Raw genomic sequence first — 55,833 nt, 5'->3', positions numbered from 1 at the left:
GTTGCCGCTCAGACCGAAGACACCCTCGGGGATGACACCGACGAGCGCGATGGCGAAGAGCATCAGCGGGAAGGCCAGGAAGACGTCCATGGCCCGGCTGATGAGGGTGTCGACCCAGCCGCCCTTGTACCCGGCGATGATGCCGAGGACAGTGCCGATGAACACGCACAGCAGCGTGGACAGGAAGGCCACCAGCAGGGAGATCTGGGCGCCGTAGAGGATGCGGCTGAACAGGTCGCGGCCGGTGACCGGCTCCACGCCCAGCAGGTGGTCGGCGCTGATCGCGCCCCACCGGTCCAGGTTGTCGAAGGGCATGCTGCCGTCAGCGGGGGGCGGAAGGCTCGGGTCCTTGAACGGCATGCCGGTGCTGGGCTCGATCAGGTCCTGGTGGAACTGGGTGGGCGGGTGCCCGAACCACTTGGCCAGGAGGGGCGCGAGGATCGCGGCGAGGATGAGCAGGACCACGACCACGCCGGAGACCATCGCGACCTTGTCCTTGCGCAGCCGCTGCCAGGCGATCTGGCGCAGGGACCGGTTGTCGGAGTCTCCGCGGACCCCGTGGGCCTGCGCAGCGACGTTCACGGCGTCGTTCTGCTCCGCCTGCTCCGCCGAATCGGGGGCATGCGAGGGCGCGCTCATCAGGCCACCACTCTCCACTCATACGCTTCTGGCCGAGGGGAACGGGACAGAACCCACGCGTGCGTCCGCAAGGAGGGGTGACCTGCGGTGCGCGCGGTGGGGCCGGCCGGTTCTCGACGCTGGCTGGCGTGGGCTTGCGTGTCGGCGGGGCGGGATGATGACCCGCCTCCGCAGACTCGGTCCGCGGGAGTGTGCCACATCACCTGAGAAGTTGGACACACCGGGACCGTTGCGCCCGGGCTGTTACACAGCGACCAACTTACTCGCGATCTGAACGCATAGCGTCCAATATCCGATCATGTATCTAAATCGTGACAAACAACGTTAAAAGGCCTATATAACAACAAAAGGCTGCAGAGTTCGCATTCATCGGATGACTGGCCGCGAGCTGCGACGACGTCCCCTATCGCCGCGCCCACGATACGCCCGAATGTGCACCGGTTCGGCCCCGAAGGGGCGCACTATGGCAAGTGCTATACGCCTCAACGTGTCGGAGCGAACGCGCAGCGCGACGATCACGGGCGCGCCGGGGCGCGGCCACGGACACGTACGGTGACGGTCACGGCGCACGCGAGGACGACGGCCCCGCGGGTGCGGAGCCGCCGTCGGAGGGGTGTGCGGGCCGCGCCCGCGGCGGTCACTCGATACCGCGCTTGCGCAGCAGCTCCTCGATGTCGCTCAGGTCGGAGAGGTCGTCCGCGGCCCCGGCCTTCTTGGGGGCCGGGCCCACCGTGCCCTTGGCCTGCGCAGCGGCGGGGGCCGCGCCGGGTTCGGCCGCGCCCCCCGCTCCCCCGGCGGCCTTGGGTTCCTTGGGCTCCTTGGCCTTCCTGGGACGGGTGCCCACGTCACGGGCGCGCATGACGCCCGAGACCACGTAGAGCACCACCGCCAGGCCCGCCAGGAGCACACCGGCCCACACCGCCGGGTTGAACAGCAGGCCGACCAGGATGCCGAAGATGCTCATGGCGAACTGCCAGACGGCGTTCATCAGCCCGATCAGACCGGCGGCCAGCGGCAGCAGCGACCACGCCACACCGCGCAGGCCCGAGGCCGCGCCCTTGGCGCGCCACACGAAGAAGGAGATCACCAGCCCCACGAGGGTGAGGCCGCCTCCCAGGACCAGACCGGTCATCCACGTCAAGTTCTCAGGCATGGGTCCAGTCTCCCATCCGACGCCGCGACGCACATCCGGTCGATCCCCTAGGGCGGGCCCCGGAGCAGGGGCTCCTGTCCGCCCAGGCTACTCCCCGTGCCCCGGGCGGGCGGCCGGGGCACGGAGAAGGGCGGAGCAACAGAGAAGGGCGGGGCGAGGGGCCCAGGGGGGTTCCCTCACCCGGTGATCTTGCTACTGGCGTCACTGCGGCCGCCGAGAGTGACGCTGGTAGCAAGATCACCCCTGACGGGCGAAGGCTCAGCGGTCGGCGACCAGGGACTCCAGCCAGTCCAGGTCCACGCCCACCAGGCTGTCGCGGAACACCACGCCCTCGCGCGGCGGGATGTGCACGTGGTTGGGCACCGCGACCGTGGCGCACCCGGCGTCGGCCGCCGAGGCCACGCCGACCACCGAGTCCTCGAAGGCCACGCAGCGCGCGGGGTCCACGCCGAGCCGCCGGGCGGCCCTCAGGTACGGGTCGGGGTGGGGCTTGTTCGCCTCGACCTCGTCCCCGGCCACCGAGTCGTCGAAGTTGTCCAGGCCGATCCCGCCGATCGCCGCCTGCACCAGCGACCTCTCGGTGGAGGTCACCAGGACCACGGGGACCCCGGACTCCGACAGCAGGGTGACCAGCTCCTTGGCCCCCGGGCGCAGGTCGGCGCCTCCGGCGAGCCTGGCGCGGAACCTCGTGTACAGGCGGTCGGCCACCTGGCGAGGGGTGAGGTGGTGGGCGCCGGTCAGGTCGATGATGTAGCGGCCCACGGGCTCGGCGGCGTTGCCGACGTTGCGCTGGTGGTCCTCCTCGGTCCACACGCCGCCCAGCTCGGCGACCAGGTCGGCCTCGGCCTCACCCCACAGGTGCTCGCTCTCGATGAGGGTGCCGTCCATGTCCAGGAGTACGGCCTGGAGGCGTCTGGCCTGGGGCGTCGCGGTGTCGGAGACTTCGGGACCCAGCGTGCTCTGCTCGCTCATACGTTCGGTGGCGCCTTCCGGACCGGGCGGCACCACGCTCTCCCCTCGTGTGTCATGGGTTGCCCGCTCGCCCACGGGACACCCGGGTTGTGCGTCATCATCGTGCGGGACGCGGGGCGCCCGCGCCGTGAAGAGGACCTGTCGGCGTCCTTTCCACACTACGAACACTCGGGCGCCGGCGGGTGGAGAGCTGTCCCATACTCGCCCCGCGCACGCGCGGCCCGTCGTCCAGGGCCGGGCGCGGGCTCCGTCCCGCTCCGCACCTCCCGCGCACGCGCGGCCCCGCCCGAGCAGGCAGCGGTCAGCGTCGCCGTCGTTGGGCTTCCCGCACGCGCGCGGCCCCGCCCCCCATGGGAGGGACGGGGCCGCACCGGACGGACTCGCCTCGGTCTGAACGCCTCGGACGAGCCGGTCAGACGTTGAAGTAGGTCGCCTCCGGGTGGTGGACCACGATCGCGTCGGTCGCCTGCTCGGGCACCAGCTGGAACTCCTCCGACAGGGTCACGCCCACCCGCTCGGGCTCCAGCAGGCGCATGATCTTGGCACGGTCCTCCAGGTCGGGGCAGGCCCCGTAGCCCAGGGAGAAGCGGGCCCCCCGGTAACCGAGCTTGAAGAACGCGTCCAGCTCGGCCGGGTCCTCACCGGCGAAGCCCAGCTCCGCGCGCACCCGGGTGTGCCAGTACTCGGCCAGGGCCTCGGTCAGCTGTACCGACAGCCCGTGCAGCTCCAGGTAGTCGCGGTAGGCGTTCTTGGCGAACAGCTCGGCGGTGGCGCGGCTGATCGCCGGGCCCACGGTCACCACCTGGAAGGACACCACGTCCAGCTCCCCCGACTCCTTGGGGCGGAAGAAGTCGGACAGGCACAGGTGGCGGTCCCGGCGCTGGCGCGGGAAGGTGAAGCGGGTGCGCTCGGCGCCCTCCTCGTCCAGCACCACCAGGTCGTCGCCCTCGCTGTAGCAGGGGTAGTGGCCGTGCACCACGGCCGCCTCCAGCAGGCCGTCGGTCTGGATGCGGTCCAGCCACATCCGCATCCGGGGACGGCCCTCGGTCTCCACCAGCTCCTCGTAGCTGGGGCCCTCGCCGCCTCGGGCGGCCTTGAGCCCCCACTGGCCCATGAAGGTGGCGCGCTCGTCGAGGAAGGCGGCGTAGTCGGCCAGCGGGACACCCTTGCTGATCCGGTCGCCCCAGAAGGGCGGCTCGGGGATCCGGTTGGTGGTCGACACGTCGCTGCGGGCGGGCATCTCCTCGGGCTCGGTCACCTTCAGCTTGGCCCCGGACTTGACCCGGCGCTGGCGCAGGGCGGGCAGCTCGGCCCCCTCCTCACCGCGCTTGACCGCCATGAACGCGTCCATCAGGCGCAGGCCCTCGAAGGCGTCCTTGGCGTAGCGCACGTGGCCGTCGAAGACCTCGGCCAGGTCCTGCTCCACGTAGGAGCGGGTGAGCGCGGCGCCTCCCAGCAGGACCGGGAAGCGCTCGGACAGGCCCCTGGAGTTCATCTCCTCCAGGTTCTCCTTCATGATCACCGTGGACTTGACCAGCAGGCCGGACATGCCGATCACGTCTGCGCGCTGCTCCTCGGCGGCCTCCAGGATCGCCGTCACCGGCTGCTTGATGCCGATGTTGACCACGTCGTAGCCGTTGTTGGACAGGATGATGTCCACGAGGTTCTTGCCGATGTCGTGGACGTCGCCCTTGACGGTGGCCAGGACGATGCGGCCCTTGCCGTCGTCGTCGCTCTTCTCCATGTGGGGTTCGAGGTAGGCGACGGCGCCCTTCATGACCTCGGCGGACTTGAGGACGAAGGGCAGCTGCATCTGGCCGGAGCCGAACAGCTCGCCGACGGTCTTCATGCCCGAGAGCAGGGTGTCGTTGACGATGGCCAGGGCGGGCTTGGACTCCAGCGCCTCGTCCAGGTCGGCCTCGATCCCGGCCATCTCGCCGTCGATGATGCGCCGCTCCAGGCGCTCCCACAACGGCAGGGCGGCCAGCTCCTCGGCGCGGGAGGCCTTCATGGACTTGGCGTCCACGCCCTCGAACATCTCCATGAACCGCGAGAGGGGGTCGTAGTCGCCCTCGCGCCGGTCGTAGACCATGTCGAGGGCGACCTCGCGCTGGTCCTCGGGGATCTGGTTGATCGGCACGATCTTGGAGGCGTGCACGATCGCCGAGTCCAGCCCCGCCTGGACCGCCTCGTGCAGGAACACCGAGTTCAGCACGATGCGGGCGGCCGGGTTGAGGCCGAAGGACAGGTTGGACAGGCCCAGGGTGGTCTGCACCTCCGGGTAGAGCCGCTTGAGCTCGCGGATGGCGTTGATCGTCTCCAGGCCGTCCCGGCGGGTCTCCTCCTGCCCGGTGGTGATGGGGAAGGTGAGGCAGTCGATGATGATGTCGCCGGTGCGCAGCCCCCACTCGCCGGTGATCTCCTCGATGAGGCGGGTGGCCACGCGCACCTTCCACTCGGCGGTGCGGGCCTGGCCCTCCTCGTCGATGCACAGGCCCACGACGGCGGCGCCGTGCTCCTTGACCAGCCCCATGATGCGGGTGAAGCGGGAGTCGGGGCCGTCGCCGTCCTCGTAGTTGACGGAGTTGACCACGCTCCTGCCGCCGAGGGACTCCAGGCCCGCCTCCAGGACGGGCGGCTCGGTGGAGTCGAGCATGATCGGCAGGGTGGAGGAGGTGGCCAGGCGCGTGGCCAGCTCGCGCATGTCGCCGACCCCGTCGCGGCCCACGTAGTCGATGTTGAGGTCGAGCAGGTGGGCCCCGTCGCGGATCTGGTCCCGGGCGATCTCCACGCAGTCGTCCCAGCGGCCCTCCAGCATGGCGTCGCGGAACTTCCTGGAGCCGTTGGCGTTGGTGCGCTCGCCCACGGCCAGGTAGCTGGCGTCCTGGCGGAAGGGCACGCTCTGGTAGAGGGAGGAGGACGCCGACTCCACCAGGGGTTTGCGGTTCTTGACGCCGCGGCCCTGGACGCGCTCCACCACGTGGCGCAGGTGCTCGGGGGTGGTGCCGCAGCAGCCGCCGACCAGGCTCAGGCCGAACTCGGAGGTGAAGGTGTCGTGGGCGTCGGCCAGCTCGGCGGGCGTGAGGTTGTAGACCGCGCCGTTGGGACCCAGTTCCGGCAGACCCGCGTTGGGCATGCAGGAGATGGGGATGGGCGAGTGGTGCGACAGGTAGCGCAGGTGCTCGCTCATCTCGGCGGGGCCGGTGGAGCAGTTGAGGCCGATGACGTCGATGCCCAGCGGCTCCAGGGAGGTCAGCGCGGCGCCGATCTCGGAGCCGAGCAGCATGGTGCCGTTGGTCTCGATGCTGACCTGGGCGATGATCGGGACGTCCCTGCCGGCGGCCCGGCGGGCGCGCTGGGCGGCCACCACGGCGGCCTTGACCTGGAGCAGGTCCTGGCAGGTCTCGATGAGGATGGCGTCGGATCCGCCGTCGATCAGGCCGCGCGCGCACTGCTCGTAGTAGTCGCGCAGCAGGGCGTAGGGCGCGTGGCCCAGGGTGGGCAGCCGGTTTCCCGGGCCCACGGACCCCAGGACGTAACGGGGCTGGTCGGGGGTGGAGTAGGCGTCGGCGGCCTCGCGGGCCACCTGCGCTCCCGCCTGGGCGATCTCGTAGGTGCGGTCCTCGATGCCGTACTCGGCGAGCCCGCCGAGGTTGGCGGAGAAGGTGTTCGTCTCGATGGCGTCAGAGCCCACGGCAAGAAAGGCGGCATGGGTGTCGCGGACGATGTCGGGACGGGTGAGGTTGAGGATGTCGTTGCATCCCTCGTGCCCCTCGAACTGGTCGAGGTCGAGATCGTGTGCGTGGAGCATGGTGCCCATCGCTCCGTCCGCCACGACCACACGGCGGGACAGCGTTTCGCGGAAGGTGGGGCTGGCTCTCATATCTGGCAACTCTATGTCGGAGCACCGCGGCGGCCCAGTTGGTGTCCCCGTGACGCGTGGCACTGGGCGGACCCGCGGTGCGGGGCGGGTCGGTCGTCCGGGGACGGCGGTGTCCTTGTCAGTCGCTGTCTGTGAGGTTATCCCATCGGCTGTTCCACCAGATGAGACAGGCGTCCCGCGGCGCGGGGGACCGAGCCCTCCGGCGGAGCCGCGTCGAACGGTTCCCCGGGCGGGTCGTCACCCCGTAGGGTGGACTCCGTCCGCGTGCAGGGAGGAGCCACATGACCAAGCTCGTCCGGGAGCTTGTCGATCCCGTGATGGTGGCGGCGTTCGAGGGATGGAACGACGCCGGTGAGGCGGCCAGCCTGGCCGTGGAGCACCTGTCGAGGGAGTGGGGCGCCTACGAGCTGTGCGCGCTGGCACCGGATGATTACTACGACTTCCAGGTGACCCGGCCGCGCATGTCGGTCGTGGACGGCGTGGTCGGCGAGGTCGAGTGGCCCACGACCCGGGTCCGCGTGGCGACGCCGCCGGGTTCGGAGCGCGACGTGGTACTGGTGACCGGACCCGAGCCGAACATGCGGTGGCGCTCCTACGCCGCCGACCTGCTGGCCGTGGCACGGGAGCTGGGCGTCACCCGGATGGTGATGCTGGGCTCACTGCTGGCGGACGCCCCCCACACGCGGCCGATCCCGGTGACCGGGATGGCCTCGCCCGTGGAGCTGGGCGCGGCGCTGGGGCTGGAGGCGACCACCTACTCGGGCCCGACCGGGATCGTGGGCGTGGTGCACGAGGCGTTCAGCGCGGTGGGGATCGAGACCGCGTCGCTGTGGGCGGCCATCCCCCACTACGTCGCCCAGCCGCCGTGCCCGAAGGCCTCCCTGGCGCTGCTGGCGTGGGTGGAGGACTTCCTGGGCGCGCGGGTGCCGCTGGGCGACCTGCCCGAGGACGCGGTGGCGTGGGAGTCCAACGTCAACGAGCTCACCGCCGAGGACGAGGACATCGCGGCGTACGTGCGCGGCCTGGAGGAGGCCAAGGACACGGCCGACTTGCCGGAGGCCTCCGGTGACGCGATCGCCCGGGACTTCGAGCGCTACCTGCGCCGCCACGACGAGGGCTGAGCCCCCGGCGGCCCGCGGGGCGCACCGCGGGCCCGCCCCCGAAGCCCCGGCCGGTGGAAAGCGGCGCGGAACGGGGTCTCCCCCCGTCCCGAGCCCGCTCACGCGTTCCTCCCCGGCCCGGACCGGATTCCCGCGTGCGCCGCGGATCCGTTCAGAGCCTCATCTGGCGCCACTCCCCCGTGGACAGCACCACGGCCCAGGCCCCGGCGATGCGGGCCAGCCCGCGGCGGACCTCGTCCACGACCGCGGGGGTCAGCGGCACGGGGGCCTCGCGCGAGGCCTGGAGGCGCACGGTGACACGGAGGCCGTCCAGGACCTTCTGACCCCGGGCGATGGCCTCGTGGTCGGGTTCGGCCCGGCGCTCCAGGACCGCCCGGATGCCGTCGCGCAGGGCGATGGCCTCGTCGAGGTCGGCGAGGGTGATGGGGATGGCTCCCTCGGTGGCCAGGCGGTGCTCGCGCAGGAACCGTGCGAGGTCGGCCCGGTCGGTGAGCCCGCCGCCGGTGGAGACGAAGTCCGCGATGAGTTCGGCGGCCGTGCTGTGCCGCGTGGGGGTCGTCATGAGGGCTATCCCACCACGGCCGGGTCCCGGATACCGGCGTTTTCGCGAGCCCGTGGCCACAGGTGGTCACCGTGCACGTCCACAACGAGACGGGCGGGGACGAAACGGGCGCGGTGGTTTACGGTCACAGTGGTTTCCAGTCCGGTCGCCGTGGGGTTCCGCTCCCGCCCGGCTCAGGCCGCGAGCAGCGCGCGGAGCTCGTGGCGCCCGCGGGGCAGCCCCAGCCGGGCGAGCACGACCAGGAAGTTGGCGAACCGGCCGTCCCAGAAACCGTCGTGCTCGGTCAGGACCCGGAGGTAGTCGCGCTGGACGGCGGTGAGCTCCGCGGGGTCGCGCGGCGCGGCGGGTCCCGTCGCGAGCGGCTCCGCGGGCCCGGCGGAGCCTGCCCCGGGTCCCGCGTCGGCGCTCCGGAAGACCAGGTCCAGCAGCGGCCCGGCGTCGGCCGCGGCGGTGAGGGATGAGGCCAGCGGGGCCAGCGCGCGCAGCACCGGGAGCAGGCGCGCGGCGTCCTCGGCGGTGGAGCGCTCGGCGAGTTCCCGGACCAGGGCGAAACGGACGTGGCCGGTGAAGTGGGCGGGGCGCCTGGTGAACCAGGCGTCTGCGGCGTCCGGATCGGCGAGCACGGCGACCAGCTCAGCGGTGGCCGCGGGGTTGGCGCGCTGGCCGGGCGCCAGCGCGGCGCAGGCGCGGATGGCGGGGTCGGCGTGGGTGAGGAACTCGGTGGTGTCGCCGCCGCAGGCGCCCAGGGCCAGGACGATCACCGCGCCCTCGTCGCGGGTCTCGGCCATGTCGGCGGCCCCGGACAGGTCCGGCTCCAGCCCGCCGAGCCGGGCCAGGGCCGCGGCGGCCTCCACCGCGCACATGCGCGTGCCCGCGTCGGGGGCGGTGAGGTGGGGTTCGACCGCCGTGTACAACGTGGGGGCGGCGGCGCGCATGTCCGGGCCCACCCGGAGCATGAGCGCGTCCACGGCGGGGGTCCCCCACACCCCGTCCGCCTCACCTTCGTCGTCGGAGGCCAGCGCGGCGTACACCCGGTCCAGCTCGGCCCCGGCGGGGGGTTCGGGCACGGGGCCGCGGGGGTTCTGGTGCAGCGCGCCCTCGGCCGCCCCGGCCAGGAAGTCCAGCAGGACGCGGCGCAGGGAGCCGGAGGCGGTGCCCGCCCCTCCGGGGCCCGGATCGCGGGCCGGGTCGTCGAGTTCGGGGCGGTCCAGGATCCCGGCGACGAACAGGGCGGCGGGGACGGTGGCCGGGTAGACCGTGCCCTGGTGCAGGAGCGCGCTGTGGAGGTGGTCCAGCGCGCGCCCGCGCTCGTGCGCGTCGCCGGTGAGCAGGAGGGCGAGGTGCCCGGGGGCGTCGGCGCCGGAGCCGTAGGCGTGGAGGGTACGGGTCCAGTCGGTGGTGTGGAGTACGTCCGGTCCTGTCTGCATGTCCCGGATTGTGGCAGCGCCCACTGACGGTTTCCCGGTGCGCGGGGGCCTCGGGCGGTCCCGGCGCGCGCCCGGGCAACGCGGCGCGGGGGCTCGTCCTCCGGGCCGGACGAAAGTGTGACAGGTGTGATGCCTGACGCCCTGACCTGCGGTGATCTTGTACTCATAGCGAGTCTCGGCCGCCGAGATCGGCTACAGGTACAAGATCACCGCGGATGCGGCGTCCGGTCACCGCGGCAGCGGTTACAGGCGCACTCCCAGCAGGGTGTCGACGGTGGCGCGCACCAGGGCGGGCGCGTCGGTGTCGGTGCCGCCCTCGCCGAGGGCGCTGTCGGCCCAGGCGTCCACCGCGGCCAGGGCGGCCGGGGAGTCCAGGTCCTCGGCCAGGGCCGCGCGCACGGCGGCGAGCACCGGGGCGGCGTCGGGCGCCGCGCCCAGGGCAAGGGCGGCGCGCCAGCGGTCGGCGCGGGCGGTGGCGGCGGGCAGTTCGGCGTCGGTCCACTCCCAGGGGGCGCGGTAGTGGTGGCCGAGCATGGCCAGGCGGATGACGGCCGGGTCGACGCCCTGCTGGCGCAGCTTGGAGACGAACACCAGGTTGCCCAGGGACTTGGACATCTTCTCGCCGTTGAGGCCAACCATGCCCACGTGCAGGTGGTTGTGGGCGTTGGGTCCGCCCGTGGCACATCGGGTCTCGGCCGCGCCCATCTCGTGGTGGGGGAAGATCAGGTCGTTGCCGCCGCCGTTGAGGTCGAAGGCCGGGCCGAGCCGGTCCAGGGCGATGGCGCTGCACTCGATGTGCCAGCCGGGGCGCCCGCGGCCCAGGGGGCTGTCCCAGGAGGGCTCGCCGGGGCGCTCGGCGCGCCAGAGCAGCCAGTCGAGCGGGTCCTTCTTGCCGGTGCGCTGGGGGTCGCCGCCGCGTTCGCCGAACAGCTCCAGCATCTGCCCGCGGTCCAGGTGGCTGATCTCGCCGAACTCGGGCGCCTCGGCGACGGAGTAGTACAGGTCCCCGTCCAGCTCGTAGGCAGCGCCGGTGTCGCGGATGCGGGCGGCGAGGTCGCTGATGAGGTCGACGGACTCCACCACGCCGACGTAGGAGGTCGGGGGGATGATCCGCAGGGCGGCCATGTCCTCGCGGAAGACACCGATCTCGCGGTGGGCGAGGTCGCGCCAGTCGACGCCGGTGGCCTCCGCGCGCTCCAGCAGCGGGTCGTCGATGTCGGTGGTGTTCTGCACGTAGTTGACGTCGTGCCCGGCGTCACGCCAGACCCGGTTGACCAGGTCGAAGGTCAGGTAGGTGAAGGCGTGGCCCAGGTGGGCGGCGTCGTAGGGCGTGATGCCGCAGGCGTACATCCCCGCCCGGGAGCCCGGCGTCGTCGTCCTTATCCGGCCGGTGGCGGTGTCGTGGACACGGAGGGGACCGCCGGTACCCGGCAGGGGGACGATGTCAGGCGCAGACCATGAACGCATACCGCGCAGCCTATCCGGACGGGCGGGCGGGAGGCGTGCGCGGGAGGGTGGGCACAGCGCGTGATGATCGCCCCAGAAAGGGCGGGAATAAGCCGGGCGGGACCCGTACGGCGAAGTGCGCGAACGGGCAGGCGCGGGACCGCGGGGCTCACACGGCCGGGGAGGCAGGCGAAACAGGTTCAAGGACGGCTGGACGTGGGGGTGGCAGGGCCGGCACGGAACCTGGAAGTACGTCCAGCGGGACAGGCCCGACCTGCTGGTGGACCAGGTGGTCGACACCCGCGCGGGGCACATCCCGCCCCTGCCGCGCAGGCGGGACCGGAACGGCTAACGGACGGCGGGACACGAGGGACCGCCAGACCGGGGGCGGTGGTCCCTCGTACTGTGTCCGGACGCGGGGCAGGGTGGGCACCGCGCGTGGTGATCGTCCCCGAAAGGGCGGGAACCGGCAGGGCGGGACCCGTACGGCGAAGTGCGCGGACGGGCCGCCGGGAGCGGGCTCACGCGGCGAGGTCGTGGTGCCTCCTGCCGATGAGCAGGGCGCCGAACAAGGCCACGGCGCCGCACAGAGCTGCCAGGCCCTCGTTGCCCAGGCGCCAGTGCAGCAGCGCGCCGCTGACCGAGACGACGTAGAGGAGCCAGTACGCTCCGCTCTCCACCCGGTTGCCGTTACGGCCCTCCATCGTGCCCCCTGCCGTCAACGCGTGCCTCCACGCGAGCCTGACGGCGCGTGCCGTCTCTCTCTGAGACGCCGCGGTCACTCTCGGGGTTGACACGCCGTCACGACCTGGGGTGTGACAGTGGTTATGCACACCGGTGACGCACGCCCGCCCTGACCAGGGCCGGTGACGTACATCCATCCCAGTCGGCGCCGGACCAGGCGGGGCCGGTCCTCGGCCGACCGCTCCGACCGCTCCGGGTCAGGGCCGGGCCGCGTCCGCGAGTTCCAGCAGGTCCAGCGCCTCGGCCGCGCGCACCAGGTCGGGGTCCCCGGCGGGGCCGAACTCGACGATGTCGGCCTGGATCGCACGGAGCCGCCACCGGGCGCGGGAGACGTCACGGCGACCTCCGCGCGGGCTCGGGACGTGGTGGGAGGGGGTGGCCTGGTCGCGGACGGGCATAGCGCTCATGGGCGGTCCTTCGGGGTGGGTCGGCGGTTGTGGGGTACCCCGGGTCACGGTGTGACGCTGCCTCCGCGCCCCGGGTTCACCGTGGACACGGTCCCGTATCCCGCCTCCAGCACGGTTCCGGAATCCTTTCGCTCCACCCCAGGTCAACGGGGAACGGGGAGGGAGCGCCCCACGGTGTTCCCGTCCCCTACCCGTTGTTCCATCCGGAATGCACAGAGTTGGCACAGCGAGACAGCACATGTCCACCTTCGGAGGGTGCACACCCGACCGAACGGTTTCCGCCGCACACACTTCTCGGCCCTCGTCCCTTACCCCCGTTCCACCCCTTGTGCCGGAGGAAAACTAAACGTACAGTAACTTACCAATTCGATTCGTTACGTAACACGGCGACTGCGAGCAGTCGCCCACCTGGTCCGACGCACGCGCGCCGTGCGGCGGACCGACTCCGCCCGTCACCGCCCCGCCGCGGCGGGGCTTCCCCCCGGAGTAACCCATGCGCACCGCGTACCGGCCCCGCAGGTCCCTCTCCTCCGCAGCCCTGTCCTTCCTCACCGCCGCCGCGCTCCTGGTCCCGGCCGGGGCCGTGTCGGCCGCCCCCGTCCCCGAGGACGCGGCGGCTCCGGCGTCCGCCGAAGCCGCCCAGGCGGCCCTGGTGTGGTCCGACGAGTTCGACGGCGCCGCCGGAAGCGCCCCCAACCCCGCCAACTGGAACCACGAGACCGGCGACCACGGCTGGGGCAACAACGAACTCCAGAACTACACCAACAACCGCGCCAACTCCGCCCTCGACGGAAACGGCAACCTCGTCATCACCGCACGCCAAGAAGCAGACGGCGGCTACACCTCCGCCCGCATGACCACCCAGAACAAGGTCGAACACGCCTACGGCCGCATCGAGGCACGCATCAAGATCCCCCGCGGACAGGGCATCTGGCCCGCCTTCTGGATGCTCGGCGCCGACTTCCCCAACACCCCCTGGCCCGACTCCGGCGAAATCGACATCATGGAGAACGTCGGGTACGAGCCCCACATGGTGCACGGCACCGTGCACGGCCCCGGCTACTCGGGCGCGAACGGCATCGGCTCCTCCTACACCCACCCCCAGGGCTGGTCCTTCGCCGACGACTTCCACACCTTCGCCATCGACTGGAGCCCCGGCTCCATCACCTGGTCCGTGGACGGCAACGCCTACCACACCCTCACCACCGCGGACGTGGGCGGCAACACCTGGGTCTACGACCAGCCCTTCTTCATGATCCTCAACATCGCCGTGGGCGGAAACTGGCCCGGCTACCCCGACGGCACCACCCAGTTCCCCCAACAGATGCTCGTCGACTACGTCCGGATCTACGAGAACTAGGCAGTGTTTTTTGGGACCTCCGCTTCGCTTCGGCCCGTGTTCGGGCGCCCGAAGCACGGGAACCTTCGGTGCCTACGGCGGGTTCGCCCGTTCCTCACGAACCCGCCTCCACCACCTCCAGAACCCCGTGGGCGCCCGCCCCCCACAAGCTGAGGCCGGTTCAAAAAACAGACCGTAGCCCCTGGCCCCCACGGACAGAACGGCGCCCCGGGCCGGATCCCCCCGGCCCGGGGCGCCCGCCTCCGGCAGGTCAGGGCCGGAAGACGACCTTGAACACGCCGTCCTGCTTCTTCTGGAACTTCTCGTAGGCCAGCGAGGCCGCGTCCAGGCCCACGTGGTGGGTGGCGAAGTCGTCCACCCCCAGCGGGTCGGCCCCCTCCAGCAGCGGCAGGACCTCCGGCACCCACCGGCGCACGTTGGCCTGCCCCATCCGCAGCTGGATCTGCTTGTCGAAGAGCGTGAGCATCGGCATCGGGTCGGCCATGCCGCCGTACACGCCGATCAGGGAGACGGTCCCGCCGCGCCGCACCAGGTCGATGGCGGTGTGCAGGGCGGTCAGCCGGTCCACCCCGGCCGTCTCCATCATCTTGGCCGCCACGCCCCGGGGCATGAGGTTGGCCACGCGCTGGGCGAACCTGGCCGAGCCGTGCCCGGCCGCCTCCATGCCGACCGCGTCGATGACCGCGTCCGGGCCGCGCCCGTCCGTGCGGTCGCGGATCTCCTGGACCACGTCGTCGGTGCCCTTGGAGGAGTCGAACACCTCCACGTCCCGCGCGGCGGCGCGGGCGCGCCGCTCCGACACCGGGTCCACGCCGAACACCCGGCCCGCACCCAGGTGGCGGGCGATCCGGCAGCACATGTCGCCGATCGGCCCCAGCCCCAGGACGGCCACCGATCCCCCCTCGGGGACGTCGGCGTAGCGGACGGCCTGCCAGGCGGTCGGCAGCACGTCGGACAGGAACAGGTAGCGGTCGTCGGGGCCCTGGTCGGGTACCGGGACCGCGGTGGTCTCGGCGCGCGGGACGCGCAGGTACTCGGCCTGCCCGCCGGGCACCGCGCCGTAGAGCTTGCTGTAGCCGAAGAGCGCGGCGCCCATGCCCTGCTCCTCGACCTGGGTGTTCTCGCACTGGCTCTGGAGGCCCGTGTCGCACATGAGGCAGTGCCCGCAGGAGATCTGGAAGGGGATGACGACCCGCTGGCCGGGGGTGAGGGAGGTGACGCCGGAACCGACCTCCTCGACCACGCCCATGGGTTCGTGCCCGAGGATGTCCCCCGGAGTCATGAACGGCCCGAGCACCTCGTACAGGTGCAGGTCGGATCCGCACAGGCCCGAGCTGGTGACCCGGATGACGGCGTCGCCGGGCTCCTCGATCCGCGGGTCGGGAACGTTCACGGTGTCGACGTTCCTGGTCCCGTTCCACACCACTGCCTTCATGGTTCCCCCTGGTCTCACGACGGTGGCGGTCGTCGCCTGGGGAGCGCGCGGCCCCCTGGGCTGCCCTCGGCCACTACCCCTCGCGTGTCGGCGGAAACGGGCGGCGCGGGCGCCCCCGGACCGGTCCGTCCCCGGCGTGGCGGGCGGTCCGGGACGGCGTGGGATCGGCGCACCGGACCAGGGCGCCGCTGACGGAAGGTCCGGAACGGCGGGAGATCGGCGCCCCCGGACCGGTGCCGCTCATCCCCGTTCGGAGGTGTCCCTGACCGAGCTGTCCTCGACGTCCGCACCGGGAGCCCCGCGGTCGTCGGCGGCGGGGCTGTGCGCGTGCTGGGGCGGCGCGGGGGCCCCGCCCGCGTCCGCCGCGGGGGTGCGCAGGGCGAGCAGGGCGACGTCGTCACCGCTGGGGCTGATGCGCGCGAGGAGTTCGTCGAGGAAGTCCTCGACGTCGCGGCGGGCCAGGGCGGCGGCGTGGCGGCGCAGGTTGGCCAGGCCCGTGTCGATGGGGTGTTCGCGGCTCTCGACGAGGCCGTCGGTGTAGAGCAGCAGGGTGGACTCCGCGGGGATCTCCTCGCGGGCGTCGGGCCAGTGCAGGCCCAGGTGCAGGGCGGAGCTCATGCCCAGCAGGGGGCCGTGGCCGCCCTCCAGGTAGCGGGTGTGGCCGTCGGAGGTGACGAGCAGCGGCGGCGGGTGCCCGGCGTTGACCCAGTGCAGGGTCCAGGGCCCGCTCTCGGGCCCCTCGATGCGGGCGAAGACGGCGGTGGCCATGGGGGCGTCGCTGGTGTTGGTCATGGCCTCGTCCAGCCGCCGCATGATCAGGCTGGGGGGCTCCTGGCGGTCCCAGGCCAGGGCGCGCAGCATGTTGCGGACCTCGGCCATGTGCGCGGCGGCCTGGAGGTCGTGGCCGACCACGTCGCCGATGACCATGGTCATGACGCCGTCGGCGAGCGGGAAGGCGTCGTACCAGTCCCCGCCGATCTCGGCGGCCTGCTGCGCGGGCTGGTAACGGGCGGCGAACCGCAGGTGACCGACCTGCGGCAGCGGGGTCAGGAGCTGGCGCTGCATGGTCTCGGCGACGTGGCGCTGCTGCTCGAAGAGCTGGGCGCTCTCCATCACCAGACCGGCGCGCCGGGCGACGTCCCCCAGCACGAGGACCTCGGCGTCGGTGTAGGCGGGCCGCTCCCCGGCGCGGGCCACGGTCAGCGCCCCGAAGACCTGTCTGCGGGTGTGCAACGGCAGTACCACCGCGGAGTGCCCGCCCAGGCTTTCGAACAGCTGCCCGTGCGCCCGGGCGAACGGTTCGCCCGGTTCGCGGGCCATGTCCTCGGCGTCGAGCAGGGCGGGCTGGGTGCTGTACAGGGTGCGCAGCAGCGCCGCATGGGAGTCGGGCGACAGCGGCGGCAGCGGGCCCTTCAGCGACTCGGCCGTGCCGTGGTCGCCCAGGGTGTGCACGGCGACGCGCTCCACCTCCTTCGTGCGCCCGTTCGTGACCATGTCGACCACCGCCCAGTCCCCCAGTTCCGGCACCAGCAGCCGGACCAGCCTGTCCAGCATCTCGGGGACGTCCAGGGTGGAGACCAGGACCACGGAGATCTCCGCCACCAGGCTCAGCCGGGCGGTGAGCTCCTCCAGGGCCGCCAGGTGCGCCGCGGTCTGATCGGCGGCGTCGCGGTGCGCCCGGAAGTCGTGGAAGACGATGACCGCGCCCTCCAGGCGGCCCTCGTGCTGGAGCGGGGTGATCGCCCAGATGATGGGCACGAGCGTTCCGTCCCCGCGCAGGAAGGACTCGCTGCTCCCCTCCGCCGGATGGCCGCTGTCGAGCGCGGCCAGGACGCGGCAGTCCTCCCGGGGCGTCTCCTCCCCGTCCGGGTCGCGGTGCAGCAGGTCGTGCAGGTCGGAACCCAGCATCCGTTCCCTGGGCCGACCGAGGATCCGCTGCGCGTAGGGGTTGGCGGCGGTGATGCGGCCGCTGGTGTCGATGACGAACATCCCCGCGCCCACGCTGTCGAACACCGCGCGCAGCAGGCCGGTCTCCAGCGGCCAGCCGACGTCGCTCATCGCCCCGTCCTCCGGTTCCCGCGCGTCCGCGAGGGGCCGCACCGCCGCGCGGGCGTTCGCCCCGGCCGCGCCGGGGCCGTCCGAAGGCTGCGCTCAAAGACACTCATGCGGTCCGCGTACCCACATTTCTCCCGACGACCAGCGCGACCAGTCTGCCCCGCAGGACGGCCCGGAGGGCACATTGCGGAGTCGGCGGCATGTCACCCGCCACCGGACGGGCCCTCCCCCGGCGAACACCGCGCCGGACCCCTGGAGGGGAGCCCGGACCGGCCGGGCCCCGGGCCGTCACCGGTCGGCGGCCGGGACGTGCCCCGGACCGCCGACGGACGGCGGGGCCGGGTCCTGGAGCCGGGAGGAAAAACCTTTCCGCGGTGCCCCGCCAACGGCTATCTTCAGCTGGAGGAGTGACGGCACGGGAACACGGGAGGAATGCGACCGGTGGCGAACTGCCCGGTGTGCTCGCGCCAGGATCGGACAGCCAAGGTGTCCGCCGTGGTCCGTGAGGGCACGACGATCACACAGAGCGCCGGATCGTCGACGATCCGCGAGGATGACGAGTGGTCGTGGCTGCGCGGCGGCACGACGGTCGCGCGAGCCCAGCACTCCTCCACCTCGTACTCCCAGAGCACCCTCGCTGCGCAACTGAGCTTCCCTGCGCCGCCCGGAGTAGCGCCCGGGATCACCCGGTGGATCGGCATCGCCCTACTCGTGCTCGCCGCCCCGCTGGTGATCCAGTTCGGTGTCTTCGGCGTCGTACCGGCGGCGGCCACCGGACTGGTCCTGCGCTGGCTGCTGGGCTGGGAGTGGAAAAACGTGCTCATCGCGTCCGCTGCGGTCCTCTTCCTCGTGGGCCTGGCGGTCAACGGCGCCCTGAGCCTGGTCGGAGGAGTGGAGCAGTTCGTCTCCTTCCTGTTCGGCATGGGCGTGTGGACCCTGGCGGTCGGAGCGGGAACCGCGCTGGTCCTGCGGGACGTCCGCAGCGCCGACGCGCGCAGGAAGCGGGACGCGCCCCTCAGGGCCCGCGCGTGGCGGATCTGGCAACGGCTGTACTTCTGTTTCCGTGACGACCTGGTCTTCGACCCCGCATCCGGCGCGCACGGTCCCCCGACCGCCGTACGGTGGCTCATCGGATACCCGGGCGAATCGTGACACGTGCCGCCCCCGGGCCGTCACCGGTCGGCGGCCGGGACCGCTGTCTCCTCCTTCTCCTCCGTCCTCCTGCGCAGAGCCGGAGCGAGGGCGAACAGCGCGAGCCCCAGGACCACCGTCCCGGCGCCGACCGCACCGAAGTACACGCCCGCGGTGTCGGCGTCGTAGAACCCGACGAGCTGCGCGGCGATGCCCTGGCCCGCCGCGCCGGAGGCGAGCCACAGGCCCATCGTCTGGGTGGAGAACGCGGCGGGCGCCATCCTCGACGTGGCCGAGAGCCCGATCGGGGCCAGGAACATCTCCCCGACGGTGACCACCGCCAGGCTGGCCACCAGCCACAGCGGACTGCTCAGGCCCTCCTGCGACGCGGGCAGGACGAGCAGGACGTAGGACAGGCCCGCGATGACCAGGGCGGCGCTGAACTTCTGGGCGGTCGTGGGCGGGGACGCGGACCGGTCCAGGCACAGCCACATCACCGCGAACAGCGGGGTCAGCGCGATCAGCACGACCGAGCCCACCGACTGGAACCACGGGGCGGGGATGGCGAAGCCGAACGCGGTGAGGTCCGTGCTCTCCGCCGCGTACTGGGCGATCACCGTCGCACCCTGCTCCTGGATGACCCAGAAGAAGACCGCGGCGACGAACAGGGGGACGTACGCGCGCAGGCGCGCGCGCTCGGCCGGGGTCGTGCGCCCGCTGCGCAGCATCACGGTGAAGTAGGCGACCGGCAGGGCGACCGCCGCCAGGCTCACGGCGTCCACGACGGCGTCGGCGGTCAGGACTCCGGACAGGGCGGCGGCCACCACGGCGGCGACGATCAGGGCCACGGCCGCCAGGACGGGGACGGACCGCGAACGCGGCACCTCACGCAGGCGTAGCGGGTTCTGGGGCTCACGGCTGGCATCGCTCAGGTTGCGCTGGGTGCACAGGTACACAACCAGGCCGAGGGCCATGCCGACCGCGGCGATGCCGAAACCGAGGTGGTAGTCGTAGCGCTGGCCCACCGTGCCGACCACCAGCGGCGCCGACACCGCGCCGATGCTGATCCCCATGTAATAAATGCTGAAACCGGAGTCCCGGCGCGGGTCCCCGTCGGCGTACAGGTCCCCGACGGAGGCGGAGATCGTCGGCTTGAGCAGCCCGGTGCCCAGAGCCAGGAGCACCATCGAGGCGAACAGGGCGGTCGCGCCCGCGGGCAGCGCCAGGCAGATGTGGCCGCACATGATCAGGACGCCGCCGTAGAGGGTCGCGCGGCGGTCGCCGAGGAGGCGGTCGCTGATCCAGCCGCCCAGGATGGCGGCCATGTAGGTGGCCGACCCGTACACCGCCACCAGGGACCTGGCCGTGTCGTCGGGGATGCCCAGTCCCCCGTGGGCGACCTGGTCGTACATGTAGTACAGCAGCAGTGCTCGCATGCCGTAGTAGGAGAAGCGCTCCCACGCCTCGGTGAAGAACAGACCCACCAGACCGCGCGGATGTCCGAAGAACGTCCGGTCACGCGCGGTCGCGGGGGGCGGGGACGGACTGCTGGACACTCCCACCGGCTACCTCCGGGACGACTGCGACAGGTCCCGCGGCACCACGGGAAGATCTCGACACGAGCGCCGACGCTACATCCGTGGACAGGGGCGCGCAAGGGATGATCCGCAGACGGACGTGCCGGAATCGGCGCTGAAACGGGAGTCGTGACAGCTCGCGAAGGGGTATTCGACGACTCCTCCGGCTCCCGGGAGAGGACGGGCGGTACGGTAGGTTGACCGCTTCGGCCTCCTCCGACCCGACCTCCCCCGAAGGGACGCGCGTGGAACTGGACCGCGTGGACGAACAGCTGGTCCGCGCCCTGCAACGGGACGGCCGGGTCTCCTACGAGGCCCTGGGTCGCCTGACCGGCCTGGCGCGCTCGACCGTCCAGGCGCGGGTGCGGCGGCTGTCCGATGCGGGGGCGCTGCGCGTGGTCGGCGCCGTCCATCCGGCCGTGTTCGGCCTGCGCCAGCTCGGGCACGCCATCATCTCGGTGGAGGGCCCCGCCCGTCGGGTGGCGGACGCGGTGGCCGCGATCGGGGAGACGTCGTTCGTCACCACCACGGCGGGCCGCTTCGCGGTGACCGCGGAGCTGCGCGCACCCGGGCTGGACGCGTTCGCCCGGGGGCTGGAGCGCGTGCAGGCCGTGCCCGGGGTCCGCGCCGTGCAGGTCCTGACCTACCTGCGCATCTGGAAGGACCCCTACTTCCCGCCGGGCCCGCTGGAGAGCCCCGGCCCTCCGGGCGGCCTCGAACTGGACGGCTCCGACCACGCGCTGCTGGAGCGCCTGCGCGCCGACGGGCGCGCCTCCTACGTCGAGCTGTCCGAGGCGAGCGGCCTGTCCCCGGGGGCGGCGCGCGCCCGCGTGCTGCGCCTGCTCGACTCGGGGGTCGTGCACGTCGGCGCCCTGGTGCGGCTCAGCCCGCTCAGCACGGTGCACACGGTCGGGTTCGCGCTCACCGTGGACGGGGCGACCGAGCCCGTGGCCCGCAAGGTGGTTGCGCTGGAGGAGGTCGACTGCCTCGCGACGGGCCTGGGCTGGTGCAACGCGATCGGCACCGTGCGGGCCGCCTCTCAGGGGGAGGTGTTCGCCGCCCTGGAGAGGCTGCGCGGGCTGCCTGGGGTCCGCGCGGTGGAGTCGTGGACGCACCTGCACGCGGTCAAGGAGGAGAACGACCTGGCGCTCCCCCGCTGAGGGGCCCCGGCCGCCCGCTCCGTGCCCTCCGCGGCCCTGGCTCGTCACCCGGACGTCCCACCATCGGACGGCCAGTGCCAGAATGCGCAGTGTGAGACACCAGCACTCGGACAACGCAGACCCAGCCCAGGACTCCCCTGCGGTCAGCCCGCCCAAGACCAGCGCGGCCGGACTCCCCGCCGTGCTCAACAGCCTCCGCCACCTCAACGAGCACACCGGCGTACGGCGCGGACTGCCCGCCATGCTCGCGATCAACCAGAAGCGCGGTTTCGACTGCCCCGGCTGCGCCTGGCCCGAAGGGGACAGACGGCACCGGGCCGAGTTCTGCGAGAACGGCGCCAAGGCGGTCGCGGAGGAGGCCACGGCCACGGCGCTGACCGGGGACTTCTTCGCCGCGCACCCGATCTCCGAACTGGCTGGGCGGTCCGGGTACTGGCTGGGCCAGCAGGGCCGCCTCACCGAGCCGCTGTACCTGGCCGAGGGCGCCACCCACTACGAGCCGGTCAGCTGGGAGCGCGCGCTGGACCTGGTCGCCGAGGACCTGCGGGCGCTGGACTCCCCGGACCAGGCGGTGTTCTACACCTCCGGGCGCACCAGCAACGAGGCGGCGTTCTGCTACCAGCTGTTCGCCCGCGCCCTCGGTACGAACAACCTCCCCGACTGCTCCAACATGTGCCACGAGTCGTCCGGTTCGGCCCTGACCGAAACCCTGGGCGTGGGCAAGGGCAGCGTGTCCCTGGAGGACCTGCGCGAGGCCGACCTCATCATCGTGGCCGGGCAGAACCCCGGCACCAACCACCCCCGCATGCTCACCGCCCTGGAGCGGGCCAAGAAGTCCGGGACGCGGATCGTCACCGTCAACCCGTTGCCCGAGGCGGGGATGCGCGAGTTCCGCAACCCCCAGCACGCGGGCGGCCTGCTGGGGCGCGGCACCGAGCTGACCGACCTGTTCGCGCAGGTGCGGCTGGGCGGCGACCTCGCCCTGTTCTCCGCCCTCAACCGCCTGCTGCTGGAGGCCGACGAGCGCGGTGAGCCGGTCCTGGACCGGGAGTTCGTGTCGACCCACACGCACGGGTTCGAGCAGTTCGCCAAGGCGCTGCTGGCCGAGCCGGACGAGGAGTTCTGGGCGCGCACCGAGCGCGACACCGGCCTGGAGCGGGAGCTGGTCGAGCGCATCGCCGCGATGGTCACCTCCTCGGAGCGGATCGTGGTGTGCTGGGCGATGGGGCTGACCCAGCACCGGCACTCGGTGCCCACCATCCGCGAGGTGGTCAACTTCCTGCTGCTGCGCGGCAACGTGGGCCGCCCCGGCGCGGGCGTGTGCCCGGTGCGCGGCCACTCCAACGTGCAGGGCGACCGCACTATGGGGATCTTCGAGCGCCCGGCCGAGGGGTTCCTGGACGCCCTGGGCACCGAGTTCGGCTTCGCGCCGCCGCGTGAGCACGGGTACGACACCGTCAACGCCATCCGCGCCATGGCACGCGGTGACGTGCGGGTGTTCTTCGCGATGGGCGGCAACTTCGTCGCGGCCACCCCGGACACGCTGGTGACCGAGGACGCCATGCGTCGGGTGGGGCTGACGGTGCACGTGTCCACCAAGCTGAACCGCTCGCACGTGGTGACGGGGACGCGGGCGCTGATCCTGCCCGCGCTGGGGCGCACCGACCGCGACCTGCGCGACGGCGAGCCGCGGTGGGTGACGGTGGAGGACTCCATGGGCAAGGTGCACGCCTCCCACGGCGTGCTGGCGCCGCTGTCACAGGGCATGCGCTCGGAGGTGGACATCGTCTGTGACCTGGCCGGGCGGGTGCTCGGCGACTTCCCGGTGGCGTGGTCGGAGCTGGCCGACTACGACCGGGTGCGCGAGCACGTGGCCGCGGTCGTACCGGGGTTCGAGGACTTCAACGCCCGCGCGCGCAGGCCCGGCGGGTTCACCCTGCCGCACGCCCCGCGCGACGACCGGCGCTTCCCCACCGCGACCGGGCTGGCCAACTTCACGGTGAACGGCACGTACGCGCCGGAGGTCCCCGAGGGGCGGCTGCTGTTGCAGACGCTGCGCTCGCACGACCAGTACAACACCACCGTGTACGGCCTCGACGACCGCTACCGGGGCATCAAGGACGGCCGCCGGGTGGTGCTGGTCAACCCCGAGGACGCCCGGGAACTGGGGCTGGCCGACGGCGCCTACACCGACATCGTGAGCGAGTGGCACGACGGCAGGGAGCGGCGCGCGGCGCACTTCCGGGTGGTGCACTACCCGACCGCGCGCGGGTGCGCGGCCTCCTACTTCCCGGAGACGAACGTGCTGGTGCCGCTGGACTCCACGGCCGAGGTGAGCAACACGCCGACGTCGAAGTCGGTGGTGGTGCGCTTCGAGCCCGACTCCGGGGCCGCCTGACGCGCACCGGCCGCCCCTCCACCGTGATCTTGTACCTATAGCGAGGTTCGGCGCTCCAGACTCGCTGTAAGTACAAGATCATCGCAGTTCAGGCCCCGTGCGTCACAGCCTGCTGGACCCGTCCCGCCGTCCGGGCCCCGGGGGCGTCCCGGGACCCGGCGGGGCCGTCAGGCCTTGCGTGCGACGCCGCAGTACTGGTCGGCGGCGACGATCTCGCCCACCTCCGTGGCGTCGGACCGCCAGAAGGGCGCCGAGACCACACCGGGCTCCAGCAGGTCGAGCCCGTCGAAGAAGCCCGCGATCTCCTCGGGGCTGCGCAGGTGGTAGGGCAGGGGCGCGGTCTCGTTCCAGCGCCGGGACGCCTCGATCATCGGTTCGCTGGTGTTGGTCCCGTCGCACATGGCCAGGAAGCTGCCCGGGGGCAGCGCGTCCACGTAGGCGCGCACGGTGGCGTAGGCCCGGGCGTTGTCGGGGGTGTGCCCCATGGTGCCCAGGATGGTGAGCGCGATGGGCCGGTCGAAGTCCAGGTGGGCGGCGGCCGCCTTGAGGACCTCCTCGGGCTCGTGCAGGTTGGCGTCGACGTAGTGGACGTCCCCCACCCCCTCCCCGACCAGCAGCGCGCGGGCGTGCGTGAGCACCAGCGGGTCGTTGTCCACGTAGACCACGCGGGCGTCGGGGGCGGCGGCCTGGGCGACCTCGTGGGTGTTGTTGTGCGTGGGCAGCCCGGTGCCCACGTCCAGGAACTGGCGGACGCCCTCCTCGCGGGCCAGGTGGGTGACCGCGCGGATGAGGAACTCCCGGTCGGCGCGGGCCGCGGTGACCATCTCCGGGTAGGCCTGGAGCACGTAGTCGCCGACCTCGCGGTCGGCCGGGTAGTTGTCCTTGCCTCCCAGCCAGTAGTTCCACACCCGGGCGGAGTGTGCCACGGTGGTGTCGATGGGGGGTGTGTCCGTCATGGTGTGCCCTCTCACGGGAAGCGCGGTTCGCACCCGTATTGTCCTGCTTGCGGAAAGCGCCACGCAAGCGAAAACGCCGTGTACTCGGGCGTTCGCGAACGACGAGCGCCTTCGCCTGCCCCCGTCCGGGCTCTCACCCCGCCCTCGCCGGACCCCCGCCCGGCGGACGGCGCCCCTGCCCCGATCGCGTCCCCCGGCGTGCGGGCGCCCTTGGGCCCACTCGTACGCTGGTGCGATGCCAGCGATCTATCTGATCCGCCACGGGAAGGCCTCCCCCGAGGCGCAGGACTACGACGAGTTGAGCCCCACCGGCTACGAGCAGGCCCGCCTGCTGGGCGCCGAACTCCGGCGGCGCGGGCCCCGGGTGGGCCGTGTGGTGACCGGCGCGCTGCGCCGTCAGCGCCAGACGGCGGCCGCGGCCCTGGCCGAGGCGGGCCTGGATCTGGAGCCGGTCGGCGACGAGCGGTGGAACGAGTACGACCACCTCGGCCTGCTGGGCGCCCACCCCGTCGCGACGGGCTCGCTCCAGGAGCGGCTCGACGCCTCCCTGACCTCGTGGATCGAGGCCGGGGGCAGCGGCCCGGGCACCTGGGAGGGCTTCCGGTCCGGGGTCCGGCAGGCGCTGGACGACCTGGTCGCCGGGCTCGGCAAGGGGGAGACCGCGCTGGTCTTCACCTCCGCCGGGGTGATCGCGACGGTGTGCTCGTCCCTGCTGGGCACGGCGCCCACCGGGTTCCTGGCCCTGAACCGCGTGGTGGTCAACGGTTCGGTGAGCAAGCTGCTGCACGGCCGGGGCGGCACGCAGCTGCTGTCCTTCAACGACCACGCCCACCTGGAGCAGGGCGGCCCCGCGCTGATGACCTACCGCTGAACGCACGTGCCGCCCGACGCGCGCACGATACAAACCGACCGGTCGGTACCGATTTTTCGGCGCGGGGCGGCCGGTCCCCGCCCGTGGGAGCGTCCGCCGCGCACGATCCCACGGGCACCCGGCCGCGGGCCGGGCCCGGCCCGCGGGGGCGCCCCCGCGGGCCGCCTCACGGCGGGGTGCCGGGAACCGGCGGGTCGTGCGGCTCAGCCCGCCTGGGCGCCGTCCGCCTCACGGCGCTCGGCGTCGCGCCGCAGCACCGCGCGCAGGGCCAGCTCGTAACCGAAGACCCCGCACCCGGCGACGTAGCCCGCGGCCACCGGCGCGGTCACCGACGTGTGCCGGAACTCCTCGCGGGCGTAGATGTTGGAGATGTGCACCTCCACCACGGGCGCCTCGACCGCGTCGATCGCGTCGCGCAGCGCGATGCCGTAGTGCGCGTAGGCGCCGGGGTTGAGCACCACCCCGGCCCAGCCGCGCGCGGCGTGGATCCGGTCCACCATCACGCCCTCGCTGTTGCTCTGCGCGCACACCACGTGCACGCCCAACTCCTCGCCGAGGGAGACCACACGCCGCTCGACCTCCGCCAGGGTGGTGGTGCCGTACTGCCCGGGGTCCCGGGTGCCCAGCAGGTTGAGGTTGGGGCCGTTGAGCAGCAGGACGGTGCGGGAGGGGTCGGACACAGCGGACATGCGGGTCAGCGCTCCTTCTCGGGTCGGTGGCAGCAAGCTTAGGGCTCGGACGGCCGCGTGTCCCCGGTCGCCCCCGAGCCCCGCGGACCGGGTAGCATACCGACCAGTCGGTCCACGATCTCAAGGAGGCGACCCGTGGCGTCCACCCTGCTGTCCACGCGCGACCTGCACTTCCTGCTCTACGAGTGGCTCGACACCGAGGCGCTCACCAGCCGCCCCCACTACGCCGACCACTCCCGCGAGACCCTCGACGCCGCGCTGGAGCTGGCCGAACGCGTGGCCACCGACCACTTCGCGCCGCACAACAAGGCCAACGACGCCAACGAGCCCCGCTTCGACGGCGAGCGCGTCCACGTCATCCCCGAGGTGGGAAGGGCCCTGGAGGTCTACGCCGAGACCGGGCTGAGCGCCGCCGGGATGCCCGCCTCCGTGGGCGGCGCCCAGCTCCCGCACGTGGTCTCCAGCGCGTGCGGCGCCTACTTCCAGGCCGCCAACCTGGGCACCTCTGCCTATCCCTTCCTCACCTCCGGCAACGCGCGCCTGCTCCTGGCGCACGGCAGCCCCGAGCAGGTCGACACCTGGGTGCGCCCCATGGTGGAGGGGCGCTTCACCGGGACCATGTGCCTGTCCGAGCCGCAGGCGGGCAGCTCGCTGGCCGACATCACCACCCGCGCCGAGGAGGACGGGGAGGGCGGCTACCGGCTGTTCGGCAACAAGATGTGGATCTCGGCGGGCGACCACGAGCTGACCGAGAACATCGTGCACCTGGTACTGGCCAAGATCCCCGGCGGCCCGCCCGGGGTCCGGGGCATCTCCCTGTTCGTCGTGCCCAAGTACCTGCTGGAGGCCGACGGGTCGGTCGGCGAGCGCAACGACGTCGTGCCCGCCGGTCTCAACCACAAGATGGGCTACCGGGGCACCGTCAACGCGCTGCTCAACTTCGGCGAGGGCCGCCACACGCCCGGCGGGCGGCCGGGCGCGGTCGGCTACCTGGTCGGCGAGCCCCACCAGGGGTTGAAGTACATGTTCCACATGATGAACGGGGCCCGGATCGGGGTGGGCGCGGGCGCCGCCGCCGTCGGCTACACCGGCTACCTCAAGTCGCTGGCCTACGCCCGCGAGCGCCTCCAGGGCCGCCCGCTGGGCGGCAAGGACCCCGAGCGGCCGCAGGTCCCCATCATCGACCACACCGACGTGCGCCGGATGCTGCTCGCCCAGAAGAGCTACGTCGAGGGCGCGCTCGCCCTGGTGCTGTACTGCGCCCGGTTGGTGGACGAGACCGCCAGCGCCGGGGACGAGGAGGCGCGCGCACGGGCCCACCTGCTGCTGGACGTGCTCACGCCGATCGCCAAGAGCTGGCCCTCCCAGTGGTGCGTGGAGGCCAACAGCCTGGCCATCCAGGTGCACGGCGGGTACGGGTACACGCGCGAGTACGACGTGGAGCAGCACTACCGGGACAACCGGCTCAACCCGATCCACGAGGGGACCCACGGCATCCAGGCCCTGGACCTGCTGGGGCGCAAGGCCGTGCTCGACGGCGGCTCCCGGCTGTCGCTGCTGGTGGAGACGGCGCGCGCGACGGCGGAGCGGGCCCGGGGGCTGGGCGGGCGCGAGGCCGAGTACGCGGAGCTGCTGTCGGAGGCCCTGGACCGGACCGTGGAGACGGCCGCCGCGGCCTGGGCCGAGGGCGACCCGGCGGTGGCGCTGGCCAACGCCACCCCCTACCTGGAGGCGGTGGGGCACGTGGTGGTCGCCTGGATGTGGCTGGAGCAGCTGGTGGCCGCGCACGGGCGCGAGGGCGGCTTCTACGAGGGCAAGCGCGCCGCGGCGGCGTACTTCTTCCGGCACGAGCTGCCGCGCACCGGACCGCAGTTCGACCTGGTGGCCTCCCGCGACCGCACGGTGCTGGACGTCTCGCCCGACGTCCTCTGAGGGCGGGGCGGCGAGGGCGGGGGTGCCGTTCCCCGGGAGGCGGCGCCGCCCGCGGCGCGGGGCGCGCGATCGCGCCCCGCGCCCTTCGGGTTGGGGGGTCCCGGCCCTCCGTTCAGCCCCCGGCCGGGCGGAGCCGTTCGATCTCGGGCACGTCCAGGACGAAGACGCGGCCCAGATCGGCCTCCTCGTAGCCGAAGTCGATGTTGGCCACCCGCACCCGCTCGGGGCTGACCTCCACGATCCGCACCCTGATCGGTTCCTCGCGCCCGGGGAGGCTGAGCAGCCAGGGGTCGGCCAGGTAGGACAGCCCCCGGGCGTCCAGGGCGGTACGGGCGGAGTCCTCGTCACCTGGGCCGTCGAGCGGACGGCCGAAGGGGGTGACGGGACGGTAGCGCCCCTCCCCCACGGGTTCGAGGTAGCCGAGCACCTCGCCGTCCTCCTCGCGACGGTGCGTCGGCCAGTCCTCGGGGATCACGCGCCCTCCTTCGGGTCGAGCCGCTGGCGTGCGTAGAACGCCATGGCCTCGTGCTGATAGTCGGCCAGTCCCGGGGCGCAGCCCTCGTAGACCTCGCGCCAGGGGCCCTCCTCCGCGTAGCTCCGGCCCAGGCTCTCGAACGCGCACGCGTCGGGCGTCCAGGCCCACATCCGGCTCACCGCCAGGTAGTGGACGTGCACCTCGGTCTGGACCGCCGGAGCGTCGGGCGGAATCCCCGCGACCAGGTGGGCGGCCATGCGTCGCAGCTGGTCCGCGGCCTCGTCGCGGTACCGCGCCCAGTCGTCCTCGGTCATCCCCTCCGCGGTCCGCCGCGCCCGCTCCCACGTGCGCGGCCACTCGACGCGGGCCCGCTCGCTGTAGACGGACGCGTCGAACCCTGCGAACAGGTCCTCGGGGTGGTCCACGGCCTTCATGGCGTCTGCCTCCTCCAGTGCGACGACGGTGCGGCACACGGTGGCGACGAGGGTGTCGATGCGGTCCCGCTCGGCCAGCAGGCCCCGCAGGTGGTCACGCAGCGCCCCGGCCCGGTCCCCGCGCTCGTCCAGCGCACGGGCGATGTCGGACAGTCCCATGCCCAGCTCGCGCATCACCAGGATGTGCTGGAGGCGCAGAAGCTGGCCGTGCCCGTAGTGGCGGATCCCGCCGGGCCCGATCCACTCCGGCTCCAGCAGGCCGATCCGGTGGTAGTGCCGCAGGGCGCGGGAGGTGACGCCGCTCATGCGGCACACCTCGCCCATCGACCAGGACATCGCGGTCTCTCCCTCGTCGGGCCGGTCCCTCCGGCCCGGGGAACGACGTTAGGCGTTGACGTCACGTCAACCGCAAGGCGTTTTCACCCGGTTTTCCCTCGCCCGGGCCCACGTGGAGGCAGCCGCGGGAAAACCGGTTCGGCGCGGGCGGGGTCCTGTGCCAGGCTGGTCCCATGTCCGACCCTCGTTCCGCGCTGCTGCGCTGGCAGTTCGACCTCACCTGGTCCCTGTTCGAGTACCACCTGGAGCGTCTGGAGCCCGGAGACCTGCTCTGGGAGCCCGGCCCCCTGTGCTGGACGGTGCGCCGGAACGGGGACGGCCGGTGGGTGCCGGACTGGGCGGACACCGAGCCCGACCCCGTGCCCGTGCCCACCGCGGCCTGGGTCACCTGGCACATCGGCTGGTGGTGGTCCACGGCCCTCGACCACCTGCGGGGACGCGCTCCGCGCGAACGCGAGGAGGTCCGCTGGCCGGGCCCGGAGAAGGCGGCCGACTGGCTGCGCGAGCTGCGGACGCAGTGGCTGGCGGTGCTGGAGGGGCTCACCGGCCCGGATCTGGACGCCCCCGCCGCGTTCCCCTGGCCGCCGGACTCGGGACTGGCGGTCGAGCACACGGCCGCCTGGGTCAACGGCGAGCTGATGAAGAACGTGGCCGAGCTCGGTCAGCTGCGGCTGCTGCGCGCCGCGTCGGCGCCCGAAGCCTGACGCGCCGAGAACGGGTGGGCCGGGCGCCGGGCGCTCCCGGGAGCTCCGTGCCGGGAGCCCGAACGGTCCAGGCGGCCCGAACGCCCCCGGCGGCCCGGGCCGCTCAGCCCACGTAGCGCCGCGCCCGCGACTCCCTGCGGGGCGCCTCCAGTGTGCGCAGACCGCGCTCCACCCGCGGCGGGACCGGTGCGCGCTCCCTCAGCACCCAGGGCAGCCCCCCGAGGGCCTCGGCGACGGCCATCGCGCTCGGCAGGTCGCGCGGCACCGACCGCAGCACCGACCACGTGTGCCGCCACGCCCCGTCCACCGGGCGCCGCAGCCACGCGGTCCACAGGGTGTTGCGGATGCCCAGGCGCCGCCTCCGGGTGGGGTCGCGCACCGGCGACGCGGCGTGGTGGGCGACCGTGTCCTCGTCCCAGCACATCCACCACCCGGCGGCGGCCAGGTCCAGCGCCAGCAGCTCCTCCTCCCCGCCCATCCACAGGCGCCGGGAGAAGCCCCCCGTCTGCCAGAAGGCGCGGACGCGGAACACGGTGACCCCGGCGAGCACCCCGAGCAGGGCGGGGCCGGGCAGCCAGTCCGGCCCGGGCACCGGCGAGTGGCGCAGCTCCGGGGTGATGGGGTCCTCGCTGCCCGCGGGCTCGACGATCAGCCGCGCCGTGACCGACCCCAGCCCGGGGTGGGCGTCCAGCAGGCCGGCGGCCCGCTCCAGGGAGCCCGGCTCCCACCAGGTGTCGTCGTCGCAGAAGGCGACGTAGGGCGTGTCCAGGGCCTCCACCCCGACGTTGCGGCCGACCGAGCCCAGGTTGGTTCCCGCCCGGACGAGCCGCACCCACGGGTGGCGTTCGGCGACGGCCGCGGCCGTGCCGTCGCCCGAGGCGTTGTCCACGACGACGGTCGGCGGCGGCCCCGGCAGGTCCGCCAGCCGGTCCAGAGTGCGCAGCAGCTCCTCCCGGCGGTCGCGGGTGATGACCACGACGCCGACGCGGGCGCTCCGGCTCATGCCTCCTCCAGCAGGGTCAGGTCGCGTTCCACGTGCGCGGGCACCGGGCGGCGCCGGGCCAGCACGGCGGGCAGGACCCGTAGCGCCCCGGTCAGGGCGCCGCGCGAGACGGGGTCGCGCAGCGAGCGCCCCGCCAGCCGGACCGTGCGTGCCAGGGCCAGGCCGGTGCGGCGGCGCAGCCAGACCGTCAGGAGGGCGTTGCGCTCCTCCAGCGTGCGCCGCCACAGGCCGGGCGGACGCGCCGAGGACGGATGGTGGTGCACGCGCACGTGCTCCAGGTGGCACAGCTCCCAGCCCGAGGCCGCCAGGTCCTGGGCCAGGAGGGCCTCCTCACCGGCGAAGAACAGCAGGTGGTTGAAGCCGCCCGCCTCCGTGAAGGCCTCGCGCCGCACCACGGCGGCGCAGGCCAGGAAGCCGAGGATCCGCGGGCCGGGTAGGCCGTCTCCGTCCGGGAGCGGGCTGTGGGCCAGCGCCCCGTTGAGCGGGTCGGGCCGCCCCTCCTCTCCGACGAACACCGACGCGGCGACCAGCCCCAGACGCGGGTGGGCGTCCAGGGCGTCGGCCGCCGCCTCCAGCGCCCCCTGCGCCCACCAGGAGTCGTCGTCGCAGAAGGCGACGTAGGGCGTCCGGGCGCGCGCCACCCCGGTGTTGCGGGCGACGCAGCCGGTGTTGCGGTCCTGGCGCACGAGCTCGACGTCGGGGAAGCCCTCGCGCACGGCCTCGGCGGTGCCGTCGCTGGAGGCGTTGTCCACGACCACCACGGGCGGCCGGGGCTCCAGCCGTTCCAGGTGCCCCAGCGTACGCAGCAGTTCTCCGCGCCGATCGCGGGTGGCCACCACCACGGTGACCCGTGAGCGCTCCGGATTCCCCACCCTGGTCCTCTCCCCCTTCTCGCGTCCTGGCCGCCCCGCACATCACACCGGCGCAGGCACCGCCTCCGGTCCGGCCCTCAGTTGGCGGGCGCGGCGCCCTCGGACAGGTCCTCGTAGCGGTCGCGATGGTCCACGAAGTAGGCGACGGTGCGGCGCAGCCCCTCGTCCAGCCGGATGCGCGGCCTCCAGCCCAGGGCCTCCTCGGCCAGGCGGATGTCGGGGCGCCGGAAGTGCGGGTCGTCCTCGGGGCGCTCGACGAAGGTGATCTCCGACCGCGTCCCGGTGACGCTGAGGACCACGCGGGCCAGGTTCAGCACGGACAGCTCCTCGTCGCTGCCGATGTTGACCGGTCCCGTCGCCTCGCTGTCGGCCAGGGCGATCAGGCCCCGCACGGTGTCGTCCACATAGCACAGCGACCTCGTCTGGTGGCCGTCGCCCGCCACCGTCAGCGGCCTGCCCTCCAGCGCCTGGTTGACGAAGGTGGGCACCATGCGGCCGTCGTCGGCGCGCATGCGCGGCCCGTAGCAGTTGAAGATGCGGGCGATGCCCACGTCGGCCCCGCGGGCGCGGTGGTGGGCCATGGTCAGCGACTCGGCGTAGCGCTTGGCCTCGTCGTAGACGCTGCGCGGGCCGACCGGGTTGACGTTGCCCCAGTAGGTCTCGCGCTGCGGGTACTCCAGCGGGTCGCCGTACACCTCGCTGGTGGAGGCCAGGACCAGGCGGGCGCCGTACCGCTCGGCGCACTCCAGCGCGTTGCGGGTGCCCAGGCTGCCCACCTCCAGCGTCTCCACCGGCAGACGAAGGTAGTCGGGCGGCGACGCGGCCGAGGCCAGGTGGAACACCGCGTCCACGGGTTCCTCCAGGGTGAACGGTTCGGTGAGGTCGGCCTCCATCAGCTCGAACCAGGGATGCCCGGCCAGGTGCGCCACGTTCTGCGCCCGGCCGGTGGCGAAGTTGTCCAGGCACACCACGCGTGTGCCCCTCTCCAGCAGCCGCTCGCACAGATGGGAGCCGAGAAACCCGGCGCCACCGGTGACCAGGGCCCTTCCTCTCGACGCGTACTCGCGCATCGTCGCCCACCTCCTCGGATGGTCTCACCGCTTACCTGGGTGCTGTTCTTTGGCCACTGGGGCCTGTCTTGTGAACGGAGTCCTGGCGTGAGGGGGGCTGTTCGGGCGCCCACGGGGTTCTGGAGGCGGCGGAGGTGAGACTGCGAGGAACGAGCCGTCTCACCGGAGGCGCCACTGTGCCTGCTTCAACCCGACTCCCGTGCTTCGGGCTCCCGGACACGGGACGAAGCGAAGCGGAGGCCCCGGAGGACACCGCTCAGGGCCAGGACGTCTCCTGCGAGGGGCAGATCACCATCTCTCGCACCTCGCAGCCGGGCGGCTGGCTCAGCGCGAACACCACCGCGCGGGCCACGTCCTCGGGCGCGTTGAGCTTGGCGTCCGGGCCCGGCTTGTACTGGTCGGGCCGGTCGTCGAAGAAGGAGGTGCTCATGCCCCCGGGGACCAGGAGCGTCACCCCGACCTGTCCGGCGAGCTCGGCGGCCAGCGCCCGGGTGAAGCCCACGACCCCGAACTTGGAGGCGCAGTAGGCGGTGGCGTCGCTGAGCGCGCGCAGACCGAGCGTGGAGGCGCAGTTGACCACCGTGCCCCGGGAGGCGCGCAGGTGTGGCAGGGCGGCGCGGGTCACGGCGGCGGTGCCGATGAGGTTGACCTGGATGACCCGCTCCCAGTCCTCGGCGGACACGTCGGTGAGCGTGCCGCAGGCGTCGGTCCCGCCCGCGTTGACCAGGGCGTCGACGCGTCCGTGCTGGAGGCTGACCTGCTGCACGACGCGTTCGACCGCCTCGCGGTCGGCCAGGTCCACCTGGTGGAAGGAGAAGTCGTTGCCGGGGTGCTGGCGGTCCAGGATGATCGGGTGGCCGCCCCCGTCGGCCACGGCCTGCGCGGTGGCCGCTCCCAGGCCCGAGGATCCTCCGGTGATCAGCGTGTTTCCGAGCGGGCGCATCTGTCTCCCTCGTTCTCCGTCGTCGTTCGTCTCTCGTTCCCGGGCGCCGGGGCAGGGGCGTCCGGTCTCGGGGGCCTCAGCGGGCGGGCGCCCCGTCGCGGCCCCGGCCGCGTATGCGGGTGATCAGCCCGGTCGTGGAGTGGCCGGGCACGAGGGGCACGGTGACCACCTCTCCCCCGGCACGCCGCACGACGGGCGTCTCGGGCAGGTCCTCCACGTCGTAGTCGCCGCCCTTGACCCACACGTCGGGCCGCAGCTCCTCCAGGGCGCGCACGGGCGTGTCCTCGCCGAAGAGGACCACCTCGTCCACGCAGTCGAGCGCGCTCAGCACGCGGGCGCGGTCGTGTTCGGCGACCACCGGACGGCCGCTGCCCTTGAGCGCGCGCACGGAGGCGTCGCTGTTGAGCAGGACCACGAGGCGGTCGCCCAGGGCGCGGGCGCGGCGCAGCAGGTCGACGTGGCCCGCGTGCAGGACGTCGAAGCAGCCCCCGGTCGCCACGACCCGCTCCGCCCGGCGGCCCCGTCCCGCCGGGCCGCTCTGTCCCGTGCGGGGTCCGGGCACGGCGGCGGCGCGCGCCTCCCCGGCGGCGGGGCGCGGGGCGGCGTAGGCCGAGGCCCCGCCCCCGGCGACGAAGGCCGAGGCGGAGGCGACCCCGCGGCGGACGGCGTCACGCACGTCATCGCCGTCGGCGAGCGCCGTGGCGCACGCGGCGGCGAAGGCGTCCCCGGCGCCGCAGGTGTCCGTCGGCGAGTCGACGGGCGAGCCCGGCAGGAGTGCGCGTTCGCTCCCCGTACCGGACCAGGCGGCGCCGCGCGCGCCGAGGGTGACGGCCGCCGAGTGCGCACCCCACGCCCAGGCCAGCTCCCCCGCCCGGCGCAGGGCCTGCTCGTCGGTGCCCCCGCAGACCCCGGCCTCGGCGGCGTTGGGCGTGGCCAGGCGGGTTCCGGGTACGGGGTCGGCGCCGCGCGGGTGCGGGTCCCACACGAGCGGGACGCGCCGTGCGCAGGCCGCCAGGGCCCGGCGCACGGCGCGCTGGCGGGTGAGCCCGTGCCCGTAGTCGGCCACGAGCACGACCGCCGCCCCGGCCAGGGCCTCGGCGACCTCCTCGGCGCGGGCGTCGAGTTCCACGCCGTCGCAGCCCTGGTCCAGGCGGGCCACGGTGCGGCCGTTGGCCTGGACCCGGGTCTTGGTGGGCGTGTGCGCCATCAGGGGCAGCCCCACCAGCCGGACGCCCTCCCCCACGAGCGCGGCCAGGTCGTCGGCGGCCGAGTCGCGGCCCACCGCGGTGACCAGGACCACGTCGTGGCCGTCCTGCCGGGCTCGGCGGGCCGCCAGGGCCGCGCCGCCGGGCCGGTACCAGGACTCGGGCTCCTCCAGTACGGGTGCGGGCGCGTCGGGGCAGTCGCGCCGGGACACGCCCCGCAGGTCCACGTCGAGCAGGGCGTCGCCGACCACCACCACGGTCGCGTCGCTCATGTGGCCGCCCTCCCCTCCGGGACGAAGACCCCGTGCGCGCGGGCGGCGACCTCGGCGTCCACCGCGGCGCAGAACACGTGGACCAGCGCCAGGTGGACCTCCTGCACGGTGGAGGTGCTGGGCGCGGGGACGGCGACCGTCTCCTCGCTGAGCGACTCCAGGGCGCTGGGTCCGGGGCCGGTCAGGGACCAGCAGGTGACGCCGAGCTCCTGCGCGGCCTTGGCAGCGGCGACGACGTTCTCGCTGTTGCCGCTGGTGGACATGCACACCAGCAGGTCTCCCGGTCGGGCGTGGGCGCGCAGCTGGCGCGCGTAGACCTGGTGGTAGCCGTAGTCGTTGGCGATGGCCGTGACGCTGGAGGTCTCCGCGTGCAGCGCGATGGCCGACAGGGGCTCGCGCTCGTCCTCGAAGCGTCCGGTCAGTTCGGCCGTCAGGTGCTGGGCCTCGGCCGCGCTGCCGCCGTTGCCGCAGGCGAACAGGCGCTGTCCCCCGCTCAGGGCGCGCGCGGCGCGGCGGCCCCATTCCTCGACGAGGGCCGCGTCCGTGCCGTCCAGCGCGGAGCTGAGCTGTCTCAGATGGGTGTGCATCACTCCTCGCCTCCCCCGGTGGTGGTGGCGACCGGCGTGTTGCGCCCCGCGCGGGGCGCCGGGACGGCCGTGCCGGTCGCGGTCGCGGTCGTGGTCACGTGCAGGTAGCACTCCTCGGTGCGCCGGGCCACCTCCGCCCACGAGTAGCGCTCGCGCGCCCGCTCGGCCGCGGCCTCGGCGAAGGAGGTCCTGGTCGCCCCGTCCGAGAGCAGCCAGCGCACGGCGCGGCCCAGCCGCTTGGGCGACCTGGCCGGGACGAGGAGTCCGGTCTCCCCGTGCACGACGGTGTCGACGTGGCCGCCCACGCGGGAGGCGACCACGGGGACGCCGCAGGCCATCGCCTCGACGGTGGAGATCCCGAACGGCTCGTACCAGGGCACGTTGACGGCCACGTCGGCCGACCTGAGCAGGGCGGGGACCTCGGCGCGGTCCACGCAGCCCAGGAAGCGGACCCGGTCATCGACGCCCGCGCGCTCGGCGACCATGCGCAGCCGCACCGCCTCGGGCTGGGTCCACAGGCGTTCGCGGTCGGCTCCCCCGGCGATGACGAGTTCGGCCTCGGGCACCTCGGCCAGCGCCCGGATCACCGTGTCCACGCCCTTGCGCCTGACCAGGCGGCCCAGGCTGAGCAGGCGCGGGCGGTCGCCGCGCTCGGCGGCGGGGCCCTTCGCGGTGAAGCGGGAGGTGTCCACGCCGCAGGGCACCACCGCCACGCGCTCGGGCGGGACCCCCCACTCGGCGAGTTCGCGCCGCTCCTCGGTGGAGGTGGCCACGACCATGTCGCACTGACCGGCCACGGCGCGCTCGGTCGGAACGCGCTCGACGGGGCTGGTGTCGTCCGTGCCCTGGTGGCGGCGCTTGACGGTGCCCAGGGCGTGGAAGGTCTGCAACACGGGCAGGTCCAGGGCGCCTGCCGCCCGCAGGGAGGCGAAACCGCTCATCCAGAAGTGGGCGTGGACGACGTCGGGCCGTTGGACGCGCCAGGCGGCCCGCAGCCGCTGCGCGAACTCGGGCATGTACCGGGGCAGCTCGTCCTTGCTGATCGGGGCCGCCGGTCCTGCGCGCACGTGCTCCACGCGCACGCCCGGGCTCAGGGAGACGGTGTCGGGCCGCTCGGCGTCGGTGCGGCGCGTGTAGACCACGACCTCGTGTCCGCGCGCGGCGAGCGCCGCGGCCAGCTCGGCCACGTGGACGTTCTGGCCGCCCGCGTCCTCTCCGGTGATCGCCGCCAGCGGGCTGGCGTGTTCGGAGACCATGGCGATCCTCATGACGTCACCTCCTGTAGCACCCGGTCCCAGTCGTCGAGGAACCTGGTGAGCCCGTAGCGGCGCAGTGCCGCCGTCCGGGCGGCCTTGCCGGCACGAAGGGCGAGGTCGCGATCCTCATGGAACGCGCGCAGCGCCTCCGCGAGTACTCGGGGGTCGGTCGAGACGGTGCCCGCCTCGGGCGGTACGGCCTCGTAGGCCTCGGTGGTGCCCAGGGCGGCCACCGGCAGGCCGAGCATCATCGCCTCGATGAGGGACAGGCCGAGCGAGGTCCACCGCAGGGGGTGGGCGTAGGCGCGGCGGCGGGCGAGCTCGTCGTGCATGGCGCCCTGGGGCAGGTCCTCGTGGGCGCGCAGCCGCGGGGGCGCCAGGCCGAGGTGGTCGGGTACCCCGGCCACACCCATGCCGAACAGGTCCAGGGGCACGCGCTCGGCGAGTGCGGGCAGCAGGTCGGTGCCGGTGAAGCGCCAGCGGCGCAGGGGCTCGTTGAGCACCACGCCCGTGCGGGCGACCTCGCCGGTGTAGCGGTACCCGGGGTCGGGCACGCCGTGTTCGACCACGCGGGTGGGCGCGCGCCCGCAGTCCCAGAACAGGTCGTTGAAGTGGGTGACGTGGACGACGGGGATGTCGTCGCGGTCGGCGACGGGGTGCCGCGTGACCGGCACGTCCTGGCGCGGGGTGTTGTGCTCGACGTAGACGGCGGGCACGTCGCGGCCGGGCACGCGGCCCAGGAGCTCCTCGGCCAGGGCGATCTCGTGCGGTCGCTGGAGGATCACCAGGTCGGGCTCGCTGTCGCGCACCGCCACCGGGGGCAGTTCCTCGGCGTTGGCGGGCCAGTCCCAGGTGCGGGCGCGGCCCCGCCCGTCCGGCCCCCGGTCCGGGGTCACCGGCAGCAGGCAGGTGTGCCCGCCGTGGACGAACGCGGTCGTCCACGAGCCGTGGACGTGCCAGAGCAGGACCCGCAGCACGCGCGCGGGCGTCCTGGCCCGGCCCTGCGCCATGCCCCGGGGAGCAGGCGCCGGGATGGTGGGTGTCGGGTGGTGGACGGTCATCGTTCCCCCAGGAGTTCGTCGACGGCGGTCAGGACGTCGTCGGAGGAGACGGAGTTCAGGCAGGGGTGCCCGGGTACGGGGCAGACCCGGGCTCGGGTGTCGGCGCAGGGCGCGAGCTGGTCTCCCAGGACGCGGACCGCGGTGCCGTGGGGCGCCCACGCGGAGGCGGGCACGACCGGGGAGAAGAGCGAGACCACGGGCGTGCCGACGGCGGCGGCCAGGTGGGCGGGGCCGGTGTTGCCCGAGACCAGGACGGCGGCGCGGTCGAGCACGTCGGCCAGTTCGGCGACGGTGGTGCGCCCGGCCAGGTCCGCTCCGCCGTGCGCGGCGACCTCGCGGGCCGCCGCGGCCTCCCCCGCGGTGCCGGTGACCAGCACCCGGTGTCCGCGCTCGGCCAGCGCGGCGACGGTCTTGGCGGCCAGGGCGGGCGGCAGCTCCCGGGAGGGCGCGTCCGCGCCGACGTGGACCACCGCGTATCCGTCCGGCCCGGTCAGCTCCCGGGTGTCGGGCAGCGGTCGGCGCACGGCCAGGCGTCCGTCGTCCCCGGGGGGCCGCGGGTACCCGGCCGCCCTGGCCAGGGACAGCATCCGTTCGGCCTCGGGGATCCCGTGGGCCACGTGGTGGCGCACGTCGAGCAGGCTGCCCGGATAGTCCTCGCTGACGGCCGAGATCCGGGGCACCCCGGCCATGCGCAGGAGCAGGGCCAGCGGCAGCGGCGACTGGTGGAAGGAGGTCAGGAGCACGGCGGCGTCCGCGCCGAGGCCGCGCAGGCGCTCCACGAGGCGGGTGACGTCGGCGGCGTCCACCGGCGGCGGGTCGGCGGCGATCCAGGGCGCGCACCAGGTCAGGACGCGGTCCACGCCCGGCAGCGTCGCGGCGGTCTCGGCGCCCCGGGGACCAGCGAGGTAGACGACCCGGTCGGCCCCGTGGGCGACGGCGCGCACGGCAGGTCCGGACAGCAGGACGTCCCCCATGCTGTCCAGGCGCGCCACGATCACGGTGCCCCCGCTCACGAGGCGTCCCTTCCGAGCAGGCGCAGGACGGCGGCCTCCAGGTCGGGCGCGCTCTCGGGCGCGGACCGGCGCTCGGCGTCCAGGGTGGCGGCGGTGGGCACGAGCACCCCGCGCGCGCCCGCGGCCCGCGCCGCGTCCACGTCGGCGCCGATGTCGCCGACCAGCGCGCAGCGGGAGGCCGGTAGGCCCAGTTCGGCCGCGGCGGAGCGGACCATGCCGGGCGCGGGCTTGCGGCACCCGCAGCCGTCCTCCTCCCCGTGCGGGCACACGCGCCACACGTCGAAGGGGCCCAGCAGTTCCTCCACGCGCCGGTTGACCGCGTCCACCTGGTCGCGGGTGATCAGCCCGCGGGCGATGCCCGACTGGTTGCTGACCACACCGACGGCGAGTCCGGCGCGGCGGGCCAGGGCGAGCGCCCGTTCGGCCGAGGGCGTGGGCCGCACCTTGTCGGGGTCGCCGTTGTAGGGGACGTCCTCGACCAGGGTGCCGTCCCTGTCAAACAGCACGGCCGCCACTCCCGGGGCGGGGCGCGCCCCGGCGTGGCGGATCTCGCCGCGCAGACGCTGCCAGCAGGCCAGGGGCGGGATGAGCGCGCTGGTCACCAGCATGTCGGTGACCTCGTCGCGGGTACCGGGTCCGCCGGAGATCCGGCGCCGGGCGAACGCGGCGGTGCGCGCGGCCCACAGCGCGGCGCACGCGGCGGCCGCGGCGCGGTGCCCGGTCAGGGCCGCCCCGGCGGCGCCCAGCAGGGCGGCCGTCGTCAGCGCGTGCCCGCGCAGCCCGCCGGGGCCCTCGCCGACCCGGCTGCGCCAGCCGCGCCCGTGCAGGCGGTCCATCAGCGCGTTGTCGGCGTTGCCGCGCTGGGCGGCCAGGCTCGCCCAGCGTCCGCCGCCACGCAGCGGGTGCACGCACTCGCGCTCGCCGGGCACGAGGACGAACCCGGCGTCCACGACCCGCAGGGCCAGGTCAGTGTCCTCGCGGTAGGCGCGCGGGAAGCGGGTGTCGAAGCCGCCGACCTCCTCCAGGACGCTCCTGCGGTAGGCCATGTCGGCGGTGATCCAGCGGGCGCCCTCCAGGGCCAGGGTGGCCCGTTCGGCGTCCGTGGGCCGGTGCCCGCGGGGGCGGGGCACGGTGATGCGGCCCTGGCTGGCGCCCACCTCGGGGGGCAGGTCGGCCAGGTCGGCGCACAGGCGCCGCGGCCAGTCCTCGGGCGGGGCCACGTCGTCGTCCAGGAAGGCGATCCACTCGGAGGCGCAGGCGTGCCATCCCGCCTGGCGGGCGGCGGCGGGGCCGCCTCCCCCGGAGCGCAGGACCCGCACCCGGGCGTGGTCGGCCCCGAGAAGCGGCGCGGTGTCGGTGGGCGGACGGTCGTCGACGACGACGATCTCCTCGGGCGCCTCCCGGGTCGGCGCGTCCAGGAGCGGCCTCAGGACGCGGGGCAGGGTGTCGCGCCCCATGGTGGGAACGACCACGGAGTAGCGGGGAGCGCTCACCGGTGCGCCCCCTCGCCCGCCCGGCGGCGCACGACGAACGGGCCGATGGCCAGCAGGTCCACGGGCGCGGACCCGAAGCACTCCAGGGCGTCGCGCGGGGAGTCGACCATGGGCCGCCCTGCGGTGTTGAGGCTGGTGTTGACCAGGACCGGCAGGCCGCTGCGCTGTTCGAAGCGGTCCAGCAGGCGCGCGGTGAGCGGGTCGTCCCGCTCGGCCACGGTCTGGACGCGGGCGGTGCCGTCCACGTGCACCACGGCGGGCAGGCGCTCGCGCCAGTCGGGGTGCACCTCGTGGACGAAGAGCATGTACGGGCTGGGCAGGGGCCCGCCGGAGAAGATCTCCGACGCCCTGCGCTCGGCCACCATCGGCGCGACGGGGCGGAACTGCTCGCGCCCCTTCACCCGGTTGAGCCGTTCGAGGTTGTCGGGGTTGGACGGGTTGGCGAGCAGGGACCGGTGCCCCAGCGCGCGGGGCCCGTACTCCGAGGCGCCCTGGAACCAGGCCACCAGCGCGTCCCGCTCCAGCGCCTCGGCCACGGTGTCGGCCAGGTCGTCGGGGCGCTCGAACGCGACGTCGGCCTCGCGCAGGATCGCGTGCAGCTCGTCCTCGTCCCAGGAGCGGCCCAGGTCGGCCCCGGGCATGGGCGCCACCGAGTCCTCCACGAGCGAGGCCACGTGCAGGGCGCCGCCCAGCGCGGTGCCCGCGTCACCGGAGGCGGGCTGCACCCAGACCCTCTCGAAGGGCCCCTCACGGGCGATGCGGCTGTTGGCGACGCAGTTGAGGGCGACCCCGCCCGCCATCGTCAGGCACGGGCGGCCGGTCCGCTCGTGCAGCCAGCCGACGACGGCCAGGAGGGTCTCCTCCATGGCGGCCTGCACGCTGGCGGCCAGGTTCGCGTGCTCCTTGGAGGGCTCCCGTCCCGGCTCGCACGGGTCGGCCAGGGAGTTCCAGTCCAGGCCCGAGGCACGGACCAGGCCGTCGCCCTCGTAGCGCACGCACTTGCGCACCGCGTCGAGCATGGTGGGCTCGCCGTAGGAGGCCAGGGCCATCACCTTGTACTCGTCGCTGGAGCGGTGGAAGCCCACGTGCTCGGTGAGCTCCTCGTAGACCAGTCCCAGGGACTCGGGCAGCGGCTGGCGGGCCAGCACCTCCAGCTTCCCGCCGGTGTAGACGCCCGCCAGGTGCGAGGTGCTCTCGCCGCGGCCGTCGGCCACGAAGACCGCGCAATCGCCGCCCCCGGCCTCGGGCGGGGCGGCGAGCCCCGCGGAGGCCGCGTGCGCGACGTGGTGGGGGACGTAGGTGATCTTGGCCGGGTCCAGGCCCGGCAGCGCGGTGGCCAGGAAGTGCGGCACGCGCTCGACGTAGAACAGGCGCAGGCGTTCCCAGCCGCGGTCCTGTCCGGGCCCCTCGGGGTCAGCCAGAGCGGGGTCGTAGGAGTAGGTGACCGCGTCCAGGTCGGCGGGGCGCAGCCCCGCGCGCTCCAGGCACCAGCGCATCGCCTGCTCCGGCAGCTCCCACGTGGAGAAGGGCACCGCGGCCTTGCCGTGCTTGCGCCGCGAGAACCGCTCCTCCTCCGCCGCCGCGACCGTGCGGCCATCGACGACGATCGCCGCTGCCGGGTCGTGGAAGACGGCGTTGACACCGAGGACACGCATGTAACCGCTCCCTCCTCAGGCTGGGTCTGGGACTCAGACGCCGAGCGCACCCACTCGACTACCAGCAGCAGCGACGCCTAAACATCGGCCACAGGCGAACCGGAACCCGCTCACCAGCACCGACGCGCGCGCGGAAACCGCTCCGGGACCGCCGCCCGTGCGCCCGGGGTCCGTCCGGCTGCGGTGGAGAAGCCGTCATGTTTGCCCCCACGGATGCGGGCTATGGGACCGGTGAGAGCTGAGAGGCACGACCGGCACGAAAGGAGCAGGACCATGGTGGTGCGAACCATCGACCAGGTGATGAGCAGCCCGGTCCGCACGGTCTCGCCGGACACGTCCCTGCGTGAGGCCGCGGAGATCATGCGCGACGCCGACGTGGGCGACGTCGTCGTGACCCAGGACAAGCGGATCATGGGCATCCTGACCGACCGAGACATCGTGGTGCGCTGCGTGGCCGAGGGAGCCGACCCCGGCCAGCACAGCGTCAGCGACGTGTGCAGCTCGGAGGTGGCCACCGTGCCGCCGCAGAGCGGGATCGCCGACGCGGTGCACGTCATGCGCACCAGCGCGGTGCGCCGCCTTCCCGTCGTGGACGGCGACCGTGTCGTGGGCGTGGTGTCCATGGGCGACCTGGCGCGGGCCGTGGACGAGGACTCCGCGCTGGCCGACGTCAGCGCCGCCGACCCCAACCGCTGAGGCACCGGTGGGAGAGACGCCGCCGTCCGGCCGCGGAGGCCCGGACGGGGGCGGGGCCCCCGACACGGGCGGACGACCGTCCCTGCTGGCGCTGCGGGCGCTGGGGCTGGGCGACTTCGCCACGGCCGTTCCCGCGCTGCGCGCGTTGGAGCGGGCGCTGCCGTCCTGGCACCGGACCCTGGCGGGCCCCGCCTGGTACCGGCACCTGGTCGCGCTGGCCGGGCTGGACTGGGAGGTCCTGGCGGCCGAGCCGCTGCGCGCGCCCGACACCGGCGCCCCGGACCTGGCGGTCAACCTGCACGGCCGCGGACCGCAGAGCACGGCGGCCCTGGCCGCGCTGACGCCGGGGCGGCTGTGGACGCACGGCCACCCGTCCGCCCCGCGGTGGCCGGGCCCGGAGTGGCCCGAGGGGGTCCACGACGCCGAGATCTGGTGCCGCCTGCTGCACTCGCACGGTGTGGCGGCCGACCCGGACGACCTGCGGTGGCCGAGTCCTCCGGAGGGGACGGGCGCGGTGGTCGAGGAGGACACCGCGATCGTCCACCCGGGGGCCGCCTCCGGATCGCGCCGGTGGCCCGCGGAGCGTTTCGCCCGGGTGGCCGGGGAGCTGTCGGCCTCGGGGCTGCGGGTGCTGGTGACCGGCTCGCAGAACGAGACCGCGCTGGCCGAGCGGGTGGCCGAGGCCGCCGGGCTCGGCAGCCGGGCGGTGCTGGCCGGGCGCACGTCCCTGGACCTGCTGGCGCGGCTGGTCAGCCAGGCTCGGCTGGTGGTGTGCGGGGACACCGGGATCGGCCACCTGGCCACGGCCTACGGCACGCCGTCGGTGCGCCTGTTCGGGCCGGTCTCCCCGGAGCTGTGGGGCCCGCGGGTGGACCGGGAGATCCACGCGTGCCTGTGGGCGGGCCGCCCGGGCGATCCGCACTCCGCCACGCTGGACCCGGGCCTGGACGCGATCGGCGTCGAGGAGGTCGTCGCCGCGTGCCGGACCGTGCGCGCCTCCGGCCGCCCCACCGCCGAGGACGCCCTCCGCGGTTCCTGAGCCCTGCTCCGCGAGCCTTCGCCGATAGATGCAGCTTCCGCCGATGGGTGCTGGGTGCGGACTGGCCGAAAACGTTGCCGATGTGACGCAAGGTGCCCTGTCCCGCGGCGACCCTGTACTTGTAGCGAGGTTGGGCTTCCGGGACTCGCTACAGGTACAAGATCACGGCGAAGAGGGCCCTGCCGGTCACGGGTCAGCGCTCTCGGACGGACTCTCCGCCTTGGGACGGGCGCGCAGGTGCGCGCGCTCACCCTGTCTGCCGAACAGGCTGAGGAACTCGACCGCCCCGTTGTCGGCGGAGCCGAACCAGTGCGGCACGCGGGTGTCGAACTCGGCCGCCTCGCCCGGAGCGAGCACCAGGTCGTGCTCGCCCAGGATGACCCGCAGCCGCCCGTTGAGGACGTAGAGCCACTCGTAGCCCTCGTGGGTCTGCGGGTCGGGTTCACTCGGACGGTCGCTGGCCGGGATCACCAGCTTGTACGCCTGGATGCCGCCGGGACGGCGGGTCAGGGGCAGCATGGTCATGCCGTGGCGGGTGACCGGCCGCAGGTGGATGCGCGGATCGCCGGTGGGTGGCGCGTCCACGAGTTCGTCGAGGGTGACACCGTACGCCCTGGCCAGCGGAAACAGCAGTTCGAGGGTGGGACGACGAGAACCCGACTCCAGCCGGGACAGGGTGCTCACCGAGATGCCGGTCACCGCCGACAGGTCGGACAGCGTGGTCTCCTTCTGCTTGCGCAGCGCGCGCAGCCGGGGTCCGACCGCGTCGAGCGCGTGGTCGAGATCGTCTTCCATGCCGCCATTTTGCCATACCGGCAACGAAGATTGCGTGAACCGGCGAGGGGTCGCATGGTGGGGGCATGGAGGTGATCGCTGTGAACGATCAGTTGGAGAGCGGCTACGACGCGGTGGTGGTCGGCGGTGGCGCCGCCGGGCTGAACGGGGCCCTCATGCTGGCCCGGGCGCGGCGCTCGGTGGCGGTGGTCGACGCGGGCGCCCCGCGCAACGCACCCGCCTCGGGCGTGCACGGGCTGCTGGCCCGGGAGGGCATGTCCCCGGCCGAGCTGCTGGAGCGGGGCCGGGCGGAGGTGCGCGGCTACGGCGGCCACGTGGCGACCGGGGAGGTCGCCTCGGTGACCCGCGACGGCGGCGGGTTCCGGGTGGAGCTGGTCGACGGCCGGAGCGTGCGCGCGCGTCGGGTCCTGGTGACCACCGGACTGGTGGACGAACTGCCGGACGTGGCGGGCGTGCGGGAGCAGTGGGGCGCGGGTGTGGTGCACTGCCCGTACTGCCACGGCTGGGAGGTGCGCGACCGGGCCATCGGCGTGCTGGCCAGCGGGCCGATGGCGGTGCACCAGGCGCTGCTGTTCCGTCAGTGGAGCGAGGACGTCACGCTCTTCGCCCACACCATGCCCTCGCCGGGCGAGGAGGACGCGGAGAAGCTGGCCGCCCGCGGCATCCGCGTGGTGGAGGGACCGGTGGCCTCCCTGGAGACCGCCGACGGCCGGATCACGGGACTGCGGCTGGCGGACGGCACGGTGGTCGGCCGGGAGGTGGTGGCCCTCGGAACGCGGATGGTGGCGCGCGCCTCCTTCCTGGAGACGCTCGGCCTGCGGACCCAGGAACACCCGATGGGGGTCGGCGAGTACGTCCCCACCGACGAGGGCGGCCGCACCGACGTGCCCGGGGTGTGGGCCGCGGGCAACGTCACCGACCTGACCGCCCAGGTCGGCGCCTCGGCGGCGTCGGGCGCGGCCGCCGGGGCCCAGATCAACGCCGACCTGGTCAACGAGGACACCCGCCGGGCGGTCGCCGCCCACCGGGACGCCTTCTCGGCCGGCTCTGAGGCGCGTGTGAGCGAACTGGTGACGGGCGAGCGCAGCCACGGCCTGTGAGCCTCGGGAAAGGGGACGGCGTGTCCGAGGATGTGGACACGGCCACCGTGCGCGGTGACCGCGAGACCGCCCCGCGCGACTGCGTGGCGCGGACCCGCGGGCGCCCCTGACCCGCGTTCCCCCGCGGTGCGCCGCGCCGCGGGGGTACGCCGCCCGGCGGGGCGCGTGGACACCGCCCGCCCCACGGCGGACCGCGTGTTCGCGGAGGATGCCCTAGCCTGGCGGCGTGCACCACGACAACGAGGACGCCGGAGACGACCGAGGCCCCGAGGTCGCCCACCTCCTGGTCCGCCTCCTCAACATCAGCCAGCGGATCGGGCGCTACGCCGCGCACGAGACCGGCGAGCGCACGTCCCCGGCGACGTGGCGCGCGCTGAGCGTGCTCCAGGAGAAGGGGCCGCTGCGACTGGGCGTCCTGGCCGAGCACTGCCGGGTCAGGCAGCCGACCATGACGGTGATCGTGGAGTCGCTGCTCTCCTCCGGGTACGTGGCGCGCCACCCCGACCCCGACGACCGGCGGGCCCAACTGCACGAGCTGACCCTGGCCGGCGCGGCGGCGCTGGAGGACTGGCGGTCCCGGATCGGCGACGCGCTGGAGCCGCTGTTCTCCGACCTGTCCGCGCGTGAGCGGGCGCTGCTGTCGGACTCGGTGCGGCTGCTGGACGAGCGGCTGCGCCGCGGCGGGGCCTGAGCCACCGGTTCCGCCCCCGGAGCCCGGCCATCGGTTCCGCACGCCCGCCGCCCCCGTCGCGTACCGCCCGCGAGCCCTCCGCGGTTCCGGTGATCCGGATCTCCCCCCACCCGCGGCCGCCGTGTGCCGGATGGGAATGCGCGGGGATTAACATAGGTTACCTATGCGAATGAGGGCCCCGACCGTACCGGCCGCCGTCCTCCCACCATCGGCGACGACAGGGAGCAACAGAACATGGTGGCGGAGACCGACACCCCGCGTACAGCGCCGCCCGGAGGCGCGGACCAGGGACACGCGCCGGAGGGGTCCATCCTCCGGCAGCCGCGCGCCGTGTGGGCCGTGGCGTTCGCGTGCGTGATCGCCTTCATGGGCATCGGCCTGGTCGACCCGATCCTGCCCGCGATCTCCCGCAGCCTGGAGGCCACGCAGACCCAGACCTCGCTGCTGTTCACCAGCTACCTGCTGGTCACCGGCCTGGCCATGCTCGTCACCAGCTGGGTGTCGAGCCGCCTGGGCGCCAAGCGCACCCTGCTGGTCGGCCTGGCGCTGATCGTGGTCTTCGCGGCCGCGGCCGGGACCAGCGGCAGCGTCGAGTCCGTCATCGGCTTCCGGGCCGGGTGGGGACTGGGCAACGCGTTCTTCATCTCCACCGCCCTGGCCACCATCGTCGGCGCGGCCAGCGGCGGCGCCTCGTCCGCGATCGTGCTCTACGAGGCGGCGCTGGGCCTGGGCATCGCCACGGGCCCGCTCCTGGGCGGGCTGCTCGGCAGCGTGAGCTGGCGCGGCCCCTTCTTCGGCACCGCCGCGCTGATGGCGGTCGGGTTCGTCGCGATCGCGGTCCTGCTCAGGAACGAGGCCACGGAGCGGACCGCGCCGGTGCCGCTGTCGGCCCCGTTCGCGGCGCTGCGCGTCCCGGGCATCCTGGTGCTGGCGCTGACCGCGCTGTTCTACAACGTCGGGTTCTTCGCCCTGCTGGCCTACACGCCCTTCCCGCTGGGGCTGGACGAGATGGGCCTGGGGTTCACCTTCTTCGGCTGGGGCCTGGCGGTCGCCGTGACCTCGGTCTTCGTGGCCCCGGTGCTCACCCGGCGGTGGCCGCGCACGCGGGTGCTGTGGACCACGCTGCTCCTGCTGGCCGCGGACCTGGTCGCCGCGGGCGCGCTCATCTCCTCCACGGCGGGACTGATCACCAGCATCGTACTGGGCGGCCTGCTGCTGGGCGTGCTCAACACGGTGCTGACCGAGTGCGTGATGGAGGCCAGCGACCTGCCGCGCTCGGTGGCGTCCTCGGCCTACTCGGCGGTGCGCTTCCTCGGCGGCGCCGCCGCTCCCCCGGCCGCCTCCGCGCTCGCCGCAGCCCTGTCCCCCGGCGCGCCGATGTACGCGGCGGCGGGATCGGTGGCGCTGGCCGCGGGGATCGTGCTCGTGGGCCGCAGGGCGCTGCGCAGGGTCGACGACGGCCCCGAGTCCGCGCGGGCCGGGGCCGGGGCGATCACCACGGGAGATTGAGCGCCGGTCCGCGGCACGGTCAGCGCCTGGCCGCCTCGACGAGGAAGCGGTGCACCGTGCACGTGAGCGGCCTCCCACGCACCATGGTCCGGTGGAGCCGCAGCAGCGGACCGCGGTGGGGCCAGCGCGCGTCGAAGCCCGGCACCTGCCACGGAACCATGCGCAGGTAGAACACGAGCGCGCCGACGTCGTGGAAGCGGCGCAGGGTCCGGGCCTGACGAGCGCGGGTGACGGCCAGTCCCGCTCCCTCCAGACCCGCGACCGCCGCGTCGAGGTCCCAGTTCGCGTCCCGGTCCGGGGGCGGCCCCTCCAGGAGGGCGCTGAGTTCGCGCCCGTCATCACTGCCGACCTGCTGGGTGACGAAGACGCCGCCGGAGGTCAGGACCCGCCCGACCTCGGCGGGGTCGTAGGCCTCGTGGCGGTCGAGCACCGCGCCGAACGCTCCGGAGGGCAGGGGCAGACTCCCGTCGGGGCCAGGCTCGACCACGTCCACCGCCAGGGCCGCGAGCCTGCGGCGCGCGACGGGGACGTTCGGCGGCCAGCCCTCGGTGGCCCGGGAACCGGGCGGCAGCGGGGCCAGGGAGGAGAGGAACTCACCGCCCCCGGTACCCAGGTCCAGGACGGGCGCCCGCGCGGCGCGCACGAGCTGTCCGGCGCGCTCCTCGTAGGACCAGGGCAGCGGGTCCTCGGTCATCCTCCCGTCCAGGAACCGGAAGTCCCACCCGGAGGTCGGTCGCCGCGCGGCCTCCTCCACCAGGTCGTCGAAGTCGCGCACGGGCCCCGTCCTCTCGTGGTCGCCCGGCCATTGTGCGCACCCGGCGCAGCGGGTTCAACCGAATAACGACGGAGCGCGGCATCGGAGTCGACCACGGGCGTACACGGTCGATACCGAACGCGGATGTCGCGGGGCGGCGGTCTCCCTAGGCTCGTGGCCATGACCGAACAGAAACGCTCCGCTCTCGGCCTGTCATGGACCGTCATGATCGTGCTGGCCCTGCTCGCGGCGCCCCGCGTGATCCTGCACGACCTCGACATCATCCAGGAGGGAACGCTCGTCAACGCCCTGTTCGTGTTCGTCCCCCTGCTCGTGTGGGTGGTGGTGGCCGTCCTGACCCGGGCGCCGAAGCCGTTCCCGACCCTGCTGGTGGTCGGACTGCTCTACGGCGTCCTCCTCGCCCTGGGGCACCAGCTGCTGTGGAACACCGCCTGGGAGGGGGACCCCCCGACGCTCGGCGGCAACCTCAGCGACCTGCCGCCCGCCGCGCACGCGATCATCATCCGCGGCTTCTCGGTGGTGAGCAGCCTGTTCACCGGGGCGGCCGTCGGCGCCGTCACCGGTCTGATCGCCTGGGGGATCGGCAAGCTCGTGCCCGACCGCTCCAGCGTCTCCTGACACGCGGACCCCGCTCAGATGGCCTCGCGGCGCTGGAGGTAGGAGAAGGCCCCCCAGCCCGGCAGGACCGGCAGCCAGAAGGTCAGCAGCCGGAACAGCAGCACCGCGGGCAGCGCGACGGCGGCGGGGACGCCCGCCACCGTGGTCAGACCGCCGATCAGGGCGGCCTCCACCGCGCCCAGGCCTCCGGGCGTGGGCGCGGCCGAGCCGATCGCGTTGCCCGCCAGGAACACCACCGCGACCGCCACCAGGCTCACCCGGGCGCCCGGATCGGCGAAGGCCAGGACCGAGAACTGCAGGCACAGCACGAACGCCGCGGTGATCAGCAGCGTCCCGCCGAAGCCCAGCAGCAGGCTGGACGGGCTCTGGAGCATGTCCAGCAACCGCGGCAGCACCCCGCGCAGGTAGGGCCGGATCCGGGCGCTGAGGGCGTGCCGCAGCCGGGGCAGCAGCAGGACCACCCCCACCACGGCCGTCCCGGCGATGCTGATCACGACGACGGTCGGGGAGGGTGTGAACCCGGTCCAGTACGAGGTTCCGGTGAGGTAGGCGCACACCAGCAGCAGCGGCACGTGCACCAGGAAACCGACCAGCTGGGTGAGGCCCACCGCGGACAGGGCCAGGGAGGTCGGGACCCCCTGCCTGGTGGCGAACCGGGTGTTGATCGCGAGCGACCCCAGCCCGGCGGGGGCGGCGATGCGCACGAACGACCCGGCGTACTGGACCATGACGGTGCGCCACCACGGCAGCGGCGCGGGCACGAAGCCGATGAGGATCATCGCGGCGGAGAGCGTGCACACCACCGACGCGACGAACGCGGCCAGCGTCCACCCGAGGTCGGCCCGGCCGATGGCGGTGAAGTCCACACCGGTGAGCTGGTACAGCAGCACCAGGCCGACGACGGTGGCGACGATGACGCTGACCACGGTGCGCGGACGCATCCGCTCCAGGCGGGCGGGTTCGGAGGGCGCCTCCGGGGCGATGCGCACCACGCGCTCGCGCAGCCTGGCCAGGAGTCCGCGGTCCCCGCGCAGGGCTCTGCGCAGCGTGTAGGGCAGGCCGGGGGGTTGCAGGAAGGGCAGGACCGCGGCCGTGGCGGTCACGCCCAGCGCGCGCACCGCCGAGTCCACGGCGCGCCCGCTCCCCACCCGCATGGCCAGCAGGGTGAGCATGGCGGCCTGGTCCAGGGCGACCTGGAGCTGGGGGGCGGCCACGCCGCCGCGGTCCAGGCCGGTGAGGAGGACCGCCGCCTCCCGGGGACCCGCCGGGACGGTCGGGGCTGTGGTCTCGGAGGTGTCGACCGGGTCGGAGGTGCCTGCCGGGCTGGCGACTGTGTCCTCCAGTGCGAAGGTGCCTGTTGGGACGGATGGGTCCTCTGCGCCGGAGAGGTCGACTGTGCCCGAAGGGCGGCCCAGGACCCCGACGGTGGCGCCGTTGACGTTGCCGTGGACGAGCCGGTGGCGGTGCAGCAGTCCGAGTTCGCGCCAGCACAGGTCGATCAGCTCGTCGGTGAGCTCCTCGTCGTCGAGTGCGTCCAGCGCGCGGAAGTCGGGCAGCTCGCGGACCAGCAGGACGGTGCCGGGCCCGAGTTCGCCGACGGCCAGGACGCGGGGGACGGCGGCCCCCGCCTGCCGGGCCGAGAAGCTCATCAGCGCGGCGTGCTCGGCGCGGCGGCGGACGCCGTAGAGCATCCGGGGGGCCACGGGGCCGCGCAGGAACAGCAGGCCGAGCAGGCGCCGCCAGAACCCGGCGGTGTTCTCGGAACTGAGCACGACCAGCTCCACCCGGCGGCCGTCGTCGAGTTCGGCCAGGTGGCGGGGGTTGCCCTCCTCGTCGTCGTCCGCGCGGGAGACGCCGGTGGCGGCCAGCCCGAACCTGCGCAGCTCGGCGTCCAGGCCGTTGTCGGTCTGCGGCGGCGGCCTCTCCCCCAGCGCGTACCGGACCAGGGAGGCGCAGGTGAGGCCGACCAGGACGGTCAGGACCAGGGCGAGGACGCTGGTGACCCCGGCCAGCAGGGCGCAGACCGCGACGGTGGTGTTGCCCGCCCACAGGATCGAACGGACCCGCGGCAGCCCGGTGGGCATGGTGCGGACGAAGGCCAGGACGGCTGCCACGTAGCCGAGGGTGGCACTGGTGAAGACGTCGTCGGGAGCGAGCGCGTCGGGGAACCGCTCCGGGCCGATCAGCGCGAAGAGGCTGGCGTTGATCAGCGAGGCGAGGGTGTACGCGGCGATCCCGGCGGCGACCGGCCGGACCAGGGAGCGCCGCCGCCCGGTGAACAGCGTGCGCAGGACGACGTAGCTGACGAGGACGATCAGCAGGAGGTTGGCGCCCGCGGCGACGAGCAGGAGCAGGCCGGTGGGCAGCAGCGCGCGGAGCCGGTCGGGGTCGGTCCCCTCCACACCGTCGGTGACCACGCGAACGGCGATCATGATCGCCACCACCACGAGCAGGCCGACCACTCCCGTGAGGAGGTCGACGGGTCTGCGCGGGGCTCGCGGTGTCCGGGGGTCCGGCGCGGGGGTCTCGTCGGTTCGCGTTGTCACACTCCCAAGACTGCCCGACTCCGCGGGGGCCGGGTACCAGGGGCGGTGCGTTTCGCGGGACCGGCCGCGCTCAACCCGTGGCGAGGTCGGGGATCTGGTCCAGGCCGATCCGCGGGACAGCGGGCAGTGGGCGGGGCTCCCCCGTGTTCTCGAAGGACTGGAGGAGGTAGGCCACCAGGCGGCGCGAGGAGGCGGCGGCCGCCTCGGGCGGGCCGGAGGCGGCCCCGCAGTTGGCCAGGATCAGCAGCGTGAGGTCCTCCAGCGCGAAGTCGGGGCGCAGCCGCCCGGCCGCCTTCGCCCGGCGGATGAGCTCGGTGAGGCCGCGTTCGGCGCGCTCGCGCTTCTCCTCGAAGGGGACCGCGCCGGGAAAGGCGGTGAGGAACGCGCCGGTGAAGCCACGGTCGGCGGCCTGCATCTCGCACACCCGCTCGACGGCCGTGCAGAAGCCCCGCCAGGGGTCCGGGTCGGCGAGGGCGTCGTCGACGTGGGAGGCGCAGTCCGACAGTTGGTCGGCGAACACCTCGGTGACCAGGGACTCGCGGGTGGGGAAGCGGCGGTAGAGGGTGGCGATCCCCACCCCGGCGCGGCGGGCGATGGCGGACATCGGCACGTCGATCCCGCGTTCGGAGAAGGCCGCGCGGGCCGCCTCGACGATGCGGTGGCGGTTGTGCAGCGCGTCGGCGCGCAGGCTCGGGGCGTCGCCGCCGGGCGCGGTACGGGGCGTTCGGGCTGGCATGCCCACCACCTTACGGCGGCCGGGCGCCCCGCCCGGGGGCCGGGGCGGGGCGGGCTGTGCCGGGGCCGCCTACTCGGGCGGCGCGAGCAGTCCGCGCTCGTAGGCGCGCACGAGGTTGCGCGGCACGAGGTACTCGCGGCCGCGGATGTGGACGCGCGCCAGGTCAGGGGTGGCGGCCTTCCACTGGGAACGGCGCGTGCGGGTGTTGGACCGCGACATCCTGCGCTTGGGTACGGCCATCGGGTCCTGCCTTCTTCTCGGGTGGTTCGGGGGCGGGGCGCCGGGCCCCGCCTCGCGTTCTGTCGGTCAGCCCCTGCGCTGGTAACGGCGCTGGAAGCGCTCCACGCGGCCCGCCGTGTCCACCACGCGGGCGTTGCCCGTGTAGAAGGGGTGGCTGGCGCTGGAGATCTCGACGTCGATCAGCGGGTAGGTACGGCCGTCGCTCCACTCGATGGTCTTGTCGCTGGTGGCGGTGGACCTGGTGAGGAAGGAGAAGTCGGCCGCGCGGTCGCGGAAGACGACCGGCTGGTAGTCGGGGTGGATTCCCTGCTTCATGTGTGCCCCCTTGGGGTGGTCGTTGGTCGGAGTGGCCCGCCCGCTCAGCGCTCCTCGCGGAACTCGACGTGGCGGCGGACACGCGGGTCGTACTTCTTCAGGGTGAGCCGGTCGGGCGTGTTGCGCCGGTTCTTGCGGGTGACGTAGGTGAAGCCCGTCCCCGCGGTCGACTTGAGCTTGATGATCGGCCGGATCTCGTTGCGTGCCATGGATGCCTCCTCGGGTGTTCCCACGCGTTACAAGTCAATGATAACCGTTTTCATTCCCGATTCGGCCAGGCCGCCTTCCGCCTGTGGACGACCCCCGCCCAGGCCGCCTCGGCGGGGCTCAGCCGCCGGATCCGCCGCGGACCGGACGCCAGTACTGGCGGTCCCCCTCGTCGCGCACGACCACGCCCAGACCGGCGAGTTCGGCGCGCAGCTCGGCGCTGTCGTCGGCGTCCTTCGCCCTCAGCGCCTCACGGCGGGCCCGCAGGACCGCCTGGGCGTGCTGCTCCAGACCCGGCATTCCGTCGACCCAGCGCCGGAACCGGTCCGCGTAGGGATCGCCGTCCCGCCAGGGGTAGCCCTGCGCCTCGAACGCGGCGCGGAGCCGCTCGGCGCTGTGGTCGGTGCGCTCGCGGGCGAGCTCGGAGGTGTCCGTGCCGAGCAGGACCAGATCGCGGCCGTCGACGAAGACCGCACCCACCCGCTCGCGGGCGAACTCCGTGTTCCGGCCGGACCGGATGACGCGCACCCCGTCCCCGCCCGCCTCGACGGCGACCATGTCGTCATAGGACGCGAGCGCGACGAAGCCGCCAGCGAGGACCCCGAGGACCACCAGGACGGCTGTGAGGACCGGCCCGTCCAGGCGCGCCAGGAGGGCGACCTGCTCCTGCCCCGGGACCAGCGGGAGCTGGTGGACCCACTCCGGCAGGAGGGTGAGCCAGCCCGGCACCCGGGACAGCACCCAGCCCAGCCCGACGCCGAGCAGGGGGAAGAGGGTCCACAACAGCACGTGGGTCGCCCCGTGCTCACGGACGACGGACGGCGGTCGGCTGGTGTCGGTCACGGGAAGTCCTCTCCCTGGTGGCGGCCGCGGCCGGAGCGGTGGCGAGACCGCCCCCGACTACCTCCCCGACGCGTCCTCCGTGGTGGTCAACTCCTTCCTAGTTGAGCATATAGGATTCTGTACATGCAACCAGTCGACAGTGGGGACGGGGAGACCAGGCGCTCCTTCATCGAGGAGGCGCGCCGCGGACAGATCGTGCGGGCGGCGGTCGAGACCATCGCCGAGGAGGGGTACGCGCGGGCGTCCTTCGTGCGCATCGCCGCACGGGCCTCGGTCAGCCCCGGCCTGATCACGTACCACTTCAGGACGAAGGAACGGCTGCTCCGGCAGGTGCTGGAGTACGTCAACGCACGCCTGGACCGGGCGATGGAGGGTGGGCCCGAACCGCTGGCGGGGTTCGAGGACGCCCTGCTGCGCATCGTCACCGGCCACGTCATGCACTGCTCGCGCCATCCACAGGAGGTGGCCGTCCGCCAGGAGATCAGCGGCGCGGACGTGCCCGCCTCCGTCCGCGAGTGGATCGCGCGGGGCCAGGAGGCCGGGCGCGCCGAACTGGTCGGCTTCCTCACCGAGGGGCAGGGCCACGGGGAGTTCCGCGCCTTCGACACGGAGGTGTTCACCGACGCCCTCTTCGCCGCCCTGAACGCGGTTCCGGGCCGGCTGCGGCGCAGACCGGTCGAGGAGCACGAGGACTACGCCCGGGAGCTGGCCCGCCTGTTCTCCGCGGCGGCGACCGGACGCGGACCCTCGGACTAGGGTCTGTTTTTTGAACCGGCCTCAGCTTGTGGGGGGGTTGGTTCGGGCGCCCACAGGGTTCTGGAGGTGGTGGAGGCGGGTTCGTGAGGAACGAGCGAACCCGCCGGAGACACCGAAGGTTCCCGTGCTTCGGGCGCCCGAACACGGGCCGAAGCGAAGCGGAGGTCCCAAAAAACACTGTCTAGGTGCTGCGGGGTCCTTCGCTCCGGCTCGTGTCCGGCGCCCCGGGAGCCGGAGCCCGTGGCTCCCTCCGCACGCGAAACGCCGGTGCCGCCGCGGGGTTGCGCGGCGGCACCGGCGTTGGGTCGGTCTTTATCCGGTCGGCGACCGGTCCGTCAGGACCGTCAGGACCGTCAGGACCGTCAGGACCGTCAGGACCGTCAGGCGACGACCTTGCCCTCGGCGCGCTTCTCCACGCGCCCGGCGCGCAGGCGGCGGGCCTCGTCGGGGTCCAGGACCGGTGCGGCCGTCAGCAGCTGGCGGGTGTAGTCGCTGGTGGGGTTCTCGTACACCGCGTCGCTGTCACCCATCTCCACCACCTCGCCCGCACGCATCACCGCGACCCGATCACTCACCTGACGCACCACCGCCAGATCATGGGCCACGAAGATGTAGGTCAACCCGAAGTCGTCCTGCAACTCCGACAACAACCGCAGCACCTGATCCTGCG

At 73.7% G+C, this 55,833-nt stretch carries 51 protein-coding genes (1 of these 51 only partly in view); 15 read left to right on the top strand and 36 right to left on the bottom strand.

What is annotated here, in order from left to right; all coding sequences use genetic code 11:
- The 4 genes from FYW99_RS29770 to metH all read right to left on the bottom strand — a co-directional run.
- Positions 1–639 carry the 5' portion of an ABC transporter permease gene (locus FYW99_RS29770; RefSeq protein WP_150255575.1) on the bottom strand. 432 nt of this gene lie to the left of the window's left edge, so the window shows 639 of its 1,071 coding nt (coding positions 1–639); its start codon is at positions 637–639; its stop codon lies beyond the left edge, outside the window.
- A 637-nt stretch (positions 640–1,276) separates the two neighbouring features.
- Positions 1,277–1,792 carry a cellulose synthase gene (locus tag FYW99_RS29765; protein WP_223839780.1) on the bottom strand — a complete coding sequence of 172 codons (516 nt, stop codon included), beginning with the start codon at positions 1,790–1,792 and terminating at the stop codon, positions 1,277–1,279.
- A gap of 258 nt (positions 1,793–2,050) precedes the next feature.
- Positions 2,051–2,764 carry an HAD family hydrolase gene (locus tag FYW99_RS29760; RefSeq protein ID WP_150255573.1) on the bottom strand — a complete coding sequence of 238 codons (714 nt, stop codon included), beginning with the start codon at positions 2,762–2,764 and terminating at the stop codon, positions 2,051–2,053.
- A gap of 412 nt (positions 2,765–3,176) precedes the next feature.
- Positions 3,177–6,647, bottom strand: a complete 3,471-nt coding sequence (metH, locus tag FYW99_RS29755; protein WP_150255570.1) for a methionine synthase — start codon at positions 6,645–6,647, stop codon at positions 3,177–3,179.
- A gap of 281 nt (positions 6,648–6,928) precedes the next feature.
- Here metH and FYW99_RS29750 point away from each other — a divergent pair, with 281 nt between their 5' ends.
- Positions 6,929–7,768 (top strand): PAC2 family protein, encoded by an 840-nt coding sequence (locus FYW99_RS29750; protein WP_061082483.1) that lies wholly within the window; start codon positions 6,929–6,931, stop codon positions 7,766–7,768.
- A gap of 151 nt (positions 7,769–7,919) precedes the next feature.
- Here the strand turns inward: FYW99_RS29750 and FYW99_RS29745 are convergent, their stop codons facing one another.
- From FYW99_RS29745 to FYW99_RS29720, 5 genes are all read right to left on the bottom strand, one after another.
- Complete coding sequence (locus tag FYW99_RS29745) at positions 7,920–8,330, bottom strand: ABATE domain-containing protein (protein ID WP_150255568.1); 411 nt, start codon at positions 8,328–8,330, stop codon at positions 7,920–7,922.
- A gap of 173 nt (positions 8,331–8,503) precedes the next feature.
- The gene (locus tag FYW99_RS29740; protein ID WP_150255565.1) at positions 8,504–9,757 is read right to left on the bottom strand and encodes a hypothetical protein; all 1,254 of its coding nucleotides are present in this window, start codon (positions 9,755–9,757) and stop codon (positions 8,504–8,506) included.
- A gap of 243 nt (positions 9,758–10,000) precedes the next feature.
- Positions 10,001–11,224: a cysteine--1-D-myo-inosityl 2-amino-2-deoxy-alpha-D-glucopyranoside ligase gene (mshC, locus tag FYW99_RS29735; RefSeq protein ID WP_150255563.1), complete on the bottom strand. Its 1,224-nt coding sequence runs from the start codon at positions 11,222–11,224 to the stop codon at positions 10,001–10,003.
- Positions 11,225–11,724: 500 nt separating this feature from the next.
- Positions 11,725–11,907, bottom strand: a complete 183-nt coding sequence (locus FYW99_RS29725) for a hypothetical protein (RefSeq protein WP_150255559.1) — start codon at positions 11,905–11,907, stop codon at positions 11,725–11,727.
- A gap of 237 nt (positions 11,908–12,144) precedes the next feature.
- Positions 12,145–12,354: a hypothetical protein gene (locus FYW99_RS29720; RefSeq protein ID WP_223839778.1), complete on the bottom strand. Its 210-nt coding sequence runs from the start codon at positions 12,352–12,354 to the stop codon at positions 12,145–12,147.
- A 493-nt stretch (positions 12,355–12,847) separates the two neighbouring features.
- Here FYW99_RS29720 and FYW99_RS29715 point away from each other — a divergent pair, with 493 nt between their 5' ends.
- Positions 12,848–13,714, top strand: a complete 867-nt coding sequence (locus FYW99_RS29715; protein ID WP_150255557.1) for a glycoside hydrolase family 16 protein — start codon at positions 12,848–12,850, stop codon at positions 13,712–13,714.
- A gap of 250 nt (positions 13,715–13,964) precedes the next feature.
- Here FYW99_RS29715 and FYW99_RS29710 read toward each other — a convergent pair whose 3' ends face one another.
- Both FYW99_RS29710 and FYW99_RS29705 read right to left on the bottom strand, forming a co-directional pair.
- Entirely contained in the window at positions 13,965–15,149 is a 1,185-nt protein-coding gene (locus FYW99_RS29710) for an alcohol dehydrogenase catalytic domain-containing protein (protein WP_190394861.1), read from the bottom strand.
- 240 nt (positions 15,150–15,389) lie between these two features.
- Positions 15,390–17,207: a SpoIIE family protein phosphatase gene (locus FYW99_RS29705; protein ID WP_150255554.1), complete on the bottom strand. Its 1,818-nt coding sequence runs from the start codon at positions 17,205–17,207 to the stop codon at positions 15,390–15,392.
- A gap of 438 nt (positions 17,208–17,645) precedes the next feature.
- Between FYW99_RS29705 and FYW99_RS29700 the strand changes: the two genes are divergently transcribed.
- Positions 17,646–18,356 carry a hypothetical protein gene (locus FYW99_RS29700; RefSeq protein WP_150255552.1) on the top strand — a complete coding sequence of 237 codons (711 nt, stop codon included), beginning with the start codon at positions 17,646–17,648 and terminating at the stop codon, positions 18,354–18,356.
- Between the two features lie 20 nt (positions 18,357–18,376).
- Here FYW99_RS29700 and FYW99_RS29695 read toward each other — a convergent pair whose 3' ends face one another.
- Entirely contained in the window at positions 18,377–19,891 is a 1,515-nt protein-coding gene (locus FYW99_RS29695) for a peptide MFS transporter (RefSeq protein WP_223839777.1), read from the bottom strand.
- Between the two features lie 266 nt (positions 19,892–20,157).
- On the opposite strand from FYW99_RS29695, the gene FYW99_RS29690 reads away from it, so the two are divergent.
- Positions 20,158–21,072 (top strand): Lrp/AsnC family transcriptional regulator, encoded by a 915-nt coding sequence (locus FYW99_RS29690; RefSeq protein WP_150255548.1) that lies wholly within the window; start codon positions 20,158–20,160, stop codon positions 21,070–21,072.
- Between the two features lie 82 nt (positions 21,073–21,154).
- Positions 21,155–23,470 (top strand): FdhF/YdeP family oxidoreductase, encoded by a 2,316-nt coding sequence (locus tag FYW99_RS29685; protein ID WP_150255546.1) that lies wholly within the window; start codon positions 21,155–21,157, stop codon positions 23,468–23,470.
- Between the two features lie 167 nt (positions 23,471–23,637).
- Here the strand turns inward: FYW99_RS29685 and FYW99_RS29680 are convergent, their stop codons facing one another.
- Complete coding sequence (locus FYW99_RS29680; protein ID WP_150255544.1) at positions 23,638–24,426, bottom strand: SAM-dependent methyltransferase; 789 nt, start codon at positions 24,424–24,426, stop codon at positions 23,638–23,640.
- Positions 24,427–24,661: 235 nt separating this feature from the next.
- Between FYW99_RS29680 and FYW99_RS29675 the strand changes: the two genes are divergently transcribed.
- On the top strand, positions 24,662–25,297 hold the full coding sequence (locus tag FYW99_RS29675; protein ID WP_150255542.1) for a histidine phosphatase family protein: 636 nt from the start codon (positions 24,662–24,664) through the stop codon (positions 25,295–25,297).
- A 203-nt stretch (positions 25,298–25,500) separates the two neighbouring features.
- Here the strand turns inward: FYW99_RS29675 and aroQ are convergent, their stop codons facing one another.
- Positions 25,501–25,986, bottom strand: a complete 486-nt coding sequence (aroQ, locus tag FYW99_RS29670) for a type II 3-dehydroquinate dehydratase (protein ID WP_150255539.1) — start codon at positions 25,984–25,986, stop codon at positions 25,501–25,503.
- 135 nt (positions 25,987–26,121) lie between these two features.
- Between aroQ and FYW99_RS29665 the strand changes: the two genes are divergently transcribed.
- Positions 26,122–27,918, top strand: a complete 1,797-nt coding sequence (locus FYW99_RS29665) for an acyl-CoA dehydrogenase (RefSeq protein ID WP_150255537.1) — start codon at positions 26,122–26,124, stop codon at positions 27,916–27,918.
- A 112-nt stretch (positions 27,919–28,030) separates the two neighbouring features.
- Here FYW99_RS29665 and FYW99_RS29660 read toward each other — a convergent pair whose 3' ends face one another.
- Positions 28,031–28,393 carry a hypothetical protein gene (locus FYW99_RS29660; protein WP_150255534.1) on the bottom strand — a complete coding sequence of 121 codons (363 nt, stop codon included), beginning with the start codon at positions 28,391–28,393 and terminating at the stop codon, positions 28,031–28,033.
- On the bottom strand, positions 28,390–29,163 hold the full coding sequence (locus FYW99_RS29655; protein ID WP_150255532.1) for a MerR family transcriptional regulator: 774 nt from the start codon (positions 29,161–29,163) through the stop codon (positions 28,390–28,392). The genes FYW99_RS29660 and FYW99_RS29655 overlap by 4 nt, the downstream gene beginning before the upstream one ends.
- Positions 29,164–29,336: 173 nt before the next feature.
- Here FYW99_RS29655 and FYW99_RS29650 point away from each other — a divergent pair, with 173 nt between their 5' ends.
- On the top strand, positions 29,337–29,867 hold the full coding sequence (locus FYW99_RS29650; RefSeq protein WP_150255530.1) for a DinB family protein: 531 nt from the start codon (positions 29,337–29,339) through the stop codon (positions 29,865–29,867).
- A gap of 103 nt (positions 29,868–29,970) precedes the next feature.
- Here FYW99_RS29650 and FYW99_RS29645 read toward each other — a convergent pair whose 3' ends face one another.
- From FYW99_RS29645 to FYW99_RS29595, 11 genes are all read right to left on the bottom strand, one after another.
- Entirely contained in the window at positions 29,971–30,870 is a 900-nt protein-coding gene (locus FYW99_RS29645) for a glycosyltransferase family 2 protein (RefSeq protein WP_150255528.1), read from the bottom strand.
- Positions 30,867–31,742, bottom strand: coding sequence for a glycosyltransferase family 2 protein (locus FYW99_RS29640; RefSeq protein WP_150255526.1), 876 nt, complete (start codon positions 31,740–31,742; stop codon positions 30,867–30,869). Before FYW99_RS29640 ends, FYW99_RS29645 begins: the two co-directional genes overlap by 4 nt.
- 77 nt (positions 31,743–31,819) lie before the next feature.
- A complete protein-coding gene (locus FYW99_RS29635; protein WP_150255524.1) occupies positions 31,820–32,812 on the bottom strand; it encodes a UDP-glucuronic acid decarboxylase family protein in 993 nt (330 codons plus the stop codon).
- A gap of 256 nt (positions 32,813–33,068) precedes the next feature.
- Positions 33,069–33,755, bottom strand: coding sequence for an SDR family oxidoreductase (locus tag FYW99_RS29630; RefSeq protein WP_150255521.1), 687 nt, complete (start codon positions 33,753–33,755; stop codon positions 33,069–33,071).
- Between the two features lie 76 nt (positions 33,756–33,831).
- Positions 33,832–35,232 carry a D-glycero-beta-D-manno-heptose 1-phosphate adenylyltransferase gene (gene rfaE2, locus FYW99_RS29625; protein ID WP_150255518.1) on the bottom strand — a complete coding sequence of 467 codons (1,401 nt, stop codon included), beginning with the start codon at positions 35,230–35,232 and terminating at the stop codon, positions 33,832–33,834.
- On the bottom strand, positions 35,229–35,819 hold the full coding sequence (locus FYW99_RS29620; protein WP_150255516.1) for a D-sedoheptulose-7-phosphate isomerase: 591 nt from the start codon (positions 35,817–35,819) through the stop codon (positions 35,229–35,231). Before FYW99_RS29620 ends, rfaE2 begins: the two co-directional genes overlap by 4 nt.
- Positions 35,819–37,087 carry a glycosyltransferase gene (locus tag FYW99_RS29615; RefSeq protein WP_150255513.1) on the bottom strand — a complete coding sequence of 423 codons (1,269 nt, stop codon included), beginning with the start codon at positions 37,085–37,087 and terminating at the stop codon, positions 35,819–35,821. Before FYW99_RS29615 ends, FYW99_RS29620 begins: the two co-directional genes overlap by 1 nt.
- Positions 37,084–38,136 (bottom strand): glycosyltransferase, encoded by a 1,053-nt coding sequence (locus FYW99_RS29610; protein ID WP_150255511.1) that lies wholly within the window; start codon positions 38,134–38,136, stop codon positions 37,084–37,086. The genes FYW99_RS29615 and FYW99_RS29610 overlap by 4 nt, the downstream gene beginning before the upstream one ends.
- On the bottom strand, positions 38,133–39,149 hold the full coding sequence (locus tag FYW99_RS29605; RefSeq protein WP_150255509.1) for a glycosyltransferase family 9 protein: 1,017 nt from the start codon (positions 39,147–39,149) through the stop codon (positions 38,133–38,135). The genes FYW99_RS29610 and FYW99_RS29605 overlap by 4 nt, the downstream gene beginning before the upstream one ends.
- Positions 39,146–40,642, bottom strand: coding sequence for an HAD-IIIA family hydrolase (locus tag FYW99_RS29600; RefSeq protein WP_150255507.1), 1,497 nt, complete (start codon positions 40,640–40,642; stop codon positions 39,146–39,148). Before FYW99_RS29600 ends, FYW99_RS29605 begins: the two co-directional genes overlap by 4 nt.
- Positions 40,639–42,297 (bottom strand): carbamoyltransferase family protein, encoded by a 1,659-nt coding sequence (locus tag FYW99_RS29595; RefSeq protein ID WP_150255505.1) that lies wholly within the window; start codon positions 42,295–42,297, stop codon positions 40,639–40,641. The genes FYW99_RS29600 and FYW99_RS29595 overlap by 4 nt, the downstream gene beginning before the upstream one ends.
- 273 nt (positions 42,298–42,570) lie before the next feature.
- Here FYW99_RS29595 and FYW99_RS29590 point away from each other — a divergent pair, with 273 nt between their 5' ends.
- Together FYW99_RS29590 and FYW99_RS29585 are read left to right on the top strand one after the other, a co-directional pair.
- Entirely contained in the window at positions 42,571–42,993 is a 423-nt protein-coding gene (locus FYW99_RS29590) for a CBS domain-containing protein (protein WP_150255502.1), read from the top strand.
- A gap of 7 nt (positions 42,994–43,000) precedes the next feature.
- Complete coding sequence (locus tag FYW99_RS29585) at positions 43,001–44,032, top strand: glycosyltransferase family 9 protein (RefSeq protein WP_150255499.1); 1,032 nt, start codon at positions 43,001–43,003, stop codon at positions 44,030–44,032.
- A gap of 186 nt (positions 44,033–44,218) precedes the next feature.
- On the opposite strand, the gene FYW99_RS29580 is transcribed toward FYW99_RS29585, so the two are convergent.
- On the bottom strand, positions 44,219–44,827 hold the full coding sequence (locus tag FYW99_RS29580) for a helix-turn-helix domain-containing protein (RefSeq protein WP_150255497.1): 609 nt from the start codon (positions 44,825–44,827) through the stop codon (positions 44,219–44,221).
- Positions 44,828–44,892: 65 nt separating this feature from the next.
- Between FYW99_RS29580 and FYW99_RS29575 the strand changes: the two genes are divergently transcribed.
- The 3 genes from FYW99_RS29575 to FYW99_RS29565 all read left to right on the top strand — a co-directional run bounded on the left by FYW99_RS29575 (position 44,893) and on the right by FYW99_RS29565 (position 48,127).
- Positions 44,893–45,927: an NAD(P)/FAD-dependent oxidoreductase gene (locus FYW99_RS29575; RefSeq protein WP_150255494.1), complete on the top strand. Its 1,035-nt coding sequence runs from the start codon at positions 44,893–44,895 to the stop codon at positions 45,925–45,927.
- Between the two features lie 226 nt (positions 45,928–46,153).
- Entirely contained in the window at positions 46,154–46,618 is a 465-nt protein-coding gene (locus tag FYW99_RS29570; RefSeq protein WP_150255491.1) for a MarR family winged helix-turn-helix transcriptional regulator, read from the top strand.
- Positions 46,619–46,852: 234 nt separating this feature from the next.
- A complete protein-coding gene (locus FYW99_RS29565) occupies positions 46,853–48,127 on the top strand; it encodes an MFS transporter (RefSeq protein ID WP_150255489.1) in 1,275 nt (424 codons plus the stop codon).
- A gap of 19 nt (positions 48,128–48,146) precedes the next feature.
- On the opposite strand, the gene FYW99_RS29560 is transcribed toward FYW99_RS29565, so the two are convergent.
- Positions 48,147–48,902 (bottom strand): class I SAM-dependent methyltransferase, encoded by a 756-nt coding sequence (locus tag FYW99_RS29560; RefSeq protein ID WP_150255487.1) that lies wholly within the window; start codon positions 48,900–48,902, stop codon positions 48,147–48,149.
- Positions 48,903–49,061: 159 nt separating this feature from the next.
- Between FYW99_RS29560 and FYW99_RS29555 the strand changes: the two genes are divergently transcribed.
- Positions 49,062–49,520, top strand: a complete 459-nt coding sequence (locus FYW99_RS29555) for a hypothetical protein (RefSeq protein WP_150255485.1) — start codon at positions 49,062–49,064, stop codon at positions 49,518–49,520.
- A 14-nt stretch (positions 49,521–49,534) separates the two neighbouring features.
- Here FYW99_RS29555 and FYW99_RS29550 read toward each other — a convergent pair whose 3' ends face one another.
- From FYW99_RS29550 to FYW99_RS29525, 6 genes are all read right to left on the bottom strand, one after another.
- Complete coding sequence (locus tag FYW99_RS29550; protein WP_190394862.1) at positions 49,535–51,952, bottom strand: lysylphosphatidylglycerol synthase transmembrane domain-containing protein; 2,418 nt, start codon at positions 51,950–51,952, stop codon at positions 49,535–49,537.
- Positions 51,953–52,136: 184 nt separating this feature from the next.
- On the bottom strand, positions 52,137–52,802 hold the full coding sequence (locus tag FYW99_RS29545) for a TetR/AcrR family transcriptional regulator (protein ID WP_150255483.1): 666 nt from the start codon (positions 52,800–52,802) through the stop codon (positions 52,137–52,139).
- Positions 52,803–52,871: 69 nt separating this feature from the next.
- Positions 52,872–53,042, bottom strand: a complete 171-nt coding sequence (gene rpmF, locus FYW99_RS29540; protein ID WP_047870212.1) for a 50S ribosomal protein L32 — start codon at positions 53,040–53,042, stop codon at positions 52,872–52,874.
- Positions 53,043–53,108: 66 nt separating this feature from the next.
- Entirely contained in the window at positions 53,109–53,357 is a 249-nt protein-coding gene (locus FYW99_RS29535; RefSeq protein ID WP_061078686.1) for a type B 50S ribosomal protein L31, read from the bottom strand.
- A gap of 44 nt (positions 53,358–53,401) precedes the next feature.
- Complete coding sequence (gene rpmG, locus FYW99_RS29530; RefSeq protein WP_013152592.1) at positions 53,402–53,566, bottom strand: 50S ribosomal protein L33; 165 nt, start codon at positions 53,564–53,566, stop codon at positions 53,402–53,404.
- A 118-nt stretch (positions 53,567–53,684) separates the two neighbouring features.
- Entirely contained in the window at positions 53,685–54,407 is a 723-nt protein-coding gene (locus FYW99_RS29525) for a YqeB family protein (RefSeq protein WP_150255480.1), read from the bottom strand.
- Between the two features lie 123 nt (positions 54,408–54,530).
- On the opposite strand from FYW99_RS29525, the gene FYW99_RS29520 reads away from it, so the two are divergent.
- The gene (locus FYW99_RS29520; RefSeq protein WP_190394859.1) at positions 54,531–55,163 is read left to right on the top strand and encodes a TetR/AcrR family transcriptional regulator; all 633 of its coding nucleotides are present in this window, start codon (positions 54,531–54,533) and stop codon (positions 55,161–55,163) included.
- Positions 55,164–55,543: 380 nt separating this feature from the next.
- Here FYW99_RS29520 and FYW99_RS29515 read toward each other — a convergent pair.
- On the bottom strand, positions 55,544–55,833 hold a 290-nt coding region (locus FYW99_RS29515; RefSeq protein WP_150255476.1), incomplete at its 5' end, for an ABC transporter ATP-binding protein.

Source organism: Nocardiopsis deserti (genome assembly GCF_008638355.1).
Classification (GTDB): domain Bacteria; phylum Actinomycetota; class Actinomycetes; order Streptosporangiales; family Streptosporangiaceae; genus Nocardiopsis; species Nocardiopsis alborubida.
Note: the sequence above shows the minus strand (reverse complement) of the source record. Positions and strands in the feature narration are given on the sequence as shown.

What these genes read in the sequence shown, in the direction of transcription:
- FYW99_RS29765 (WP_223839780.1), bottom strand. Translation starts at nt 1,792, where the DNA reads ATGCCTGAGAACTTGACGTGGATGACCGGTCTGGTCCTGGGAGGCGGC.
- FYW99_RS29760 (WP_150255573.1), bottom strand. Translation starts at nt 2,764, where the DNA reads ATGAGCGAGCAGAGCACGCTGGGTCCCGAAGTCTCCGACACCGCGACG.
- metH (WP_150255570.1), bottom strand. Translation starts at nt 6,647, where the DNA reads ATGAGAGCCAGCCCCACCTTCCGCGAAACGCTGTCCCGCCGTGTGGTC.
- FYW99_RS29750 (WP_061082483.1), top strand. Translation starts at nt 6,929, where the DNA reads ATGACCAAGCTCGTCCGGGAGCTTGTCGATCCCGTGATGGTGGCGGCG.
- FYW99_RS29745 (WP_150255568.1), bottom strand. Translation starts at nt 8,330, where the DNA reads ATGACGACCCCCACGCGGCACAGCACGGCCGCCGAACTCATCGCGGAC.
- FYW99_RS29740 (WP_150255565.1), bottom strand. Translation starts at nt 9,757, where the DNA reads ATGCAGACAGGACCGGACGTACTCCACACCACCGACTGGACCCGTACC.
- mshC (WP_150255563.1), bottom strand. Translation starts at nt 11,224, where the DNA reads ATGCGTTCATGGTCTGCGCCTGACATCGTCCCCCTGCCGGGTACCGGC.
- FYW99_RS29725 (WP_150255559.1), bottom strand. Translation starts at nt 11,907, where the DNA reads ATGGAGGGCCGTAACGGCAACCGGGTGGAGAGCGGAGCGTACTGGCTC.
- FYW99_RS29720 (WP_223839778.1), bottom strand. Translation starts at nt 12,354, where the DNA reads ATGAGCGCTATGCCCGTCCGCGACCAGGCCACCCCCTCCCACCACGTC.
- FYW99_RS29715 (WP_150255557.1), top strand. Translation starts at nt 12,848, where the DNA reads ATGCGCACCGCGTACCGGCCCCGCAGGTCCCTCTCCTCCGCAGCCCTG.
- FYW99_RS29710 (WP_190394861.1), bottom strand. Translation starts at nt 15,149, where the DNA reads ATGAAGGCAGTGGTGTGGAACGGGACCAGGAACGTCGACACCGTGAAC.
- FYW99_RS29705 (WP_150255554.1), bottom strand. Translation starts at nt 17,207, where the DNA reads ATGAGCGACGTCGGCTGGCCGCTGGAGACCGGCCTGCTGCGCGCGGTG.
- FYW99_RS29685 (WP_150255546.1), top strand. Translation starts at nt 21,155, where the DNA reads ATGCGCAGTGTGAGACACCAGCACTCGGACAACGCAGACCCAGCCCAG.
- FYW99_RS29680 (WP_150255544.1), bottom strand. Translation starts at nt 24,426, where the DNA reads ATGACGGACACACCCCCCATCGACACCACCGTGGCACACTCCGCCCGG.
- FYW99_RS29675 (WP_150255542.1), top strand. Translation starts at nt 24,662, where the DNA reads ATGCCAGCGATCTATCTGATCCGCCACGGGAAGGCCTCCCCCGAGGCG.
- aroQ (WP_150255539.1), bottom strand. Translation starts at nt 25,986, where the DNA reads ATGTCCGCTGTGTCCGACCCCTCCCGCACCGTCCTGCTGCTCAACGGC.
- FYW99_RS29655 (WP_150255532.1), bottom strand. Translation starts at nt 29,163, where the DNA reads ATGTCCTGGTCGATGGGCGAGGTGTGCCGCATGAGCGGCGTCACCTCC.
- FYW99_RS29650 (WP_150255530.1), top strand. Translation starts at nt 29,337, where the DNA reads ATGTCCGACCCTCGTTCCGCGCTGCTGCGCTGGCAGTTCGACCTCACC.
- FYW99_RS29645 (WP_150255528.1), bottom strand. Translation starts at nt 30,870, where the DNA reads ATGAGCCGGAGCGCCCGCGTCGGCGTCGTGGTCATCACCCGCGACCGC.
- FYW99_RS29635 (WP_150255524.1), bottom strand. Translation starts at nt 32,812, where the DNA reads ATGCGCGAGTACGCGTCGAGAGGAAGGGCCCTGGTCACCGGTGGCGCC.
- FYW99_RS29630 (WP_150255521.1), bottom strand. Translation starts at nt 33,755, where the DNA reads ATGCGCCCGCTCGGAAACACGCTGATCACCGGAGGATCCTCGGGCCTG.
- rfaE2 (WP_150255518.1), bottom strand. Translation starts at nt 35,232, where the DNA reads ATGAGCGACGCGACCGTGGTGGTGGTCGGCGACGCCCTGCTCGACGTG.
- FYW99_RS29620 (WP_150255516.1), bottom strand. Translation starts at nt 35,819, where the DNA reads ATGCACACCCATCTGAGACAGCTCAGCTCCGCGCTGGACGGCACGGAC.
- FYW99_RS29615 (WP_150255513.1), bottom strand. Translation starts at nt 37,087, where the DNA reads ATGAGGATCGCCATGGTCTCCGAACACGCCAGCCCGCTGGCGGCGATC.
- FYW99_RS29610 (WP_150255511.1), bottom strand. Translation starts at nt 38,136, where the DNA reads ATGACCGTCCACCACCCGACACCCACCATCCCGGCGCCTGCTCCCCGG.
- FYW99_RS29595 (WP_150255505.1), bottom strand. Translation starts at nt 42,297, where the DNA reads ATGCGTGTCCTCGGTGTCAACGCCGTCTTCCACGACCCGGCAGCGGCG.
- FYW99_RS29590 (WP_150255502.1), top strand. Translation starts at nt 42,571, where the DNA reads ATGGTGGTGCGAACCATCGACCAGGTGATGAGCAGCCCGGTCCGCACG.
- FYW99_RS29580 (WP_150255497.1), bottom strand. Translation starts at nt 44,827, where the DNA reads ATGGAAGACGATCTCGACCACGCGCTCGACGCGGTCGGACCCCGGCTG.
- FYW99_RS29575 (WP_150255494.1), top strand. Translation starts at nt 44,893, where the DNA reads ATGGAGGTGATCGCTGTGAACGATCAGTTGGAGAGCGGCTACGACGCG.
- FYW99_RS29565 (WP_150255489.1), top strand. Translation starts at nt 46,853, where the DNA reads ATGGTGGCGGAGACCGACACCCCGCGTACAGCGCCGCCCGGAGGCGCG.
- FYW99_RS29555 (WP_150255485.1), top strand. Translation starts at nt 49,062, where the DNA reads ATGACCGAACAGAAACGCTCCGCTCTCGGCCTGTCATGGACCGTCATG.
- FYW99_RS29550 (WP_190394862.1), bottom strand. Translation starts at nt 51,952, where the DNA reads ATGATCGCCGTTCGCGTGGTCACCGACGGTGTGGAGGGGACCGACCCC.
- FYW99_RS29545 (WP_150255483.1), bottom strand. Translation starts at nt 52,802, where the DNA reads ATGCCAGCCCGAACGCCCCGTACCGCGCCCGGCGGCGACGCCCCGAGC.
- rpmF (WP_047870212.1), bottom strand. Translation starts at nt 53,042, where the DNA reads ATGGCCGTACCCAAGCGCAGGATGTCGCGGTCCAACACCCGCACGCGC.
- FYW99_RS29535 (WP_061078686.1), bottom strand. Translation starts at nt 53,357, where the DNA reads ATGAAGCAGGGAATCCACCCCGACTACCAGCCGGTCGTCTTCCGCGAC.
- rpmG (WP_013152592.1), bottom strand. Translation starts at nt 53,566, where the DNA reads ATGGCACGCAACGAGATCCGGCCGATCATCAAGCTCAAGTCGACCGCG.
- FYW99_RS29520 (WP_190394859.1), top strand. Translation starts at nt 54,531, where the DNA reads ATGCAACCAGTCGACAGTGGGGACGGGGAGACCAGGCGCTCCTTCATC.